This is a genomic window from Gammaproteobacteria bacterium CG11_big_fil_rev_8_21_14_0_20_46_22 (assembly GCA_002796245.1).
Taxonomy (GTDB): Bacteria; Pseudomonadota; Gammaproteobacteria; order UBA12402; family UBA12402; genus 1-14-0-20-46-22.
Window position 1 is genome coordinate 4,219 of the sequence record PCWT01000023.1, and the last position, 56,041, is coordinate 60,259.

Genomic DNA, 56,041 nt, shown 5'->3' on the forward strand with positions numbered 1-56,041 from the left:
TGGCAAGAATGGCTTCACATCGTTTGCAACGGCTGGCCAGTTTAAGGATTCAATTTTTTTAGAAAGCGCATTGCTTAGCCATTCCTGTGAAATGTTAAGCACCTGCTCTTGGTAAGGGCCGTATTGCTTAAGCGCATTTTTTAAAAAGGTATAATTTGGCTGAATTTTTTGTTGGATATACCAAGTGAAGTCAAACCAGTCTCTTCCTTTAATGTATTTTCTGCATAATAATGCATGGCATTTGCCAGCAAATAAGCTAGGTAAATCCTGCGTAATAACGGGCAAAGGGTAGGGGTAGTCCAAAACATGCGTTTCAGGAATTGATCCTGCTGGCGGATTAGTATCTATTTCTAATTTAATATTGATGGTCTGTGTATCGGAACGCGTTCTTTCATAATGCAGGTTTAATACTTTCCCAAAAGAGTTCTCTTTGAGAAAGGCTTTTTTTACCGTATCAGAAGCTTTAGCTCGATCGGTGACAGATAGCGACAAACCGAAAGCTTCAAATTCTGTTTTAATGGCCGCTAAATAGGGTTCCCATTTAAATGATTGATTAGGTGTATTAAGAATGAAGTCGAGGTCTTCAGAAAATCTTTTTAAGCCATGAATAATGCGAAGACAAGTTCCCCCCTGAAATAGGGCGTGTTTAAAGAAGCCAGCACGTGCAAGGCCTGCTAAAGCCACTTCTTGGCTAATTTCTTTAAGGGCATTGAGTTCAGCTTGCTTCGTCTCGATGGTATAAGTCTTAAGTCGATCGTTAATAATGTCTAGTGTCATTTTTTTAGTTCCTTAAAAAAAATCTGCAAAGTTTGTCTTGTAAATTTGTGAGGATATAGGTTGCTGAGTTCAGCCAACAAACCTAGTTTATGGTTTTTAATACACGCTTCTTCAATACGTAAATCAAACATCAAGTCGTTGATTGATTCCCACCTTTTTTTTCGGCAGTAAATCATGTCCGCAATGGCTTTCCAAGGATCAGCCATTAGGTATCTTGTATTTTCTTCTTTTGTATAAGCAACACCTAGCTTAAATGAGTCATTCGGAATTTTTTCGAAGCTAAATTCTCCGACTGGTGTGTTAAATGATTTACTTTGTTTAATTGTGGCGCTACAAGTGGTAGAGACTCTTTCGGGAATCCAGTTGTGATAACTCAATGCGGATTCAAAGCTAATGTAAGAGGGGCCATAAATAAGCTGGGCTAATTCAAACATATTGATCATTGGTTTATTGGTAATATTACGAATGAGGTAATAGTCTCGTCTAAGTCGCTGAAGATAACCTTCATGTACCGCTCGTTTGATAACAGCTCTTCTGGCATCTTCAGTACCCATTAGCATGGCTTTCAACTCGGTGCCAGAGATGAAGCAGTGAGGCCAATTGATGAGTTGCTGAAGTAGTTTTGAGTTCATATAAATCTCAATATTTATAAGATAATGTCATTATGTGACATTATTTAATAAATATCAAGTGTAGGTGGGAAAATGGTGTTGCGGGACTTTTGAGGGAGCCGGTTGCAGTTTGTTGCGGTCAAATGCGGATTTTCCTTTATCGTCACGGGTTAAAAAATATTTAAAAATCAAGAGGTTATCAGCCCTCTGTTTTTTAAAAGACCGACTTACAATCCCTCGAGTGAATAACTCGTGCCGGTTCGAGTCCGGCCCCGGGCACCATTTCTTTTATTAATCAATAGAGGCTCTTTCCCAAATGTGGGGGCACATTCCTCAACCACACAATACGAATCGGCTTTGTTTTTGCACGAGTTTCTTCTTCTCTATAAACACATTGGCCATAATAAGCTTGCGCCGAGCAAGGTTATTAAGAGGTTTTTAAAGGTTTCTTTGTTAAAGAATGTTTCTATAGAAAAAGCCCCGGAAGAGCTAAAGTCCCTGGCCTTGTATGTTAAGGGGCTTGAGGATTTTTCTCAGGGCAAATAGTTAAATAGCTTTTTGTTATTGCTCGCATATCGCCAGATAGGGTTGTATTTTTTGGGCAGCATTTGTGCCGGTATTTTTAGTAAAAATTCATGCGATTTTTTACCGTCCAATTTCGATTAAGCCGCCGTCTGATCGCGATTAGAGTAGCGTCCAATTCTTATCGTAACTCCGTCCAATCCGTATTTGAAAAGTAGTCGGCTGGAGAATTAGTATTCGTATCTTATTGAATTTAATAAGTATATTTTATGACAAGCAGGGGGTGGGGAGGTTTTTGGCTCCTAGAGGCCATTGCAATTAGTGTGTATTTTTGATCTATTGGAGCCTAAAAACGCTGTATTTTAGCATTAGCAATACTAAAACACAGGATTATTGCTATTGAGAGTTTTGCCTATGTTTACGAGAAACCTGCAGAAACCTTTAACATTTAATAAAAGCTTTTTTTTGTTTGGGCCACGAGGCTCTGGCAAAACACAATGGTTAAAAAGCAATTTACCTGATGCCCTGTACTTTGATTTGCTGAAAGCAAAATGGCGCAATGTGTTTTTAGCTGATCCTGGTGAGTTGGAAAAATCGATTCCTAAAGATTTTAGCGGCTGGATTGTTTTAGATGAAGTTCAAAAGGTGCCGAGTATTTTGGATGAAGTGCATCGCTTGATTGAAACTTATGGATATAAATTTGTTTTAATAGGATCAAGTGCCAGAAAATTAAAACAAAAAGAGGTCAACTTATTAGCGGGTCGAGCGCGCACCTATCATCTGTACCCTTTAATTGCAGCTGAGTTGGGTGATGCATTCGACGCTAAAAAATATTTATCGGTAGGCGGCTTGCCGGAGGCATATTTGAGCGATGACCCAGATGAGTTCTTGCAGGGCTATATTTCAACCTATCTCTATGAGGAGATTTTGCAAGAAAGTTTGGTGCGTAATTTAGAAGGTTTTGCGCGATTTTTACAAAGTGCGAGTTTGGTTCAAGGTAATGTCTTGAATGTGTCAGATGTTGCGCGCGACTGTGCTGTTAAACAAAAAACGGTCGCAAATTATTTCTCACTGCTTGATGATTTGCTGATGAGCTTTCATTTGCCTGCATTCACTCGGCGTGCAAAACGTCGCTTGATTCAGCACCCTAAATTTTATTTGTTTGATGTCGGGGTTTATCGTGCTGTTCGTCCACGTGGGTTGCTCGATTCGCCAGAAGAGATTGATGGCGCTGCACTTGAAACGGTTTTCTTGCAACACATAAGGGCCATTAATGATTATTTTAGCCTTGCTTATCAAGTTAACTATTGGCGAACAAGTGACGGTAAAGAGGTGGACTTTGTTTTGTATGGTGAAAAAGGGTTTTTTGCTTTTGAAATAAAGCGTTCTTCTAAAATTAATCGTTCTGATTTAAGTGGTTTAAAAGCGTTTAAAAAAGACTATCCCGAAGCAAAATGTTATGTGGTTTATGGTGGCCATGAACAAGAATATAAAGATAATTTTACATTACTGCCTTTGGCTTATGCTCTAGAGAATTTGGTTGATATATTAAATGAATAGCAAAGCTGCCATTTATCGATTGTTCTTTCGGAGTTAGTGTTTGCCTTCGGGGTAATGTGATTTTTTAAAGTGTTTATAACCTGGCACGTTGTCAGGGGTGTGTTTCGTTGCTGTTTCTTCTGGCGCTTTGATAGGCTTCTTTATTTTCTCCATTGTCAACGAAGTAAAACAGGTTCGCCCGTTTGAAGTGCTCCTAAGTGATGTCGGCTGGGGCGTGATACCCCGCGACTTTTCTCTTTAAACTACCAATCAGTGATCTGCTTTAAATGACGCGCGCATTCGATGAACGGTTCAAAGCCGCTGCCCATATCGTCTGAGCGCCAAATCGCGGCTAATACGGCCTGAGAAAATGACCAGCCCCATAGGCGCTTTCTGTCAAAACCTGTGAGCTCAGCTAATACGTCCAAGCGTCTTGATAATATTTTTTTGGTGAGCAAGGTCGAGATGGGGTTTCGCATGAACGCGCCTACTTCATACGCACGTTCACCAATAACACCTTTGGGATCAATGGCCAGCCAGGGCTCGCGTGTTGCGGATAAGATGTTTTCATGGTGTAAATCACCGTGTAATAAAACCAGTTCGCCCATTGAGCCCAGCAACTCGTTACCGACTTTGCTAGCATGATCAATTAATGAAATATCCAATGGGCTTTTTTTGCCTTTGAATGGATGAGTGTGGCGCTTAAACCCTTCAAACCAATGGTTTACGGTAGGAAAGCCCTCTTTGTTGTTTGTCGGCTGGTGCAAGCTTGGCATCAGCAGAGCAAAAATCTTTGTGGCATCATCTTCATTGTCTAGTTTGTTAAGGCGGACTCCGGGCACCGCCTGTTCTAGTAAGACAGCGCCTAGTTCTTCATCGGCTTTCAGCAAACGTATGGCAGCTTTACCATCAAAATGCTTCAAGGCTAAGATCTCTGTGCTTAACTCATGATTCGGTACGTTGCATTTTAAAATTGCAGGCTCGTCATTGGCTAAGCGCACATTTAAAATGTAGTTGTAATTTAGGTGCGGGAATTCTGATTCGATAGAGAGCTGCCATTTTTCTGAGAGTAGGCTTAATAAGTTAGATAAAGAATCAAGCCAAAGCTGAGCCTTGTCGCCATGGATTTTTAGTAAGCTGTCTCTTAGCTTTGATTGCATGATCAGTAGTGCCGTCTCGGATCTTGTAAAGGTTTGTGGCGCTGCCTAAGCGTCTTGCTATTTCTTGAAGGGATTAAACTTTACTGGTTCAAAGCTTGGGTCGATGCCTTCTAGATTTTTCAAGATGATGGTGATCCACCAGGCGGGCAGGGCTAAGATGGCTTGGTAATAAGCCAGTGCTTTTGATAGGTTACTCATGATGATTTCCCAGGCTGAATTTTTTGAGCGCCCATTATAATGAACAACGCAGCAATTGCGAATAGCAGGCTAACGCTGGCACACAGGTTTATTGCTGTCGTTAAGTCTTTTTTTTGGGCATAATCGCTATGCAAATACTGTCACAAGGAGGTGGTTTTTATGAAAAAGTTTCGTTTATCTTGTTTGGCGCTGGCTGGTATCGGCTTGGCGGCCCTGTCATTTCAGTCGCAAGCCTGCAGTCGCTTTACGTACACGGGTCAAAATAACCTGGTCATCACCGGGCGATCCATGGATTGGATGAGCGATGTGCAGACCAATTTGTGGGCTTTACCGGCCGGTCTTCACCGCGTTGGCGCCACTGGCCCGCATCCGCTAAAGTGGACGTCACGCTATGGTAGTGTTGTGGCTGCTGTTTATGATATGGGCACCGCCGATGGTATGAATACTGCGGGGCTTGATGCCAATTTGTTGTATTTGGCTAACACGCAATTTCCCGCGAATAAGTCGGGCCTTCCTAATTTAGATGTGCTCAATTGGGTGCAGTACATGCTGGATAATTACGCCACGGTTGATCAGGCGGTAAAAGATTTTTCCAAGAAAAAATTTAATATGCTCGCGCCCATGTTGCCGGGTAATCATTACCCTTCTGTGCATTTGGCTCTGACGGATAAAAGCGGTGATAATGCGATTTTTGAGTATGTTCACGGCAAATTAATCATACATCATGGTAAGCAATACAAGGTTATGACCAATGAGCCGGACTATGATCAACAACTTGCTCTGAATGATTATTGGCAAAGCTTGAAAGGTAGTTTTTTGCCGGGCACCACGCGGCCTGAAGATCGCTATGTGCGCGCCAGTTATTATTTGGGTGAGGCGCCACAAACGAACAATACACAAATGGCCTTGGCAACGGTGTTTTCAATTATTCGCAATGTTTCAACCCCGTATGGTGCGCGCGCCTCAAAAGACCACCCGAATATTGCGCCAACTTTGTGGGTGAGCGTGGCAGATTTGAAAGACGGGGTGTACTACTTTCAAAATACAAACCGCCCGAATGTGTTCTGGGTCGATTTAAGCAAGTTGGATTTGAAGAAAGGCGCACCGGTTAAGAGGCTTGCTTTAGCCGGCGGTGAAGTCTATGCCGGCGATGCCAGTGATCAGTTTGTTGCGGCAAACAGTCAATAAGCCGTTGAGCTGAGCCGGCTGGGTAGCCCCGGCTGGCTTGCACGTATTGTCAGGCTTTATTCTTTTCTTCGTAGTAGGCTTTTGAGCGCTGGTCGAGCTCTTCTTTGCCCACGTCTTCAACGTGTGTCGCAATGCACCATTGAATGCCAAAGGGATCCTCAATGAGCGCATTTCGGTCGCCGTAAAATTGGTTTTTGGGCTCCATTAATGACTTTGCGCCACAGCTTAGCGCTTTTTCGTAGGCCGCATCCGTGTCATCAACATACAAGTAAAACAAATTAGACGGTGGCGCGGCATTTTCTTTAGAACCAATCATGAGGGTTGAATCATCGATTCTTACTTCGGCGTGGCCAATTTTACCGTCAGGATGGCGAACACACTCCGTATGCTGTGCCGCAAAAGCACGGCTTAAGAATTCTATATAAGGTTCGGCGTCTTCAACAACAATGTAGGGCGTGATCGTGTGATATTGGTCGGGTTTGGCCTTGATTGGCATGGTGATGCTTACTCCTTTAGTTGTTAGATAGGCAAGTATAACAACTTGCTTCAGAAATTAAATATTTCCTGCTTTCCTAGGCAACCTCCCTAAAGTCGTCGCTGGGCTGCAAAACAAGTAAAATCAGTAAAAATAGCTGAAGCTTCTCGTTAAATACGTTCAATATTCGCCTCAAACCTTCCAATGTTTTTGCTCGATTCTCTTGTTTTTCGCTCCTACCGAGACTTTAAGGAGGTTGCCTAGCCTTTCTGTAACGCGTTTTTTAATGTGTCCACAATGATTCGTATTTTTTTGTGATGACGTTTTTTTTCAGGGTAGAGGGCGTAAATGGCCATTGGATCTCGCCAGCTTGAGGGCAGTAGGGGTTTGAGTGTGCCACATTCGATAGCTTGAGCGACTGTAAAGCTTGGAAGATAAGCAATGCCAAGGCCTTGTTCTGCAAGACTTCTGAGTGCGGTACTACTGTTGATGCGAAGTCGACTGTTAACGGCCACGGTTTCATGCTTGAGCCGCCAGCAACCGGTGTGGTTGTCAGCATGATCCAATAGCACATGTTTTTCGAGTGCTTTGACTTGCCTGGGCGTGCCGTGTTGCTTTAAGTAAGTGGGCGCTGCACACAGTATGATTTGCCAATCGGCAATTTTTTCATAATAGGCATTGATGTCCGGTAGGGGGCCGCAGTGAATGACGATATCAAATTGGCTGCTGAGTAAATCGTGTAGATGATTGCCTTGGATAATTTCAATCGATAACCCGGGATAGTCATGGATGATGGGGGCCATTAGGCTTTCGGTAAAGCGATCTAAGATGGAGGCGGGTAAGCCAATTTTTAGATTCCCTTCTATGCGATTTTGTTTTTGCTGGATCGCGTCGAGTGCTTCTTTATGCAGTGAAAGCATCTCCAGTGCATACTGCTGAAAACTCTCGCCGTGTTCGCTTAAGCTTAAGTGGCGCGTGCTGCGAATCAGTAGCGTGACCTGAAATTCGTCTTCGAGCTCTTGAATGTGCCGTGTCACACTGGCCCGAGAAAGGTTGAGCTTTTTGGCGGCTTTGGCAAAACTGTGCTGCTCAACAACGGCAATAAAGGTTTTTAGCTTCTCAATCATTGTTTTGATATTCAGAATAAAGTTGTTCGATTTTGGTATATTATCATCAAAAAACAAAACAGTTAAGCTGCGCATGTCTTTTAATGATGAGGAGAAAGAAAATGAAAACACGTTTAGAAGCAGGTTATGAGCTGTTTAAACAATTACACGGTGCGCACGCAGGCGATGCCTTGGTCGCCGCGACCAGTGATATTTGCCCAGACTTTGCGGATATGAACGCTGAGATTGGTTTTGGGATGATTTTTAATCGCCCGAATTTGGATATTAAAACGCGCGAGTTGATTGTGATTTCGCTGTGCGCAGCTTTAGGTGATATGCCAGGGCAATTATGTGCACATATTGAAGCTGCGCTAAGCTGTGGTGCGACAAAAGATGAATGTGTGGAGGCTATCTTGCAGGTGAGCTTGTACGCCGGCTTTGCGCGAGTGAGCAATGCTCTGCGTGTGGCCAAGGAGGTGTTCTAATGTTCGTCGTTGAATTAACGTATAAACAATCGCTTGCATTGGTTGATCAATACATTGATGAGCACAAAGACTTTTTGGCAAAAGCGTTTTCGCAAGGTTTCTTGGTGGCGTCTGGGCCAAAGCCTGACCGTAGTGGTGGGGTGATTATTGTTGATATGGATGATCAGTTAGCGTGCAAAGACTGGGTGGAGCAAGATCCTTTTTATCTGGCTGACCTCATCGATTACCGCTTGATTGCTTTTACACCTTCAAGAAGGTCTTGATGTTTTGACAGTTTGGGCGGTAAGCTAGCGCTTATCGTCCACTGCCTGATTGATGAAACATGAATTTAATTTTCCGCTTGATCATTACTATTTTCCGTGCTTTTCTGTGCAAGAAAACCCCTGTATTACGTGCTGCAAGTTTGTATTTTCGTGTGTTACCCACGGATTGCGACATCAATTTTCACATGACTAACTCGCGTTATTTGTCGTTTCTCGATTTGGGCCGTATTTACTTGACGGGCACTAAGAAAAATCTCTTGCAAACGGTGTTTAAAGAGCGCTGGCAGCCGGTGGTGACAGGTGTGGATATTAAATATATTAAGGCCATCAAGCCGTTTGCAAAAGTGCGGCTGAAAACACGGCTGATGACCTGGGATGAGCGGAATATCTATATGGAACAGCGCTTTATTATTTGTGGTAAAACGCACGCCATTGCCTTGGTTCAGGGGGCTTTTATTAAGAAAGGACAGCGTGTGCCCATGCAAGACATTTTATCGCTGTGTGGCGAGCCAAACTTGCCGGCGCCTATCCCATCGATCGCTTTAAAGCATTGGTTGATGTTTCAGGCTGAGAGAAAACAATAGGGTCTGTTTACAATTCATTAAAATAAATTGTAAAGAGATCCTAGGCAGCTCTTTAAATCTTTTCTGGCTTTTGTTAAGGTGGCTTTCGGGTTAGCGAATAACCCGACATGTCTAAATCAACGAAAGGGAAGTGTGATGAAAAAATTAATTGCAATCATGACTATTTTGGTCGCGGGTGTTGTCTTGGCTGCCTGTAAAATGGGTGGTGATAAGCAAAGCCAAATTCCGGCTTCGCAGACTATGCCAGCAGCAACGCAATCACAAACGGCACCTGCAAATACGACTGCAATGGCAACGGCGCAACCTGCAGCCACAACGGCAACATCATCTTCGTCGGCTCAAGTGCCTCAAGGTGCGCAAGCCACTGTGCAGGCAGCGTCACCTGCAACGGCGATGCCGGCAACAACACAGCCTGCTCAAGCAGCGCAAACGACCACAATGCCTGCCGCGACACAAGCGACTCAAGCCACAGCTCAGCCTGCTAGCACGACGGGCGCTTCAGTGTCTGGCAGTCAGTCTTCGCAAACAGCGCAAGCCACAACGGGCTCGCCTGATAACGCGGACCAGGATGATCAAGATGATCAAGACCAGGATCACTAATTATCAGGTTTAACCGCCAATTAAGGTTGCTTGAAATAATTGTCATAGCCGCCGACTGCCTTGTGCATCGGCGGTTTTTTGCTATTTGAGCTATGTGGACTTTCCACTGTGAACCCGGCATAATCGCGTTTTTTTAATGACTAATGATTGAGTGAAGCGTCATGGCGTTTATCGTTTTAGAGTCCTGCATTAAATGTAAATACACTGATTGTGTTGAAGTTTGCCCGGTGGATTGCTTTTACGAAGGCCCCAATATGTTGGTGATCAACCCAGAAGAGTGTATTGATTGCGCTTTGTGCGAACCAGAGTGCCCCGTTGAGGCGATTGTCTCTGAAGATGATTTGCCAGAAAAATATCAGAAGTATGTGGATCTTAATCGGCGCCTATCTGAAAAATGGCCGAATATTACTGAGCGTAAAGATCCGCCTTCAGATGCTCACGATTGGGATGAAGTGAAAAACAAAATTCAATACCTTGAAGATGCTGGCTCAGAGCTTAGTGATCTCGGTATAGATCACGAATGAATCTATTAGCGCTGCACACTGCGTATCAAGACACTCTGGTTGTATTGAGCGTGAACGGCCAACAATTTTCTGCAAGCATTCATGAGCCACGCGAGCAAACGCGCCAGTTATTGCCTAAGGTTGATGGCTTGCTCAAGCAGGCCAATCTTTCTTTAACTTCGCTGGATGCTTTAGCCATGTCCCATGGGCCAGGCAGTTTTGTGGGTTTGCGTTTGGCGGCGTCTTTTTGCCAATCCATTGCGTATGCCTTGAAGCTGCCGATTGCGACATTCTCTACCTTGCAGTTGTTAGCGCAGGCGGCTTACCGCACCTATGGGGCTGAGGAAGTGGCGGTGTGTTTGAATGCGTATATGGGTGAGCTTTATGTTGGCCACTATAGGCAAAAGGCGGGTATTATGCAGCCGGTTCAGGCTGATTGTTTGCTTAAGCCACAAGACCTGCTGCTGCCAGATTGTCTGTGTGTGGGTAATGGGCTTGACACTTTGGATGAAAAAACACACAATGCACTTCCTATCACCATCCTAGCAGACGATCTTCTCAGTCTTGCGCAACAAGCGCCTAGAGTGTCTGCCAGTGATTTAAAGCTTTCTTATTTGCGTGGCCGTTCGGCTTGGCAAACTTCATTTAAGGAATAAAACAATGCAAAAAGACCGCTTGCTTGGCATGTTGCCTTTGTTCTTGGTCATAGCCATCGATAGTATGGGTCTTGGGATTTTGTTTCCCATTTTGAGCAGTATGTTTATTGATGTGCACTCAAGCTTTTTAGCCGCGAACACTTCAAGCTTTATGCGCGAGCTGCTCTATGGTGTGGTCATTGGTATTTACATGATTGCTTGGTTTTTTGGCGCGGCGATTCTGGGTGATATTTCTGATACCTTGGGTCGTAAAAAATCATTGCTGATTTGCCTGTTCGGTGCGGCGATTGGTTATGGCTTGTCGGGCCTTGCGTTTGTATTTCATAGCGTGGCCATCCTTATTGTTGGTCGTGTGATTGCAGGTTTCACAGCGGGTAGTCAGCCTATTGCGCAAGCGGCTGTGGTTGATATGAGCAGTGAAAAGCATAAGGCTAGAAACATCGGTTTGGTGTTGCTGGCGGTATCTTTGGGCTTTGTGCTGGGTCCTTTGCTCGGAGGGTTTTTCTCCGATACGAACTTGGTGTCATGGTTTCATTTCTCAACACCGATGTACGTCGCCGCTGTGTTGTCTTTGGCTAACATGGCTGTGCTCGCGCTATCATTTAAAGAAACACATATCAATACCGAACGTTTGCGTATACGCTTGCACTACGCGATTCAAATCTTTATTGAGGCGTTTAGACATAAAAAAATTCGTTACTTATCGTTAATCCTTTTGATTTTTATCTCGGGCTGGGGCGAATACTTTGGCTTCATTTCTCAATTTTTGTTGCGTGCCTATCATTACACGCCGTTGCGTGTCTCCTTGTTTATGGCGGTGATGGCTGTGGGCTTTAGTGTGGGGTTTGCTGTGATTGTCGATTGGTGTGCTAATCGTTTTGATATGCGCCGCACGATTTTGGTCATGTTGGTTTTGGCGAGTTTGTTTTCATTGCTGACGATTGTGTTGCCTTATCATCTTGCGGCGTGGGTGTTGACCTTTTTCATTGGTGTTACTGTCGCGACAGCCTATTCTTTGTTGATCACAGCGTTTTCAAATTTGGTCAGTGAGTCTGAGCAAGGTTGGGTCATGGGGGTGACGAATGCCATCATGGCGCTATCTTTTGGTGTGACTACGTTTTTCAGTGGCTTCGCTGCGAATATGTCGCCTGCCGCACCGATTTGGTGGGCTTTTGGTGGGATGCTGATCTCTGGTGGTTTGATGCTCTTTGCGCGCCTTACCTAATTTTCTGAAGGCGCGGGCTCGCGTTTCATGAACACCAAGGGAAACTCTGTGGCTTCGGCGGGTTGATCCTGCTTGGCTTCAAGCGTGTTGAAGTCCCAGAGTTTTTTGTCCATAAGTTGGCTTGGTTTGACGCTGCCCAGCGCATGCAAAATATTGCTTGGGATTTTGGGATTGTCTTTAGCAAGTGCTTTGACCAGGGCTGCGGTGCGCTGGCGGGCTAAATTTTCTTGTGAACCGCATAAGTTGCACGGAATAATCGGAAAGGCCATTAGCTTTGCAAATTCGGCGATATCGGCTTCTTGGCAATAAACCAGAGGGCGAATGACAATGTGGGACTGGTCGTCGCTTAAAAGTTTGGGTGGCATCGACTTGATTTCGCCATTGTAAAAAATCGACATCAGTAGGGTGTTGATTAAGTCATCGCGGTGATGGCCCAGGGCGATTTTGTTAAAGCCATGGTCTTTGGCATAACGATAGATGATGCCGCGGCGTAGGCGTGAACACAAAGAGCAGTAGGTTTTGTTCTCGGGTATTTTGTCAGTCACGATAGAGTAGGTGTCTTCACTGTGAATGACGTGTTCGATTTGGTGATTTTTCAGCCAACTTCTCAAGCCCTCATCGTGCCAGCCAGGTTGGCCTTGGTCTAGTGTGAAGGCGGTGATCTCAAAGCGAATTTTTGCCCGCAATTGAAGCTTACGGAGCAGCCAGAGCATGGTGTATGAGTCTTTGCCACCCGATAGGCAGACCAGAATGCGGTCTCCGTGCTGTATTAATGCGTAGTCGGCGATCGCTTTGCCGGTGTAGTGGAGCAGTTTTTTTTCAAGTTTTTCGATGTTAGCCATAGTTTTGTTTCAGTTATTGCGGGATTCAAAAAAAGCGACAAAACAGTCGCAAACTTTCAAAGGTATTATATAATAGACCGCATCTTAAAGATACGCTTTTACCCCTCAAACAAGGTGCCATCATGTCCTACCAACAAGAAAAACGTGTTCGACAGCTACTCACTCGTCTTGCAGGTCACATTAAAGAGCAGTTGCCGCCCAAAAAGGCCGAGCTGCTCATAGAGTACTCTAAACAGTATTTCTCCACAGTCGCGTATGAAGACTTGGCTGAGCGTAGTATTGACGATTTATACGGCGCAGTCTTATCGCATTTTGATCTTATGTTTCAGCGTGAGCAAAATGAAATTAAAGTCCATGCTTTTAATCCGTCTCAAGAAGAGCACGGTTGGAATTCCTCTCACACCGTGATCGAGATCGCTGTCGATGATGCCCCCTTTCTGGTGGATTCGGTGCGTATGGAAATCAACCGACGTGGTTTTTTGATTCATTTTATTATTCACATGGGCGGCATGAAAGTTCGCCGTAGTGCCAACCACCGCATTCAAGAAATTTTAGCGAAAGATTACCATGGTAAGGATTCTTTAATTGACGCGCCCATCTATTTAGAGGTGGATCGTCAAACGGACCCTGATGTTTTAAAAAGTCTGGAAGAGTCTCTGACGCGGGTTCTTAATGATGTTCAGATGGCTGTGGGTGATTGGCATACGATGCTCGAGCACTTGGATCAGTCTTTGATGGAGTTGGAGCAAAATCCGCCACCGTTAGACCCTGCTGAGGTGACTGAGTCCAAGGCTTTCTTGCGTTGGTTAAAAGAAAACTTCATTTTCTTTGGTTGTCGCGATTATTGCTTGGTTGAAGAAAACGGCAAAAAAGCCCTAGAGGCAGTGCCTGGTTTGGGTGTCGGTGTCTTGCGTGAGCATACCGAAAATCATCAGCGCCATTTGTCTGAAATGCCGCCTGAAGCGCGAAAGCTTGCCTTATCGCCACATATTTTGATTATTGCAAAAACCAATACGCGTTCAACGATTCATCGCGCAGCGTACACGGATTACATCGGGGTTAAGCGCTTTGATAAAGCCGGCAATATTATCGGCGAGCGTCGTTTTATTGGTTTGTACACCTCATCTGCGTACAACAGCAACCCTAAGCATATTCCATTTTTACGTTTAAAAGTGGCTAAAGTGCTTCAGCAATCGGGCCTGTCGCCGCATGGTCATGCCGGTAAAAACTTGCTGAATATTTTAGAAACCTTACCGCGCGATGATTTGTTTCAGGCAGTGGCGGATGAGCTTTTGCATTTGTCGATGGGTATTTTTCATTTGCAAGATCGTCAGCGTACCAAACTGTTTATGCGCAAAGACAGCTATGGTCGCTTTTACTCTTGTTTGGTCTACTTGCCGCGTGAAAGTTTCAACACGGCGCTGGTTCACCAAATGCGTGATATTTTGGGTGAGGCTTTAAGTGCCACGGAAGTCACGTTTACAACAACCTTTAGTGAGTCTGTCCTGGCTCGCGTTCATTTTATGATTCGCGTCAAAAAAGGGGCGGAGCTTGATGTTGATCCTGCAGTACTCGAGGCCAAGTTGGTTGAGGTTTCTCGCTCTTGGGTGGGCGATTTACACACGGCTTTGGTTGAACACTTTGGCGAGGCCAATGGCGTTGTTTTATTTAATAAGTATCGCCAAGCGTTTTCCGCCAGTTTCAGAGAGGCCTATAATCCTCGTACGGCTGTCTATGATATCGAGCATATTGAGCAGCTATCGGATGATAAGCCTTTGGGTATGCATTTCTATCGTCCTCCAGGTGAAGACGGAGCGGCGTTTTGTTTTAAAGTGTATCAGCGTTGCAGCACGATTCCCTTGTCTGATGCCTTGCCTATCTTGGAGAACATGGGTTTTCGAGTGATTGGCGAACAGCCGCATGAGGTTCGACTGCCTGGTGGTCTGAGTGTCTGGATTAATGATTTCAATATGGTGTTGAAGGTTGATAAAGCCTTCGATGTCCCCAGGGTTCGTAATAATTTCCAACGGGCATTTGCCGCTGTTTGGTTGGATCGTGCTGAGAATGATGCGTTTAACAATCTCGTCATTAATGCCAACATGAACTGGCGCACGGTGAACTTGTTCAGAGCCTATGCCCGCTATTTTAGGCAAGCAGGTACGAGTTTTTCGCAAGATTATTTAGCCCGCACCATGATGCTTAACGCAGATATCACTGAAATGCTAGGCCAGTATTTTGATCTGCGTTTCAACCCTGAGCTTAAGCGCAATGAGGATGCACTAGAACGTTTGGAAAAACGCATTTTAGAAGCGCTTGAAGGTGTAAGCAACTTAGATGAAGACAGAATTTTGCGTCGCTACTTGGCGGCGATTAAAGCCACGCTGAGAACCAACTTTTTTCAGAAGAATGCTGAAGGCCGTTTTTTATCGTATATCTGCTTTAAGTTCGATCCAAGCATCATGCCTGACCTGCCTCGTCCTTTGCCGATGTTTGAGATTTTCGTCTTCTCTACGCGCTTTGAAGGTGTGCATTTGCGCGGTGGTCGTGTTGCCCGTGGCGGCCTGCGTTGGTCGGATCGTCAGGAAGATTTCAGAACTGAAGTCTTGGGCTTGATGAAAGCGCAAAAGGTGAAAAATGCCCAGATTGTGCCAGAAGGGGCCAAGGGCGGTTTTGTGGCTAAGAAATTGCCGATGAATGGCACGCGTGATGAAATTCAGCGTGAGGGCGTGGCTTGCTACCGTCTATTTATTCGCGCGCTTTTGGATTTGACGGATAACTTGGTCGATCAAAAAGTCGTTCATCCTAAAGGGGTGGTTCGTTACGACGAAGACGATACCTATTTGGTGGTGGCTGCTGATAAGGGCACGGCCACATTCTCTGATATTGCCAATGAAATTTCAGTGGCGCATGGCTTTTGGCTGGGTGATGCTTTCGCTTCGGGCGGCGCAACCGGTTATGACCATAAAAAAATGGGTATTACGGCTCGCGGTGCTTGGGAGTCGGTTAAGCGCCATTTTCGTGAAATGGGGATGGATTGCCAGCATGAAGACTTTACCGCGGTGGGTATTGGTGACATGGCGGGTGACGTGTTTGGTAATGGTATGTTGTGCTCTAAGCACACGCGCCTGATCGCCGCCTTTAACCACATGCACATCTTTTTGGATCCTAACCCAGATGCTGCGACGAGCTATGAAGAGCGCAAGCGTTTATTTAATCTGCCGCGCTCAAGCTGGGAAGATTATAATGCTGAGCTTATCTCCAAAGGCGGCGGTGTTTTTAATCGCGCCGCGAAAGTGATTCACCTGTCCGATGAAATCAAAGAAGCGTTAGATATTCGAAAAGACAGCATGGTGCCTAATGAGTTGATTCAAGCGATACTCAAAGCGCCGGTCGATCTTTTGTGGAATGGCGGCATTGGTACCTACGTTAAAGCTTCGCATGAGGCGCATGTGGATGTGGGTGATCGCGCCAATGATGGCTTGCGTATCAACGCTGCAAGCCTTCGTTGCAAGGTTGTGGCTGAGGGCGGTAATCTTGGTTTCACTCAGGCGGCGCGCGTAGAGTATGCTTTAAATGATGGCCGTATCTATACTGATTTTATTGATAATTCTGCTGGCGTTGACTGCTCTGATCATGAGGTGAACATCAAGATTTTGCTTAACCAAGTGGTGGCGGCTGGCGATATGAGCATGGAGCAGCGCAATGAGCTTTTAGCGTCTATGACTAAAGAAGTGGGCGAGCTCGTACTCAAAGATAATTACATGCAAACGCTGGCGATCAGCTACGCCATGAACCGTGTGAGGACTAATTTTGATCTTTACTCGCGTTATTTGTCAGGTTTGGTTCATTCGAAAAAGATCGATTTGGCTTTGGAGGGCTTGCCCGATTCAAAAGCCTTGAGTCGCCGGCAAGCTGAAGGTAAATCGTTTGTCGCGCCAGAGTTGGCGGTATTACTTTCCTATTGTAAGACCTTGCTCAAGGCTGAAATCCTGGGCTCTAAATTGCCGGAAGATGATTACCTTTCCCAAATTCTTGAGGCTGAGTTTCCCGCCATTTTGCGTGAACGCTGTGGCGACCACATGAAACAGCATAGCTTACGCCGTGAAATCATTGCCACTCAATTGGTGAATACGGTGGTCAATGAAATGGGTGTGACGTTCGTCAATCGTCTGCGTGAAGAGACAGGCTCTTCGGTTTCGCAAGTGGTGCGTGCCTTTACTGTGGCTCTCGTGGTCTTTGATAAGCCGAGCATGATGGACGAAATCTTTAAGCTTGATTTAAAAGTCACGACCCAGGTGCAGTTTATTTTGATGCAAAAACTCAATCAATTGGTGCGCCGTGCCACACGTTGGTTGTTGCGTAACCGCCGTGGCATCATGGACATTAAGGCTATGACGGAGCAATTCGCGGAACCCGTGCAGGTGTTGTCTGGCAATTTGACTAAGTTTTTGCCACAGAAAGATCGCGATTTGCTTAAAAAACGTATCGATAAACTCATTGATTCAGGTGTGCCAAAATCGGTGGCGCATAAGTTTGCAACCTGTACGTATCAATTTGCGGCTTTGGACATTGTTGAAGCCGCTAAAGCCTGCAAGCAGCCCTTGGAAGACGTGGCGCGCATGTACTTCGAGGTGGGCAATGTTTTTGACTTGAACTGGTTCCGTGATCGCTTATTAGAATACGAAACCAATAATCAATGGCAAGCCTTGGCCCGCTCAGCGTTTCGTGATGAGCTGGATACGTATCAACGTATGTTGGCCGTGAACATTATTCGCAAAATGCCCTCTGATGATATGAAAGCTGAAGATGTGATCGCGTTATGGGTAGAGGCCAACAGCCGTGTGGCCAAGCGCTGGCAGTATCGGATTGAGGCGATGCGAGCAGCGAATGTTGTTGAGCCAGTGATGTTTTCTGTTTGCTTGCGTGATTTGTTTGATTTGGCGCAGTCAAATCGCCGCATCACGTTGAGTAAAGTCGAATGAGTTTGCGTTTAGCGGTGGTTGGCGCAACCGGGCTGGTGGGTGAAACCCTGCTGGATATTTTGGGCTCGCGGAAAGCTTTGCCTGAAGCTTTATACCTGGTGGCCAGCCAGCAATCAGCGGGCGAGATTTTGGATGTCGGCAATAAACCTTTTGAGGTTCAAAGCCTCGAAGATTTTGATTTTAGCTTGGTCGATGTGGCGATTTTTTCGGCGGGTGAAGCCGTTGCTAAGCAATATGCGTCCAAGGCGATCAAGGCGGGCTGCACGGTGATCGATAACTCCAGCGCTTTTCGCTACGATGATGATGTGCCTTTGGTGATTCCTGAGGTCAATGGCGAACGTCTAAAAACGATTGTCCGACCATGTGTGATCGCCAACCCTAACTGTTCAACTATTCAAATGCTCATGGCGATTCACCCTTTGCGTGCGCTTGCCAAACTTGAGCGTATTGATGTGGCCACGTATCAATCGGTCAGCGGGGCAGGGCGTGATGCGCTCAATGAATTGGTGATGGAAACGCGTGCCTTGTTAAATATGCAGTCTTACACGCGAAAAGTTTTTCCTAAGCAAATTGCCTTTAATATGATTCCGCATATTGATGCGTTTCAAGACAATGGCTATACGCGCGAAGAAATGAAAATGGTTTGGGAAACCCGCAAGATTTTTGCGGATGAAACCATTGAAGTTAATCCTACCGCGGTGAGGGTGCCGGCGTTTTATGGTCACGCCGAAGTGCTGCACTTGCGATTCGCATCTCCCGTTAGCGCTGAGCTTGCCACTGAGCGATTGAAAAAAGCACTGGGCGTCAAGGTGCTCGATCGCCGAAAAGACGGCGGCTATCCTACACAAGTGGGTGACGCATCTGGCAGCGATGACGTTTTTGTGGGCCGTATCCGCAATGATTTAAATAACCCTTGCGGTTTAAATTTATGGGTGGTGGCCGATAATCTTCGCAAAGGCGCCGCGCTCAATGCCCTTCAAATCGCCGAGAGGTTATAAACTGTGTTGCCAGAGAGACTATTTAAAGACGTTGTCTTACCCCCGCTTCTGCTTGCTTTTTGTTTTTCTGAAGTGGAGGTTTTCCTTCAAAGCGCCTTCGCTTCATTTGGTATGGGTTCTTCTGCACGAGTTCGCGCAAGTATGATCATTTTGTCTTTGCTTCAAGGGGCTATGTTTGGCGTGTCCTGGTTTAGCTGTTTAAGCTGCTTGAGTTTTGCGTTTGCGACCTTAATGAAAACGTTTCAGAACCCGGTGGCTCGCTCATTGTTGCAATCTACGATGTTCTTAGCAAACAGCAGGCCGCCGATGTTAGCGAGTATCGCAGTGGCGACCATAGCATTTCTCACGTATGCGGTCAGTTCTTTTTTAGGGCGTTTGCTCTTTGATCGTTGCTTTAGGTCAGCGCCGACATCACCCTCCCTGAGCGCCCCACGCCTTGCCGGGTAGATCTTGAGTTTTTTGAGCCGGCCCGTTTTTCGGCTTCGACTGAGATTTTTTACATAGGCGAAAATAACACTCTCTTAAGATTTCCTTAAGGTTACTTTCTTACAATAACAGCGTAGAACCTGAAAAGGTAAGAGAGAAATGGCAGTACAATCACAAAAAACAAGCTCAGCAGCTATCTTTGGTAAATTGTTGAAGGCTAGCGTTGCCGCTCCTGCGCCCAAATCAGTTGACGTTGATAGCGTTATTGGCATATCAGCTGTGCGTCCTAGGGCTTTCTTCGAGTCTGCTCCGGCGGCCCATGATAACGTACAGACAGTGAGCTTAGACTACTTGGCTGCCTTGTCTGATAATGGTGCTAAAGCATTGTCTGATGCTCAATTGAGCTTCGCCGCTGACTTGGCCTCAAATATTCATTTGACCCTTTCGCATCGTTTGCAAGCCATTGAGGCGAGCATCAAAGCGACAAACACTAACGAATTTCCTGAGCAGCAAGTAAGATTAGACGAATTGCGCCAGCGTGCCTTGGCCGCTAAAGAGCAGCTTGCCCTGGTCAGAGACGCTCAAGCTAAAATTCAAGCTCAGTCAGACCATAAAGCTGAAGCTAAGCATGTAGCGTCACCACGATAAACCAATCCAAGGATGATGATTTAAAGAAAGCCCGGCTCTGCCGGGTTTTTTTTATGCGGGCATTGGTATATGATGAGCCCCTTATTATCAAAGGGGTAGCTGCGTGTTAAAAGCATTGGTTTCAGCGATTTTGGTTGTCAGTGTGGCTGGTTTTGCTTGGGCCTTGGAGCCGGCGCATTTAAGCCAAGTCAGCCCATCATCAGCTGATCTTTCGTCTCAAGCGCAAAGCGCTTCTGCCGTATCGGATAACGCGGATGATCAAGCCCTTGAACAGCAATATCAACAATTGAGTGCTGACAAGCAAACTCTGCAGACCGAGCTTTCGCAGTATCAAGCACAGCACAATGCTGATGAAACCATGATCAGTGAGCTGCAAGCACAAAATCAAAACCTCACCCAGAGTATGAACAGCTTGCGCGCGACGATGTACCAGCTCACGACTCATTTGCAAGCGGCTCAAACATCGTTGGCCCAACAGGCCAGCCAACAAAGCTTGAGTCGCGAGAAATTACCGAGTTTCAAACGCAGTTTAATTGTGCAAACCCATCGCGCGGTGATTTGCGCCCAAGATCAAGATTGTACCTTGCGGCGTCATCTGGGCCTTAAAGATGAAGACAAACTACAGCCTGTGGAAGTGCAACAAATGCTAAACAGTCGTTATTTTATGCCGGTGACATTATCAGTATTGGTTTTTGTGGTTTTGCTGTTGGGTTTGATGACGCTGTTGGCCTGGCGTGATCGGCGTAAACAGTTTGAAAAAGGCAAAACGCTCTCGGCGTCTCAGTCAGACTATGAGGCGATGGCCGGTGAAAATTTAGCCGATACACGCTTGGATATGGCGCGTGCCTTGATTGAAATGGGCGAGAAGAAGGCGGCGATTGAAGCTTTAAATGAAGTGTTGGCCTGCGGTGATGAATCACAGCAAGCTGTGGCACAACGTTTGTTGGCTAAAGTGAAATGAAACGCTTTGCGCTCGCTTTAAATTACCTCGGTACAGAGTATAAGGGGTGGCAATCTCAACCGGGATTGTCAACTGTCCAGGGTGAGCTTGAGCGTGCATTGTCGTCTGTGGCCAACGAGCCAATCGCTGTTTTTTGTGCTGGTCGCACCGATGCCGGTGTGCATGCGGCTAAGCAGGTCGTGCACTTTGATACCACAGCAGAGCGTGATCTTTATAATTGGGTGTTAGGTGTCAACTCTAATTTACCCAAAGACATTGCAGTGAAATGGATGCAGCCTGTCGGTGAAGACTTTCACGCGCGTTTTTCAGCGACTGCCAGGCATTACCGTTATTTTTTATATCATCAGCGTAATCGGGATAGCTTATTGCAGGGGCGGGCGGCGCATCACTGTATGCCTTTAGATATTGCTAGTATGCAAACGGCGGCCGCATATTTTTTGGGTGAGCACGATTTTAGTTCGTTTCGCGCGATAGAGTGTCAAGCGAACACGACGGTACGCACCGTCAGCCGTATCGAATTAACAGCGCATAATAATCTTTTGTGTTTAGACATCAAAGCTAATGCTTTTTTGCATCACATGGTGCGTAATATCATGGGCACCTTGTTGGCAGTGGGCGCGGGTAAGGAAAAGCCCGAGTGGGTAAAGGATGTGATCGAAGCCAAGGATCGAACGGTCGCGGGTATAACCGCGCCGGCTGAAGGTCTGTACATGGTGGATATCGATTACCCTAAAGTGTTCGATTTTCCCAAGGATCCTTTGTTTCATTTGTTTAATACGTAGGCGTGAAGATGAGTGCATTACCGATTGGTGTCTTTGATTCTGGTGTGGGCGGGTTAACGGTTTTAAAGGCGTTACAAGCTGTTTTGCCGAACGAATCCTTTGTGTATTTGGGCGATACTGCGCGTTTGCCTTATGGTACCAAAAGCCCAGAAACGGTGGCCCGTTATGCCTTGCAGGCCAGCGACGCCTTGATGGCGCACACCCCGATCAAAGCGTTGGTGGTGGCGTGTAATACCGCTTCGGCCTTGGCTTACGACGCCTTGGTTGAACACCATCAGGATTTGCTAGTCATTGATGTGGTGCGTCCCGGCGCACAAGCGGCCGTTGACCGCTCAGTCAATGGCGATATTGCGGTGATTGCGACAGAAGCCACCGTGCGGGCTGAGGGGTATCAAAAAGCGATAAAAGCCTTAAACCCGAATGCGCAAGTGCATGCTCACAGCGCGAGTGTGTTAGTGGCCTTGGCGGAAGAGGGTTGGTGTGATAACGATGTGGCGGTCGCGGCCGTTGAGCACTACTTGCGGCCTTTACTCGAAGAGGATGCTGCGTTTAAGCCAGATTGTTTGTTGCTCGGCTGCACACATTTTCCCGTGCTATTGCCAGCCATTGAGATGGTGATTAATGAATCGATTCATATCGTCGACTCTGCCACAGCCACGGCCATGTCGGTGGCCAGACAATTGGCAGAAGCCAATTTGCTGTGTGCCAATGGCGTATCAAAAACCGATTTTTTGGTCACGGATTCACCGGCGCGTTTTGCGCGTGTGGCCAAACAATTTCTGGGTGTGACATTGTCTGAAAGTGATGTGCAGACCTGTCACCTTGGTTGAAATCCTATCAAGGATAGTGCTAAAGTTTCAAAAAATGTCGAGGTAAGACATGAGCTGGATAAAAAAACTGATTCCCTCTAAAGTGCGAACGAATGCAAGCCATAAGCGCAACATTCCTGAAGGTGTGTGGTGTAAGTGTGATAAATGCAAATCCGTACTGTATAGCGAAGAGCTCAATAAAAGTGAACAGGTTTGTCCACGTTGTGGGTATCATCAATACATCAGTGCGCGTGATCGCTTAAAAAATTTTTTTGATCAAGGTCAATTTCAAGAAATTGCGGCCGACGTTGAAGCGGTTGATCGCTTGAAATTTAAAGACAGTAAGAAGTATAAAGATCGCCTTTTGGCCGCTCAAAAACTCACCGGGGAAAAAGAAGCTTTGGTGTGTGGTCTAGGTAAACTTAAGCACATGTCATTGGTGGCGTGCGCCTTTGAGTACAAGTTTATTGGCGGCTCGATGGGCTCTGCTGTGGGCGAGCGTTTTGTTCAAGGTATTAATCAGGCCTTAAAACACCAGGTGCCTTTTGTGTGTTTCAGTGTGAGTGGTGGTGCTCGCATGCAAGAGGGCTTGGTTTCTTTGATGCAAATGGCAAAAACCAGCGCGGCGTTGAAAAAACTTGCTAATGCCAAATTGCCGTATATTTCTGTGCTCACGAACCCAACCATGGGTGGGGTGTCAGCCAGTCTCGCGATGCTGGGCGATGTGATTTTGGCTGAACCGAATGCCTTAATCGGCTTTGCAGGGCCTCGTGTGATCGCACAAACGGTGCGTGAAACCTTACCACCGGGGTTTCAGCGCAGTGAATTTTTGCTTGAGCACGGCCATATTGATGCGATTGTTGATCGCCGAGAAATGCGCGATGAAGTGGCTGCCTTGTTAGCAAAAATGATGCATCAGAAAACCGCTTAGAGCATTTTGTTGCATGAATACAAAGCTCGATGAGTTATTAAACCCCCTTGAGGTTCACCCGCGATGGCCGTTTGATCGGCTCAAACAGTTTGCCGCTGAAAAATCTCTTAATTATCTGGATGCTTATGTGGTAGCAGTGACCGGCACCAACGGTAAAGGTTCCATGGTTGCAGCGCTTGAAGCGTTGTGTATTGCGAAAGGTTTGCGTGTAGCCAGTTTTTCTTCACCGCATTTGCTGTCAGTGACTGAGCGTATTCGTTTTCAAGGTCAGCCAGTTTCTGAATCCTCTCTCTTGGCCGCACTTAAGACCGTTTTGCCTTTGGCGGATGAATTGGGGTATTTTACGGCTTTGTTTTTTACGGCGATCATTTTGTTTCAAGCTCAGAAACTCGATGTGGTGATTTTGGAGGTCGGTGTGGGTGGCCGCTTGGACCCGATTAATATTGTTGATGCTGATCTCTGTATCATCACGCAAGTGGCCTTGGATCACCGCGAAGTGCTCGGTGATACCCGTGATGCGATTGCCTACGAAAAGGCTGGTTTAATGCGAAAAGGCGCTTGGTGTGTGTTTTGCGAAGCGGATCGCCCTAAGATGGTTGATGACGAAGCACGACGGATCGGTGCGAAGCTTGTATGTTTGGGGCGCGATTTTAAGGTTACTCAATCTTACGGGGCGAAAAGTTTTTCGGATGAATTGATGGCATCAGTTTTGGCAATTAATAAACGTTGGCCATTGACCCTTGACGAGAATACGGTCGTTAAAACTTTGTTAAATATCCAACCGCTTGGGCGCTGCCAACTGCTGGATACCGAGCCTAAAATACTGCTCGATGTAGCGCATAATCCTGCAGCCTGTGAGCGCTTAGCTCTGCGCTTAAAGGCGCGTGGTCTGTCGCCTGATGTGACCTTGTGCCAGTTTAAGGGCAACAAAGCGGTTGCGGAGAGTTTAGGGTTTTTGCGCGATCAGCTGGGTGAGGTGTTTGTTTTCCCTAAATTGGGAGAGAAAATGTTGCCGCCCGAGGCTATGCAAGCTGTATTGCATGATGTCGGCATTGCAGCTATCAGGCCGTTTTCAAAGCTAGAAATAGCCTTCGATGAGGCGCTTAGCCGGGCGCCTAAAGACGGCGTAATTCTCGTCTTTGGCTCTTTTCTCTTGGTCGGCGCTGTGATAGCTTTGTTAAAAGGGAGGGGCTTATGGATTACAAAACCAAACGCCGTTTAGTGGTTGCCATTATTATCATCGCCTTGGCGGTGATTTTCTTGCCAGCGTGGTTTGGCTCGCGTAAGCAACCGGTGGCAACGAGTTTTAAGGAAGTGCCGAATCAGCCTGCTGTGCAAAAACCGGATGCGATCAAAAATCAAGCCCCTGAAACGATTGCGAAGAACTTTCAAGCGCAAGGTCCCGTGGTTCCAGAATCACCATTAAATAACAAAGTACCTGCCACGCCTGAAGTTCAGTCGAAGCCAGCGCCTGCAGCTGCAGCAGCGCAGCTTAAAATACCGGTGCCCGCTAAAGCCGTGGCGGCCACTCAGGCTAAACCCGTCAAACCGATTAAAAAGCTCGCTGAGACTCAAGATCAAACCCCAGTGGTCGATGATTTTTCCGGCACGGGTGGTTCAGACTCCGTTCAGATTCACGAAGATGCTTTGGCGCATTTGCCGAATATTTCTGTTCGAAAAAATGATGCGACAAGCGAGAATGTCGTGGATTATCATCAGCGCGAAAAATTGGCTAAGGCTCAGAATCATGCTTTTGTGATTCAACTCGCGAGCTTTAATTCGCCTGTGCCGGGAAGACAGTTGGTGGCTAAGCTTCGAGAGGCGGGTTATGTGGCCTTTATGCAAACTGCTGAAATTCATAGCAAGCAAAAGCATCGCGTGTACGTTGGGCCGTTTACACAGTTACAGCAAGCAGAAGCTATGTTGCATATCATTGATAAAAAGCTGCACATGCACGGTTATGTGCATGACTTTAAACCTACAGTGATGATTCCCTAATGGCAACGTTTGATATTGTTTTACTCGTCATTGTGCTCCTATTTGGCGTGCTTGGTTTTATTCGTGGCTTTGTTAAGCAGCTGATTGTGACCCTGGTGTGGTTTGTTGGTTTCGGGCTTGCGATCGTGTTCACACAAACCTTGGCAGCGCATACCGGCAAATACATTCATAATCCAGACATTAATCAAACAGTGGCTTTCTTGTTGATTTTCTTTGCCACTTGGATTGTTGGCACGATCATTAAGCTGATTATCGTCAGTGGACTGGGTGGTTTGAGTTCGAGCACGGGTGGACGATTTGTAGGTTTTGTGCTGGGTTTGCTTGAGGGCGCGAGTTTATGTGTGTTGCTTATTTTTATCATTCAAAATTCAAACCAGCAAACGGCAAATTGGTTTAACACGGCCATGCTGGTTCCACCTTTGGAACATGCAGCCGCTTGGATGCAGCACTTTGCGTTTAAAGCTGTTGCCGCTAAACCTTAATTCAATTTTATAGTAGGGTCTTTTTGCAATTCATTTTTCCAAGCGAAAGCTGAAGGGGTTGAGGCCAAGTTGTTTATTATTTGAGGCGAATAGCTAACCCTATTTAACGAAAATAATGAGCAATTTGGATCAACTTTACTCAGTTTGCAGCGTGAAAATGAATTGTAAACAGACCCTATTATCGCTGGCTGGGTTTCGTTTGCTGTGAAGCTTGAGCTTGTTGGCGAACGCGAGTTTGCATGTCACGTTCTTGCTGAATCCTTTGACGGGCTTCCCAAACACGCAGTGGGTCTTGAAAGCTTGTAGACTCCAGTGCAACATCCACGGCTTTTTTCATTTCTTGGGTTTTTTCCATTAAGGCGTCGTCATTCTTGGCGAGCTCGTTGGCCATTTCATTGCTCAATTCGCAGGCCTGTACAGCTGCAGTCGCTAAGGTTTCTTCAGCATTTTGAGCATTGGTGGTTTCAATGACAGTGATGATGCGTCTTGGGATATCACTCATGCGCGACCTCGTGAGCTGGTGAGTTTTTTCAAGGTTTGAAACGTAGCAAGGTAGGGCGAGTCTTTGTTGGGTTCTTCGCTCAGGAAGCTATCGGGTGTTAGGCCGGCTAAAATACGCATGGCTGACTGTTTTTGTTCATCCGTTAACGCCGTTGATAGAGGGTTTCCACTACTGTTTTTGCACTGTTCAAAGGTTTGTTTCATGTTGGTTTCTAGGGTGTCTAGGTAGCTTGTGAGTTTTGTTTTTCGTTCTTGAAGATCATTGTCTAGCGCTTGTATCTGATCGTTGACTTTGTCTTTAAGTTGTCTAAGGTTTGTTAATGCTTGTTCTGGTGGTAAGGCTTTGGCATCCAGCGCTTCTGGATAGCTGTGAGCGGTGGACATCACATCTTGCTGGTCCATCGCGCGCTCCTCGAGGGCGCTCGCAATGCGCTCCAGCTCACTGCGTTGTAGCAAATAGTTAAGGTGCGCGCGAACCATGCGTCGTAGCAAGTATTGTGAGGCGTTATCTCCCTGTTTCTTACGGGTAAATAAGCCTTTTTTTCGCTGAGGTTCAGGCGCAACAGCCTGTTCTAAAAGCTTATCAGCTTCTTTAGCGCTAACGTTTAGGCGCTCGAACGCTTTTCGAAGATAGGGTTCCATGAGCAAGTGTTGGCGAACATCGGAGCGAATGGTTTGGCTGCCTTTAAGGGCGTTAAGGCGTTTTCGTTTGAACAGGGCTTTGAGTTTTGATGTCATGCCATTGACTCGTTGTTTAAAAGGGTTAACATGGCGAGTTGTAATCCAACTCTTACAGAGCTTAGCAAAAAAAACTGCCTATGAACAGCCTGCCAACCTTAGACGAATTCTTAGCGTGCCCAACGCCGAAAGCCTGGCTTGAGCGTGCCGAGCAAGAGCCCGAGATTCTACTGATTGACCACGCCAATTGTGAGAAAAAGGCGGCAGCCACCGCTAATAATATGCTGCAGCGTTATGTGGGCTACCCAGAGCTTTTGGATAAGATGTCGCCTTTGGCGCGTGAAGAGCTTTTGCATTTTGAGAAAGTGTTGAGCTTGATGAGAGAGCGTCAAGTCGAATACCTTTCTTTAACGCCTGGGCGCTATGCGCAAGCGCTAAACAAAGCCACACGAAAAGCTGAGCCTGAGCGCTTGATTGACCGGCTAATTATTGGCGCTTTTATCGAAGCGCGATCATGCGAGCGTTTTCATGCCTTAATTCCTCATGTCGATGAAAGCTTAGGCAAATTTTATAAAACCTTGTTCGCGGCAGAAAAGCGCCACTTTCAAAATTATTTAAAATTGGCCTACCGTTACGCCAAAGAAGATATTGCTGCGCGGATAGAATTTTTTGCTACACTGGAGGCTGACTTAATTAATTCGCCGGACCCAGAGTTTCGTTTTCACAGCGGCCTGCCGGTTTAAAAGGAGAGAAATCATGGTCAAAACGTGTTTAGTCACAGGCAGTGCCTCGGGTATTGGTTTGGGTGTTGCAACCTATTTTTATGCGCAGGGCTTAAATGTGGTGCTCACGGATGTTAATTTGGATGCGGCCAAAGCGGCGCAAGCCAAATTAGACCCTGCAGGCGAAAGAACGCTGGCAGTCAAAATGGATGTCACCAATGAGGGGGATGTGGCATCGGCCTTTGCTGCGGTGCTTGCGCGTTTTTCATCAGTGGATGTGGTGATCAACAATGCCGGTATTCAAGTCATTTCTCCCATTGATGAGTTTCCTTTAGCCGATTGGGAAAAAGTGCAAAAAATCAATCTAACGGGTAGTTTTTTAGTGGCGCGTGAAGCCATGCGTTGCATGAAAAAAACCGGCGGTGGCCGCATCGTGTTTATTGGTTCGATTCACTCGCATGAAGCGTCAAGCAATAAGTCGGCTTATGTGGCTGCGAAACATGGTTTAATGGGCTTGATGCGCTCGGTCGCGAAAGAGGGTGCTGCGCATCATATCGGGGCCAATATGGTGAACCCAGGCTTTGTGAAAACGCCGTTGGTGGAAAAGCAAATCCCTGAACAGGCCAAGCAACTCGGCATTTCAGAAGACGAAGTGATTAAAACTGTGATGCTCGGTAAAACCTTAACCGGTGAATTCACCACGGTTGAAGAAGTCGCGCGAGCCTGCTTTTTCTTCGGCACCTTTCCAAGCTTGGTGTTAACCGGCCAGACATTGCTGCTCACACACGGTTGGCATATGGAATAGGGCCAGGGTTTTTTGCGGTGCATAATATCAGTGCTGTAAGTCGCAGATTTATGCGCTCACCTTTATTGGCCTCGCGTTTCTCTTTCGCAGGGACGCTTTTCGCCATCCATGGCCGCTCTCTTACGGCATCCATGCCTCCAGAAGCCCTGCGAAAGAGAACCCATCGCCCAAACCAGTGAGCACATAAACGTATCTTGTGGCATGGTTCTCAGGGCCTGCGATACATGGACGTAAGGGAGCAGGAAGGCAGGAGCCTGTTCCTGGGAAGCATGCCACAAGATGCGATGTGCGAGCGGTTTTCGTGGAATTGGAGCTCTCAGGCGCTCTGCTTAATGACTTTCACCGTATCGGGTATCACGAGCTGGCCTTCAGTGTGAGCCTGTATCGTTTCAATCGATACGTCTTCAGCGCGTTCAAGCAAATGAAAGGCGCCGTCTTGAATTTTGAAATAACCGTATTCTGTGAACACATCCGTGATGCAGTGCTGTGCGGTGAGTGGCAAAGTGCATTCGCGCAGTAGTTTAGGTTCGCCGTCTTTGCTGATGTGGGTCATCGCCACTAAAATGCGCTTGGTCCCGGCCACCAAGTCCATCGCGCCACCCATACCTTTGACAAGTTTGCCGGGAATCATCCAAGATGCGATTGAGCCATGCTGGTCCACTTCAAACGCCCCTAGAATCGTCAGGTCAATATGGCCGCCGCGGATCATGCCAAAGCTATCACTCGAAGAGAAATACGCCGCCCCTTTCACCGCGGTGACGGTTTGTTTGCCGGCGTTCACAAGGTCTGCATCCACCTCGCCTTTGTTAGGGTAAGGGCCCATGCCGAGCAAGCCGTTTTCCGTTTGTAGCATCACGTCCAAATGTTCGGGAATGTGGTTGGCGACCAAGGTCGGAATGCCGATACCTAAGTTAACATAGTTGCCGTCTTTGATTTCTTGTGCGATGCGTGCGGCAATTTGATCACGTGATAATGGCATATTATTGGCCCTCCGCCAGGGTTAAACGTTCAATGGGTTTTTCAAATTGCCCTTGAATGACACGATTGACATAGATGCCGGGCGTATGAATATCGTCGGGGTCTAGCGCACCTGCGGGCACGATTTCCTCGACTTCGGCGATGGTGATTTTACCGGCCGTGGCCATTTCAGGGTTAAAGTTACGCGCGGTTTTTCGGTAAACCAGGTTGCCCATGGTGTCCGCTTTCCAGGCTTTGATTAAAGCGAAGTCAGCGGTGAGCGCCTTTTCCATGAGGTAGAGTTTACCGTCGAATTCACGGGTTTCTTTACCTTCAGCCACCACGGTGCCCACACCAGTCGGCGTGTAAAATGCAGGGATGCCTGCACCACCTGCACGAATACGCTCGGCCAGTGTGCCTTGTGGAATAAGTACGGCTTCTAGCTCGCCCGATAACACTTGTTCGGCATAGATTTTGCATTCGCCGACATAGGAGCCAATGACGGTCTTAATTTGTTTGTTCTCCAGCAAGCGGCCAAGGCCAAAACCATCGATGCCAGCGTTATTGGAAATAATGGTAAGATCGTTAAGTGAAGTTTTGGCCAGCCGGTGTAAAAGATTTTCAGGAATGCCGCACAGGCCGAAGCCGCCGCACATCAGTGTCATACCGGATTCAATGCCCGAAAGAGCCTCTTCGTAGGTTTGGCAAACTTTATTTAACCCAGCCATTGGCGATCCCCTTTATCCCTTAAGTTGGCTAAGGCTAGAGGATCGCGCTGCCTAGGTCAAGATTCAGCCAGGCAGTGATGCGTGTTTTGGTATTGCTGTAGAAAATAGAGGATCTGGACTTTATCCCCCGTGGCCATGCCGCCTTCTAGTCGGCTGCGTGTGTGACCGGCTTCATTGTAGTCAGCACCAATGATGTGGCTCAAACCTTGAGACTCACCGTTAAAACTTTCAGCGAAGTTGCTGCACGCGGCCTGAGTGTCTTTATTGGCCAGGCACATCTTATAAGCAAAGTTATCGCTATCATGCTCGATTAGCTGGGCTTGTATGTGTAAATCTTGCCCTGGGCTGGGTGTTGAATAGTCATACTTTTCAAGGCTTGATTTGAACGTGTTTACCGCTTGGCAGTAATCAGGGGAGCCAGCCAGCGCCAATGAACAAAGCGCTAAAGCCAAAAATAGAGTGGTTAAGCGTCGCATGGATTTATCTCCTTTTTTATTACGCTTTTTTAGCTATAGCCGATATCGTTCAAATGACACGATGATTCCACTAAAGATATCTACAGTATTAACCATGAACCTTAACAAAAGCTTAACGGCAATGATTTTCCCCTGATCTTCTCCCACAAAAATGCTTATTTATTAGTTATAAAATCCACTTTTTCGTCAAGTTTTGCTGTGTTTCTCTTGGCGACTTGAATTTCGAGGGACGCCTTTAAGGCATGTCTTGAAGTTTGATTTTTCGTCATCGTGAGACAAAGGCGTGATAATCCGGGGGAATTTAAACCCGGATTTTCAATGCTACGCATTTTAACTCGGTCTACCCAAGACGGTTGCTACGTTGGCTAAAACTGGCAATCTGAAGGCTCGCTGGCTTCACACACTTTCCGTGTATGAGAGCTTTGCTCAAAATGCCAATAGGGGCCGACAGGTTCTTGGTCTTGTGTGCTAGCTAAAGAGACTTCGCTGTAATAGGGCGGCTCTTTTAAACGGTAATAGCACTGAGACGCATAAGCCACTTTAGGTAGCCATTCAGCTCGGTGAAAATCATTGACCTCAGCTTGAAAGCGTTTGAATGTGGCCTGACCCACCGGCTCATCGTCGTTGGTATCGAGTGCGACAAAGGGCGTGATATCGCCTTGTCGGATTTGCAAGGCGCTAGGGCAGGTTAAAGCCAGCGATAAAACAGGCGCGCAACACAATAGCGCGCCGAGTGTGGCGTGTTTCATAGTATCTCCAGGAAAATAAGATAAGTCTTTTCACCATACGTATTATTCTGAGTAGAGCAAGTGAAACCTTGCGGTTTTTAAGTATAGAATTTTGTCAAAAAATGTGAGGCCTTATATTTTGGCCCGTTATAAACCTTAACAAGCCTTAAAAGTGTCGGTATGATGCTCGCAAATTGAATATGAAGCCGCTTTATGATCACACTCAACAATATCAATAAAACTTACACCGTGGCGGGCACCGCATACCCAGCACTTACTGGTATGAGCTTCACGGTCGAGGCTGGCGAAATCTTTGGCATCATTGGCAAAAGCGGGGCGGGTAAGAGTACCTTGGTGCGCTGCCTCAATGGGCTTGAGAAAATCACTTCCGGCGACGTTCAAATCGATGGTCAGAGTATTGTCGGTTTGAGTGATAGCGCCTTGCGACAAACGCGTCGCAGTATTGGCATGATATTTCAACATTTCAATTTATTAAGCTCGCGCACAGCCTTTGACAATATCGCTTTGCCTTTAGAGCTTGTCGGCAAAAATCAACAGGCGATCGCTGCACGTGTGAACGATTTACTGCGTTTGGTTGAGCTGGAAGGCTTGGGCGGCTCTTACCCGCATGAGCTAAGCGGTGGCCAGAAACAACGTGTGGCGATTGCCAGAGCGTTGGCGACAGAGCCTAACGTTTTGTTGTGTGATGAAGCAACGTCTGCGCTAGACCCGGAAACCACGGTTTCAATTTTAAATCTACTCAAAAAAATTAATCAAACCTTGGGTATTACGGTTGTATTGATCACGCATGAAATGGATGTGGTTAAGCAGGTTTGCCACCGTGTCGCGGTGTTGGATCAAGGTCGTTTGGCTGAGTTGGGCAAAGTGGTGGATGTGTTTATTCGGCCGCAGTCTGATGTGGCTAAACGTTTAACGCAAGCCAGCTTGCATTTGGAACTGCCTGATTCCATTAAGTCGAAGCTGCATGCGGAAAAGGCGGGGCACCCGATTGTGCGTTTGGCATTTGTGGGTGCATCTGCCGAAGTGCCGGTCACTACCTTATTGCATGATCGCTTTTCTGTAACCTGTAATATTTTGCAGGCCGACTTGCAAGTGATCGACGGTGACAGTGTGGGCTTTATGGTGTGTGAACTGCAGGGCACGCAAGAACAATCGGATGCGGCGCTTGCGCACTTACAAGCCCAAGGCATTAACGTAGAGGTGTTGGCTTATGTCTCATAGTCTAGCCTTAATGCCTTTGTTGGTCGCGACCTGGCAAACGCTTTACATGGTTTTTATTGCCAGTGTCTTGGGTATTGTTGGTGGTTTGGTGTTGGGTGTTGTTTTGTATAATACACAAACCGGCGGCTTGTGGGCGCACCGCGCTTGGCATCAGGTTCTGGGTTTTATCACGAATGTGGGTCGCTCGGTGCCGTTTATCATTCTGATGATTGCGATTTTACCGTTCACACGCTTTGTGGTGGGCACGAGCATTGGGATCAATGCCGCCATTGTGCCTTTGGTGATTGCCGCTATTCCTTATTTTGCTCGGATTGTTGAAAGTGCTTTGGGCGAAGTGCCGTTTGGTATTCGAGAAGCTGCTTTGGCGATGGGTGCGACGCAGTGGCAAATTATCACGAAGTTTTTATTGCCTGAAGCGTTGCCTGCTTTGATTCGCGGCTCGACCCTATTGATTGTCGGTTTGATCGGCTATTCAGCCATGGCCGGTGCTGTCGGCGGCGGTGGTTTGGGCGAGCTTGCCATTAACTACGGTTACGAACGTTTCGATGCCTTGGTGATGCTGGAAACAGTGGTAATCTTGGTGCTCATTGTGCAGTGGGTGCAAACCTACGGTGACCGCTTGGCCAAGCGTCCGCGTTTAAAACGGTTGGCAATCGTTGCGATTATCTTTGCTTTGCTGTGCGTGGTCTCGCAAGCGTGGCCCAAAGGTGAACAGGCGCATACGATTCGTGTGGGTATCATGGGTGGCGCAGAAGAAAACATTATGCAGGTCGCTAAGCGTGTGGCTTGGGATCGTTACCATGTGCATTTACAGTTGATTACTTTTGATGATTATGTGCTGCCCAATACAGCCCTAAATAATGGTAATTTGGATGCGAATATTTTTCAGCACGTGCCGTATTTGGATACACAAATCAAAGCGCGTCATTATAAGCTCGTACCGATTGCGAAAACCTTTATTTATCCTCTGGGTTTTTACTCGAAAAAATACACGAGTCTTTCCGCTTTGCCAGAAGGGGCCGTGGTTGCGATTCCCAATGACCCGAGCAATGAAGGCCGCGCATTATTGCTGTTGCAACAATCGGGCTTGATTAAAATGAAACCGGGTGTCGGGCTGCTTGGTACGCCAGCTTCTGTGATTCTTAACCCGTATCATTTACATTTTGTCGCTATGAATGCGGCGCAAATTCCCCGTGCTTTAAAGGATGTGGCGATGGGTGCGCTAACCAATGACTTCGTGGGCCCTGCAGGGTATACGGTGAATCAGGCGCTGTTGAAAGAAGGCAGCCATTCACCTTATGCCAACGTGATCGTGGTGCGTGCACAAGATCAGCATAAGCCGATTTTTAAAGCTTTGATTGCGGCCATGCACTCCAAGCCTGTGCTTGAAAAAACGCAAGCTTTGTTTCCGGATGGCGCGGCAATAGCGGCCTGGTATTGATCGCTTGCGCGCGAAGCTGGGTGTTGTTATTCTGCCTGTTCGATCTTAGGAGTAGCACGCGATGCGTTTTTTGATGTCTTCGGCCATGATGGCTTTAACGTGTGTGGCTTTGGCTGCGCCACATTATTCACAATCTCGTTTGAATGCGTTTCAAAGTGAGCTCAATGATGCGGCGAATCAGCCAGCTGAGTCAACTCAATCCATGCTGGCAAGCAAAGCCGTTGAAGTTCAAGATGCGCAAGTGTTTTCGGCCAGTGCTGGGCAAGATACCAAAGTCATCATGCGTTTTGTGAATCGTGATGAGCACGGCCATGCGGTTCAGGCTGTCTATTCTCCCTTGGCCAAACAAGCACAATTACAGACAGCTGTGCAAATCAACGGCAAACTGGTGAATGTACAGGTGCATTCCTTTGCGTTACAGCTCAACTCCACCACGTGGTTGGGGCAAAAGCAAAAGCACGTTGAGCTGATGAACTTGAGCCAAAGCTTAACACCTGGTCAAACTGTGCCGCTGGTGATTATCTACCGCGATGGCAGCTATGATGCCTTTGATGCAAAAGTGGTTTCGTCCAGCTAATCCTGTGAGTTTTAGGGACACGCCCTAGATTAGCTGGGTGATATCATCCAGTGAGACCAGGCGAGCCTCGCTATCCCGGCGGTGCTTGTATTCCACACGGTTTTCCGCTAGGGTTTTTTCGCCGATCACGATACGGTGCGGAATGCCAATGAGGTCCATGTCGGCAAATTTTACACCTGGGCGTTCTTTGCGGTCATCTAATAGCACATCGATGCCTTGGCTTTGAAACTTTTCGTAGAGCGCATCGGCTGCTTTTTGTACGGCTTCAGATTTATCATAACCAATCGCAATAATGACAGCGTCAAACGGTGCCATGGCTTCAGGCCATATAATGCCCCGTTCATCGTGGTTTTGTTCGATCGCAGCGGCCACGACGCGGGAAACGCCAATGCCGTAGCAACCGGCAATCACGGTTTGGGCTTTACCGTTTTCATCGAGTACATCAGCGCCCATGGCTTTCGTGTATTTATCGCCATTTTGAAAGATATGGCCCACTTCAATGCCGCGAGTAATTTCTAGTGTACCTTTACCGTCAGGGCTTTTGTCGCCCACAACAACATTTCTCAGATCATACGTATCGGTGAAGTTGGCGTCACGTTGCCAGTTCACATGACGATAATGCTCGCCGTCTTCATTCGCGCCACAAGAGAAGTTGCGTATCAGTGCGGCGGTATTGTCGGCAATGATGGGTACGCTTAATCCAACAACGCCCAGCGAACCAAAGCCTGCGCCAACGGTACTGCGAACTTGTGATTCATCGGCCATGGTTAATGGCGCCTTAACTAAAGGGTGTTTCTCGGCTTTGATTTCATTGAGTTCATGATCGCCGCGTAAGACGAGCGCAACTAAGGGGTGTTCGCTGCCTTCGACAAACAGGGTTTTTACGGTTTTCTCAACCGGTATGTCATGGTGGTTAACCAAGTCTTGGATGGTTTTTGCATTCGGTGTGGCGAACATTTCAATCGCTTTTTCGGTCTCGTCATCTGCGGCGATAGCGAAGGCCTCGGCTTTTTCGATGTTTGCTGCGTAATCACTCTCGTTGCTGAAGGCAATGCTGTCTTCGCCGGTGTCGGCGAGTACGCAAAACTCGTGTGAATTATCGCCACCGATATTGCCCGAATCGGCCATGACGGCACGAAACGTTAAACCCAGTCGGGTGAAAATATTCGTGTAAGCCTGTTTCATGTCTGCGTAGGTCTTATCTAAAGAGTTTTGTTCGAAGTGAAATGAGTAAGCATCTTTCATGACAAATTCACGTGCGCGCATGACACCAAAACGCGGGCGAATTTCATCACGAAACTTGGTTTGAATTTGATAAAAAATTTGGGGCAGTTGTTTATAGCTTCGAAGCTCGTGCTTCACCAAATCGGTGATCACTTCTTCGTGTGTAGGGCCGAGGCAAAACTCGTTATCGTGGCGATCGTTTAAGCGCAATAGTTCTTTGCCGTATTGTTCCCAGCGACCACTGTCTTCCCAAAGTTGCTTGGGTTGAACCATGGGCATCAAAATTTCTTGAGCGCCTAGCGCGTTCATTTCTTCGCGTACAACGGTTTCCACTTTTCGCAGCACGCGAAGACCCAATGGTAGCCAGGTATAAATGCCTGAACTGACTTTGCGGATAAGGCCTGCGCGTAGCATGAGCTGATGGCTAATAATCTGCGCCTCAGCGGGGGTTTCTTTAACGGTGGCCAGTAAGAACTGTGAGGCTTTCATAGTGAATCGCTTTTTATCTGTTTAAGTTCGCGAGTTTAATGGTTTTTCATAAGCGTGCCAATCCTGGCCTGATGAAAAGCTTTAAGCTTAGGTCCTTGACCTTGGGCTCAAAGGGGTTATACTTGTACGAAATAACTTACACAGAGGTGTTTTATGGGTTGGATTATTCTTATTGTCGTTTTGGTTGTAGTGGTCGGCTTTGTTTCGATCTACAATCGCTTGATTCGATTTATCGAGGCTGTTCGCAACAACGAAAAGCAAATCGATATTCAGTTAGATCGTCGCTACAAAGTGTTTCAATCGTTGATCGAAGTCGTTAAAAAATACATGAACTACGAGCAAACGACCTTGAAAGACGTGGTGGCTTTGCGTAACCAAGCGCAGGCTGCGAAAGATTCCGGTGATGCGAAAGCGCGTCAACAAGCGGAAGACAGTATTTCTAAAATTGCCGGTGGTTTGAATGTGGTGTTTGAACAATACCCTGACCTAAAAGCCAACCAGAATGCACTGCAACTGCAAGAAGAAATCGTCAACACGGAAAATAAATTGGCGTTCGCTAAACAGGCCTATAACGACAGTATCGAACGTTATAACGCAGAGAAAAAATCCTTGATTCAATCCTTTGTGGTTTCAGCGTTTAAATCGAAATTGGATGTCAACTTTGTTTACTGGAACTTGCCAGAAGAAGACATTAAGAAACAAGAAGACTACCGTGTTGATTTAGGTGATGTGAATTCAAAAAACGATAAAGAATAATGACAGTTTACAGTCAATATGCTTCACAGGCCGCGGATTGGCGCGGCCAACTTCGTAAAAACTCACAGCGCACGACGATGGTTATTTTCATCTTCCTGCTGTTGTATGTGTTTGTCGGCTTGTTGATCGATTTGTTTTTTCACCACACAGGTATGGTGCAGCTCGCGCAGCAACAATACCCCACGCAAGCCTATGTGCCTTTAGGCCAGGTTTTTATAGACCTGGTCACGTTTAAAATCATTCCTTGGGCTACCTTGATCATGCTGGCAGTTGCCGTGGTTTCTTTGTTGATTACGTATAGCCTCTATGATCGCTTGATGTTGATGGGTACCGAGTATGTGGAAATCACTGAGCAAACGACGGATTACGATGGCAAACAGCTGTATCATATTGTTGAAGAAATGAAGGTGGCGGCCGGCATGCGCTATATGCCAAAAGTGTTTATCATCGAAGCCGATTATATGAATGCTTTCGCCAGCGGCTACAGTGAAAAATCTGCCATGGTCGCTATCACGCGTGGCTTAATGAAAAAACTCGATCGTGCTGAATTACAGGCGGTGATGGCGCATGAGTTGAGCCATATCCGTCACGGGGATATTAAACTCACACTGACTGCCAGTGTCTTGAGTAATTTAATGCTCATGGCCATCGATATGCTGTTTTACGGCGTATTATTTGGCGGTGGACGCCGTGGCAATGATCGCGAAGGCGGCGCCAATATTCTGGTCTTAGTGATTGTGGTTTTGCGCTTTATATTGCCGATTATTACCGTGATTTTAATGCTGTATTTATCGCGTACACGAGAATACATGGCCGATGCGGGCAGTGTCGAGCTCATGCGGGATAATGATCCTATGGTTCGCGCGTTAATTAAAATTGATCAAGATCACCAGCAAAACGCGATGCGCTACCAAGCACAATACACGAGTACGCCGCATGAGGCGGTACGTCGTGAGTCCTATATCTTTGATCCGACTCGCGCAGGTTTTAAAGGTGCGGGTGGTTTGAATGACTTTTTCTCCACGCACCCGAGCATGAAAAAACGCTTGGCTGCGCTGGGTGTAAAGTTCAAACAATAAGTCCTTTGGGAGGGCATTATGGCTAAAACTTCGAAACCTATCTGGATTAAAGTTCGCAAGTACATGCTCACAGGCTTGGTGGTCTGGCTGCCTCTGGCGGTGACCTTATACATCATTATTTTTATCGTCAGTTTGATGGATAAAAGCGTGAAGCTTTTGCCGCATGCGTTTCAGCCGCAGCAAATTTTTGGCTTTCATATCCCTGGGTTGGGGCTGATTTTAACCTTGCTGGTGTTGTTTTTCACCGGCATGTTTGTCACAAATTTCTTCGGTCAAAAATTGTTTTCAATTTGGGAGAAAATGGTCGGGCGCATTCCTTTGGTTCGCTCGATTTATATGGGTGTGAAGCAAATTGTTGAAGCTTTGGTTGAGCCGAGTGGTAAAGCCTTTCGCAAAGTGTATTTGATTGAATACCCTCGCAAGGGAACCTGGAGTATTGCCTTTCAAACCGGTGTTGCAGCATCAGAAATCACAAAGGCGGTGCACCAAAATACGTTGACTTTGTTTGTGCCGACAACACCAAACCCCACCTCAGGCTTTTTGTTGATGGTGCCAGCCGATGAGGCCAAAGAGTTAGACATGAGTGTCGATCAAGCCTTGAAAATGGTTATTTCCTTGGGTGTGGTTCAACCTAAAGATGTCCCGCTCGTCAAGCCTGATCAAGTTTAGTGCTGCTTAACAAAAAAAGCCCGAGGTACTCTCGGGCTTTTTTATTCTGATCAGGACAGTTTAAAATAAGTATCCCAATGTTAATAATGCGGTCATCACATGTTGAGGGTGTGTTGACAGCGTGTAGCTTGTGCCTGATACGGTTTTAGTCGATGTGGCTTTGTTGTAGAACGCCATGTTGTATTCAAGGCCTACCAGCACGTGTGGCATCAGTTTATAGCGAAGGCCTAGCCCGACCATGGGTCCATTGGCAAAACGATTCGTGCTAAAGTCAGCCGTTGTTGTACCGCTGTTAGTATCCACCGTTTTATAATCTTCTTTCATCCATTGCCAGCCGAGCGTTAAATAAGGCAATAGGCGAGATGAGAGTGCGTAACCTAATTTTGCATTAAGGCCATAGGTTGCTTTGAAATCATTCTCAAGCGTTGAGATACGGCTACTACCATAGTTATTGCTGGACTTTTCATTGCCTTGAGCGATGCCTGCTGTGCCGCCTGCACTAAGATACATTTGGTTATGAAATTGATAACCGTAGTCAAACTGTAAGTTCTGTGTTGACTGCGTGGTTGTGGTATCACCATTCTGGGTGTAACCATTGCTGCCAGATTTTACTTGTGAGGCTTTGTTGTCCACGATACGAAAGCCTAGGCCTAATCCTGCACTAAAGCCTGTGAATGTGCCATAAGAGGGGTTTGCAGCATAGCCTGTGCAAGCTAGTGATAAGCCGATACCGGCAAGGCAAAGTGGGAGTACTTTCATTGTGCTTTCCTTTCTAGATTGAATGGCAAAATTGTAGGGTAAATAGTGTGCCTATGTCCAATGCTAATTTAAAACCACAGCGCGAGCGTGGATACAATGTGTTTGGCTAGCGCACTTTTAGGCATTTCTTCAAGAACTAATCGTCGGCCGTCTTTGTGGTAGAGGGTTGCGGCATTATGAGCTTGCTCGAAACCTTTTTGAAAATCCACTTCGTTAGCAACAACCATGTCCAAGTGTTTCGCTTTTAATTTGTTAAACGCATAGTTTTCAATGTTATGGGTTTCAGCGGCAAAACCGACACAAACTGGTTTTGGATTGAGGCTCGCCACGGTTTTTAAGATGTCCGGTGTCCGAACCAAGTTGAGCGTTAAGTTATCGTCGGTTTTTTTGATTTTTTGCGAGGCAATGCCCGCAGGTTTGTAATCTGATACGGCGGCGCAAGCGATAAAAACATCGACGGTATCGATAAGCTTCATCACAGCGTTTAGCATGTCATCTGCACTGATCACAGAAATGCACTTCGCGCCTTTAGGCGGCGTCAAAGCGGTTGGGCCGGAAACCAGTGTAACGTGCGCACCCAGGTCCAGTGCGGCATGGGCCAGTGCGTAGCCCATTTTTCCGCTGGAACGGTTCGACAAGAACCGCACCGGGTCGATCATTTCGCGTGTGGGGCCTGCGGTGATGAGGATGTGTTTTTCGGTAAGGTTCATAGTTGCGCCACGATAGATTCTGGTTCAGGTAAGCGGCCAGGGCCAATATCGCCGCACGCTTGCTCACCATCGGCAGGCTCTAAAATGCGAATGCCGTGTTCTTCTAAGGTGTTAATATTGCTTTGAACCAGCGTGTTCTTCCACATTTGTTGATTCATGGCGGGCGCTAAAATAATTTCTGCGCTGGAAGCCAGGCATACGGTGGTGAGCAGGTCGTCAGCAAAGCCGTGGGCGAGACGGGCGATAAAGTTGGCACTGGCTGGCGCGATTAAAATTTTCTCAGCAAAACGCGCAAGCTCAATGTGGCTCATAGCCGCTTCGGCCTCTTCATCGAGTAAGTGCGTGTGTACACGCTCACCCGTTAAGGCTTGAAAAGACAGGGGTGTAACAAATTGTTGGGCAGAGGCTGTCATCACAACACGGACGGTGTCACCACGTTTTTTGAGTAGGCGTGCAATTTCGCAGGCTTTATACGCGGCAATGCCGCCAGTTACACCTAAAACAATGTTCATTCTCATTCTCCATGATTGAGTTCATAGGCCGCGCGTAAGCCATGCAGCGCAAGATCGGGCACAATTAAGTCGAAAATTTTCTCGTCTTCGAATAAATGTGAAAACCCACCTGTGCCAATAATGAGCGACTCTTTGTTTGCAAACGTTTCTTGCCTGATACGTGCGCTGATTTCCCGCAATGCTGCACAATGGCTGAAATACAATCCGGATTGAATGCTTTCGGCTGTACCTTTGCCAAGGGCGGTTTGTGTTTTCACAATTTCAACGGCGGAGAGTTTAGCCGTGTTGTTTTCCAGTGCCATCATGCACAGTTTAATACCGGGAATGATCACGCCGCCTAAGTAATGACGTTCTTGGTTGATGGCGCAAAAGGTGGTGGCTGTGCCCAAATCAATGATGATGAGGTTTTTCTGTGGGAAGGAGTGCGTGGCGGCAATCGCATTAGCAATACGGTCGGCGCCCACTTCTATAGGGTTTCGGTATTTGATATTCAGACCGGTTTTAACGCCGGCTTGTAATACAAAGGGCTCAACATCAAAGTATTTCATGCAGGCTGATCGGATCGAATAATCCAGACTGGGTACAACCGAGCAGAGCGCAATACGGTCAATCGCGGAATGATCCATGCCGTTTTCACGGATCACTGCGCGTAAAAAAACGCCGAGCTGGTCGGAGGTGACCACTTGTTTGCTGTCATAACGAAAACGTAGTAATAGCTCATCGCCTGAGAAGACGCCGCCAAAAATGTGAGAGTTGCCGATATCGAGGGTGAGTAGCATCTTGTTTGTCTCCTGGTCACTGCCGATTAAAGTCAATGCTTCGATCCGAATTATACTCGCTACGCGGCCATTAGCGACCGTTTTTGTTGATAATCTTGTTTTAATCGTTTGATTTCTAGGTTAAGTCCCACGGGTTTTTGAAAGCTTTGGGCGCGGCCGAGCTGCATAATGGCCTGAGCCAGTTGACCGACTTTCGCATACAGTTTGGCCCGCGTGACAAAGGCCGCTTTTTTCTCGCCACCATGACCTTGGGCGTGTGCCAGTAGATCCAAATAGGCTAGGCTGCTTGTGCCTTCGTGTTGTGATTCCAGCACCTGTGCTGCTTGTTTGTAGTGTTTTGCACTGATGAGAAGGTCGGCATAAGTGAGTGTTAGCGCAGTATTTTCAGGCTCGTAATAATGCGTTTCTTTGATGAGTGCTAGCGCCTTGCTGCTTTGGCCTGCTTTCATGTACGCTCTGGCAAGGCTTGCTTCAAGCAAGCTATTTTCTGGGTGTTGTGCGTTGATGGTTTTTAGGCGACCAATAGCATCATTGTATTCTCTCGCTTTTAAAAGACACAGCGCATAGGCGTATTGTGCGGGCAGAGTGTTTAGTGATTTTTGTTTAAGCTCTCGGGCTGTTTTTTTAGGATCATCTGTAGTGTCAGCCAGAGCGCGTGCTTGAATAAGTTGGTATTGTAGGCTGGCTTTGCTTGCTTTATCGTGATCGCTTTTCAGGGCGGCTTCTGCATAGCGTCGGCTGCTTAAGGGGTGTGAGCTGAAATTTTCGATGATATCGTCCACTGGCGTTTGTCGCTCATCACGATTCATTTGCGCGAGAAAATTAGCCATATCTTTTCGGCTAAAACCGGCGCGTTGTAAAATTTGAAGCCCCACGCGATCAGCTTCTTGTTCAAAGGCCCGTGATGTGCGCATCCCCCGCTCAAAGCTTGCGCTAGCGCCGGCTGCGGCAATGCCTGCGCCGCCTGTGGCTAATCCTGCCAATATGCTGCCAAGGCCGAGCAATTGATCGCGCTTGGCTTCTTCGATACCGCGCGCAATATGGCGCTGCATGACGTGTGCCATTTCATGGGCCATTACCGAGGCTAGCTCACCTTCGGTGCGCGCTGTCATCAGTGTGCCTGTGTTTAAGCCGATATAGCCACCTGGGCCGGCAAAAGCATTCACGGTGCCGTCTTTGATGACGAAAAAGGTGAGTTGTTGCTGAGGTTTTGGGCTAGCGGCAAGCAAGCGTGAGCCCAGTTGATCCATGTACTGGTTCACGAAATAATCTTCGACAACGGGTGAGGTTGAGAGGATGTAGCCATAAAACTGTTGACCGATGAGCTCTTCCATAACCGAAGAGAGTGTGTTTTGGCCGGCGCTGTTAAGGTTGGGTAAATTATAGCTCGCACCCGTCAGGCTAAGACTGAGGGCGAGTAACAATCCAATAATAAAGCGCATAGAAACGGTCCTTTGTGGTTGACGTCTGAGTGTAGGCTGCTCGAAGAGCAAGTGCAAACACATTGACGTTTCGACTATCGGTTTGCGATAATCATCGACTTTTTAAGCCGAGCCTAACCATGCGCGTTGATGATTTTGACTACGACCTCCCTGAGGAACTGATCGCGAAATACCCCTGCAGTGAGCGTACAGGCAGTCGCTTGATGCATGTGGATGCGCGGGGTGCGATCGCTCACCGCCATTTCACTGACTTGCCTGATTTACTACAGCCGAATGATCTTCTCGTGTTTAATAACACGCGTGTTATTCCGGCTCGTTTATTTGGGCAGCGGCCGACGGGCGGAAAGATTGAGGTGCTGATCGAGCGGGTGTTTTCTCACTCTAAAGCGCTTGCGCATGTGCGCTCAAATAAAAAGCTCAAGCCTGGCGCTGATATTGAGCTGTCTGAGAATGTGGTTCTTGAGGTTTTGGATCGTGCGGGTGATTTGTTTGTGTTGGGCTTAAAAACTGACGGTGAATTATTGTCGGTGATTGAGTCTTTAGGTCATATGCCACTACCACCGTATATCGATCGTGATGATGAAACCTTGGATCAATCTCGGTATCAAACCGTGTACGCAAAAGAAAAAGGTGCTGTGGCTGCGCCCACGGCGGGCTTGCACTTTGATGAAGCCTTGCTTGAAAAAATGGATGTCATGGGGGTGGCCAGAGCTGAGGTGACTCTGCATGTTGGTGCCGGTACGTTTCAAACGGTGCGTGTGGAAAATGTGAAAGACCACGTAATGCATGCTGAATACATTGATGTGAATGAGACAGTCTGTGAGCAGATTCGTGCTTGCAAGGCACGAGGTGGTCGTGTGATTGCTGTCGGTACCACAAGTTTACGAAGTTTAGAATCGGCTGCGCAAAGCGGTGAAATTCAGCCGCTTCAAGGTGATACCGATATTTTTATTTACCCCGGTTATGCTTTTAAAGCGGTTGATGCCTTGATCACCAATTTTCATTTACCTAAATCTACGCTGATTATGTTGGTTTCGGCTTTTTCGGGCGTGCAGACCATTCAAGATGCCTATCAAACGGCCATTGAGGAGCGCTATCGCTTCTTCAGTTACGGTGATGCGATGTTCCTTGAATTGGCAAAAAAGCCCTAAATGATATATAAATAGGCAACGTCCCTAAAGTCTCGGTAGGAGCGAAAAACAGGATAATCGAGGAAAAATAGCTGAGGATTTGAGGCGAATATTGAACATATTTAACGAGAAGCTTCAGCTATTTTTACCGATTTTGCTTGTTTTGCAGCCTAGCGACGACTTTAGGGACGTTGTCTAGGTCACTCAATTCACAAAGGAGGTGTGTTATGGGTATCGTGTTTGCCATTGAGCTCTTGTTGATGGTCCTTTTATTCATCTATTTAAACTTCCACTTGGCCCGTAAGCGCATGGCTGAAAAAGTTCATCATGGTCATGGTGAGCATGAGGCTGTGATGCGTGCAGTCCACGCCCATCACATGAGCATGGGTTACACGAGCTTGGGTGTGGCCATGATTCTTTACCTTTGGCTTCAAGGTATTGATGCGACGTTTGCGATTATCTATGGCGCCGCACTGTTTATTGGTTGTTTATTGTACGCTTATTCGGTGTTGTGCTACGAGGTGAAGCACAAAGACGATTACTTGTTTCGTAAGGTGGGGGGCAGTTTGGCCTTGTTGGCGATTTTTGCCTCAGCACTGACGGCCTTCATTGCTTTGCTATAAGCCATTGCGGCCACGTTATAGTTCATAAATAAGCCAAGTGGCCTGGGTGATGGCCACTTGGTTTAATCTGTAAATGCCTTTCACTTTGTTTGAAGTCTCGTTATAATCAGCGCCTTTAAATCAATGCTTAAGGATCGCTCATGAGCTTCATTTCAACAGCCTTTGCGGCAACACCAGCGGCGGGCAGCGCCACGGCTGCTCCATCACCCTCCATGACGCCTTTGTTTGTTATTGTCGTACTCATGGTGCTGTTTTATGTTTGGATGTGGCGCAACCAAAGCCGCAAGAACAAAGCTCAGCGTGATTTACTCGGTAATATCAATCAGGGCGATGAGATCATGACCACAGGCGGTGCTTTGGGGCGAGTGGTGTCAGTGAATGAGCACCACGTGGTTTTGACTGTGTCGCAAAATGTCAACATGACGTTCCAAAAGGCGGCTGTGAGCACGGTATTGCCTAAGGGCACTATCAAAGAATTTTAATTGCCGACAAAGGATCGCCTGAATGAATCGTTACGCTCGCTGGAAATACTTTGCGCTTTTAGTTATTGTTATTGTCGCGTTTATTTATGCGATACCCAACGTCTTTCCAGATGATCCATCGGTACAAGTTTCCAGTGCCACCCCTGGTCAACCCATGATGAACAGCGATTTGAATCAAGTCGTCTCTTTATTACATCGTGATCATTTGGCCTATAAATCAGCTGCGATTGATGATGATAAAGTCCTTGTGCGTTTTGCCGGGATTGATGCGCAAGCCAAAGCTAAAGATTATTTGTCTGACAATTTGGGCAAAAACTACGTGGTCGCCATCACGCTGGCGTCTGCGACACCTGAGTGGTTGCAGAGTTTAGGCGCGTTGCCGATGCGTTTAGGTCTCGATCTTCGAGGTGGTGTAAGCTTGTTGCTGCAAGTGGATGTGGACGCGGTCGTGCGTGCTCGCGAGCAGGGTGATATCCGCGGTGTCGCCGATGCCTTGCGCAAGCAGGATATCCACTACACCGATTTAAGTTTGGGTAAGCAAGCGATTCAAGTGACGTTTAGGAATGCATCGGATGCTTCGCAGGGTGAAAGTTTGTTGAAAAGCCAGTTGTCAGGTTACGCCTGGAGGCGTTCGGGCTTAACGGTCAATGGGCAAATGACACCGGCGGCGATCGAGTCCATTCGTCAATACACGATTGACCAAACGCGTGAAACGATTCAGCGACGCGTGGATGCTTTGGGCGTGAGCAACGCAACCGTTCAGCAAGCAGGCCTTAACCGTATTTCCGTTGATTTGCCTGGTATTCAAGATGCCACGCAAGCACAAAGCCTTTTGGGTAAAACAGCCACTATCGAATTTCATTTGGTCGATACTGAGCATGATCCGATGGTTGCTGCGAGCACGGGCGTTGCGCCAGCTGGCACGACCTTATATCAATACGAAGGCCAGCCGATTTTGTTGAAAAACCCGATTATTTTGTCGGGTGATTCTGTGACATCGGCGGCGAGCGCGTTTGATCAAAACGGTCGTCCTGCGGTGAATATTCACTTGGGCGGTGCGGGTGAAACCCAGTTTTATCATGTGACCAGTCAAAACATTAATAAGCCTTTGGCGGTGTTATATATTGAAACGAAGTCCAAGCAAGTCACCTTGCCCAATGGCCAAAAAAATATTGTGTATAACACCACGAAAAAAGTGATTAACTCAGCAAATATCGAATCCGCGTTGGGCGCACAATTCCAAGTCATGGGTTTGTCGAGCACGGCTGAGGCGAATCAATTAGCGTTGCTGTTGCGTTCGGGTGCTTTGGTGGCGCCAGTGACCATCGTGGCAAGCCATGTCATTGGTCCGAGCATGGGGCAACAAAACGTACACCAGGGTATGTTATCGCTAGAAGTCGGCTTGGCTTGCGTAGTTGTATTCATGGCGCTGTACTATGCGGCTTTTGGTGTGATCACGGACATTGCTTTAGTGATCAACTTGGTCTTTTTGGTGGCTGTATTGTCTTTGTTGGGTGCGGTGTTAACCTTTCCGGGTATTGCGGGTCTTGTGTTAACGCTCGGTATGGCCGTGGATGCCAACGTGCTGATTTTCGAGCGTATTCGCGAAGAGTTGCGAAACGGCGTGAGCGTGCAGGCTGCAATTGAAGCCGGTTACAGTAAAGCCTTAGGTACGATTATGGACTCGAATATTACCACTTTTATTGCGGCTTTGGTGTTGTTTACCCTGGGCACGGGCGCCATTAAAAACTTTGCGATCGTCACTTGTATTGGTTTGATCACCTCAGTGTTCTCGCAAGTGACTTATACGCGTGCTATGGTGAATTTACGCTACGGCGGTAAGAAATTAAAAACCCTGCCGATTGGTATATTGCTGAAAAAGCCGGAGGAGAAAGCCTAATGGAATTTTTTAAGCAGAATACCAAAATTAATTTTATGGCAATCCGCAAGTGGACGGCCATGTTGTCTTGCGCTTTGTTTTTAGTGTCCATTCTCTCGTTAGTGATTAATGGCTTGAACTTTGGCTTGGATTTTACAGGCGGTTCTCAGATTATTTTATCCTTAGATAAGCCTGCCAATATTGGCCAGATTCGCCAATCGTTAGAAAAAGCCGGCTTTACGAAAAGCAACGTGCAGGCTTACGGTAATACACGCGAAGTCCAAATCAGTGTCGCTAACAAAAAAACGGGTACGCAACAAAATAGTAAGTTATTGGAGCAGCAGCTCTCTAATAAAATCGCGACTTTGGTGCCGGGCTCCAGCGTTGAGAGTGTGAACTTTGTGGGTGCTGCGGTGAGTTCGCAGCTTGCGTATAAAGGTATTTTGGCGGTGATTGTGGCTTTGCTAGGCACGATGATTTACATTGCCTTTCGTTTTGAGTACCGTTTGGCGGTGAGTGCGGCTGTGGCGATGATTCATGACCCGGTATTAATTCTGGGGTTTTTCTCTTTGTTTCATGTTGAATTTGACTTAACCTCCTTGGCGGCGGTCCTCACGGTTTTGGGTTACTCACTCAACGATACCATCGTGGTGTTTGATCGAGTGCGTGAAAACTTCCGTAAGATGCGCAAGGGCAGCCCAACGGAAGTGGTCAATGCAGCGATCAATCAAACTTTGTCCCGTACCGTGATGACCTCAGGCATGACATTAATTGTCGTATTAGCCTTGTTATTCTTTGGTGGTGCGGTCATTCATGGGTTTGCGTTGGCGCTGGTGATCGGTATTGTGGTGGGTACGTATTCATCGATTTATGTCGCCGGTGCTTTAGCGGTGGCTTTAGGCTTATCGCGGCAAGATTTATTGCCGACGGCGAAAAAAGCAATAGAAGACGCGCCGTAACCCGGGTTTTCAATCCAGCTTAGACGATAATACGGTTAACTTTCTGTGCCAGAGGTTTGATTAACTTCGGATTCGCAGCGAGTATCTTGCCAGATTGCAAATAATGCTCACCCCCGTTGAATTCGCTGACAATCCCGCCGGCTTCTTTCACGAGTAAGGCACCGGCTGCTATATCCCAAGGTTTTAAACCCATTTCCCAGAAGCCATCAAGCTGGCCTGAGGCGGTGTAGGCTAAATCTAAAGCTGCCGCACCACTGTGGCGCAAAATGCACGAGGATTCGCTGAGGCTGCTTTGTACCGCTTCAAAAAGTTCACGTTTGTCGCGCGCGCTGGCGGCTAGGCCTGAAGCAATCAAGGCACCTTCGAGCTTGATTCGGCTGCTAATACGAATACGTTGATCATTTTTCTTGGCCCCATTACCGCGAGTAGCGGTAAATAGATCATCGTTGTTGGGGTTGAAAATCACAGCGTGCTCCACTTTGCCTTTGTGCAAACAGGCGATGGAAATGCAGAAATAGGGGAAACCGTGGGAAAAATTAAAGGTGCCGTCGATGGGGTCAATTAACCAAGTGTACTCGGCTTTTCGCTCATGATGGCCGCTTTCCTCGGCGATAATATCGTGATCGGGGTAGGCGGTGTGTAAGGTTTCAATGATGATCTCTTCAGCACGTAGGTCGGCCGCGGTCACGAGATCCAGCGGGCTTTTCTCGCCAATGGATAAGGTATCGAGTTTTTCTTGGTAGCGCATGATGGCGCGGCCTGCATGGCGAGCGGCTTTGACGGCGATATTAACGAAAGGATGCATGCGAAACCTCGATTTTTTCTTGGGCGCATTATACGCAACATTTGAGCTGAAAGCGAGCGCTGGAAATGCTTTTGGAAATGCTTTTAAGGCCCGTTGGCTTTAACAAAACCTTAATATTTGCGTTGTATGATTATCTCAACGATAAAAATAATAACAAGGAGAAAACAGTGCCTGCTAATCGCTCGGTATCCATTGAACACCTTAACTATCGTCAGATTAATGCTTATTTTGATCAGCTTGAGCGCCTTATTAGCAGCACTACTCAAGCCGACCGTCGTCCGCGTTTGCTTGCCTTGGTCTATCAAGCTATGCGTGTTTACCCCGGCTTTCGTGCAGGTGTCTACAGTTTGCTGCTCGCGAGTTTGTCCTCACCTTGGTCTGAAAGTTTGATTCCCATCCTTTGTGATAATGGCTTTGCTTTTTTGTCTAGAAGGCATAAAGAAAAAGCGTTACAGGAGTGTTTTGCTGCTCAGAATGGGAGGGTTTTCAATGTGGAGCTCTATAATTTGCTGGTCTCCAAAAGGGTTCTGGAAAAACATGAGAGAGATGAGTACGGATTTACGCCTTTGCATCATGCGGTTTTGCGTGGAGGACACAGCCTTGTTAAGTCGATGCTTATTTCAGGGGCTAGTTTAGGCGATTGCAATCTCTATGGTGATACGCCTTTTTATCTTGCGGCTAAATTCTCGGAGCCGTCCGTCATCAGAGTGTGTTTTTCTAGCTATCAGGGAGGTTTTTCTTTTGAACATTCCAGGGGGGGCAATCTTATCGATATCTTGGTGGATAGGTTTGGTTTCACGGGGTGTATGGATTTTCTTTCTAATGACTTTCTAAGCAAGGTGGGGCTTTCAGAAAGAAGTTTTGGTCACCTGCTGGGGGCTTTTTCTTTGAGGGACCTGTTTTTGGTTGATGATGCTCTAAAAGAACGCTTTGCGCTGCTTTTAAGCGCTCAGTATGCTTCCGACATTCAGCATCGAAACGGGATTTCTAAGCTGGAAAAGTGCTACAAAGTCATTGTGGCGTTTTTACAACGCCATATGGATCAGCATTTTCTACCGTCTGATTTTAAGGTTACTGACGCCATTCGCCAGGCTCAGTTGTGGAGCCTTGTCTGGTTTTTTGCGCTTAAGCCTGATGCTATTTTCCAGCGCGATGCCGATGGTGTTTATCCGATGCAAACTATCATTGAGCGCTCTAATGGTAATCTGCTTCTTTTGCTCAGGCTCTCAGTGCCTAGAGTTTCTAGCCCTGCGGGTGTGTTTGAAATGCTATTTGATGTTTGCCTCAATGCTCAATTTGATCATTCGCTGGAGGTTCAGCCTGTTATGAAGGTGCTTTTTGACTGCTTTCCTAATGAGGGGTACTCGGAACGGTTAAATGCTTTCGTGGCAGATCGGAGCCCTGTTGATGTGGGGGGGCTGGCAAGCTTTGTTCGTATTGTCTTAAGGGCTTTATTGAAAAATGATAAAAGGGTGCAGTTTCTTTCTGAGCTTGGTGGATCGTTCGAGCAGTGTCATAGCCTATTAGCTCAGGAATTTCCCGGGGCGTATAAAGCTCTGAGGCGTAGGCCTGCATCTGATTTAAGTCGAAGTCGAGTTGGCGTTCGAAGGGCTTCTGAAGCTTTAGGTGACGGTGGACGGCGAGGCTCGCGCGTTCGGCAGTTATCACTCTTTGGATTGACATTATTAGCTGACGCTGCACGTTTGAGGCTTCAAGCGGAAGAGCGCGAGTCCTCTGCGCCTACTGATGCTCATCGCCCGACTTGCTGATACACTCACGGTTAAACGCATCATGCAGGTTTCTTGATGAGTAGACTGGATAATCTTTCAATTGTGTTGGTTGAGCCGAGCCACCCGGGCAATATCGGGGCGACGGCGCGCGCGATGAAAAACATGGGTTTGTCGAATTTGGTCTTGGTGAGCCCGCGTGAGTTCCCGAGCGAAGAGGCGACTCAGCGTGCGGCGAGTGCGGCCGATGTGCTCGAGCGTGCGCGATGTGTGAGCACACTGGCTGAGGCGATAGCGGATGTTGAGCGTGTGTACGGCTGTGCGGCGGATTTGCGTGATCAAGCCTGGCCGGTGTTCAGCGCTGAGGCCCTGGGCTTGGAGGTGGCTGGCGCGCAGGTAGGCCGGCGCATGGCGATAGTGTTTGGCCGTGAAAGTACGGGGCTGAATAACGAGGAGCTGGCCTTGTGCCATGCGCAGGTGCAAATTCCAACAGACTCAGCCTATAACTCATTAAATCTCGCCCAGGCAGTGCAGGTGGTGTGTTATGAGCTGCATAAAGCCACGTTAGGTGCTGTAGGCGACGCCGAATTACCGGCGCTGGCCAACCAGGCGAAATGCGCGGCTTTGTTCCAGGCTTTCGCTGCGGCTGCAGAGCGAGTCGCTTATTACGACCCGAAAAGACCGCTGAATTTCCCCACTCGCATGCGCCAAGTGATCTTGCAGATGAATCTGCAGGATAGCGATGCGGATATGTTATTGGGTTTTTTGAAGCGTCTTTAGCCTTACAGCCCAATGGGCGGCGATAAGCTATGCTAAATCTTCCTGGGCCTGCATATTTCTCCGTGTCTTTATCATAATATTTGCCAGCTTATTCTTGACTAAATCAGTCGGGATTCTATAATGGCCACCATGTTGAATAAGCGGTCCACACGATGAAGCTGACAGCCAAAGGGCGCTATGCCGTGATTGCCATGGTCGATTTGTCTCGCCATCAGCGCGACGATGAGGCTGTGCCTTTGGCGGACATTGCCGAGCGCCAACAGCTTTCACAGGCGTTTTTAGAGCAGCTGTTTGCTAAGCTTAAAAAACACCAATTGGTGTGTAGTGTGCGGGGTGCCAAGGGCGGTTACCGATTAAATTTACCCTCTAAAATCATAAAAGTAGCGGATATTGTTAAGGCTATAAATGAGGATACAGATTCCACCCATTGCAAGGGCGAAAAGAATTGCCGTAAGGGCGAGCCTTGTTTAACGCATGACGTTTGGGCGGGTCTGAGCGAAGTAACCAATAATTATTTAGCGGCCGTGAGTTTGGCCGATATTAACGCAGGCCAGTTGCCTGCAGTGACCATAGAAAAAGGTGAGTAGTATGACTGTGAACACGCCGATTTATTTTGACTATGCTGCGACCACGCCGGTTGACCCGCGTGTGGCGAAAAAAATGATGGAATATTTGTCTGTCGATGGCATTTATGGCAATCCTGCCAGCCGCTCGCACGCCTTTGGTTGGCAGGCCGACGAGGCGGTGGAGACGGCGCGCAAACAGGTGGCTGATTTAGTGAATTGCGACCCGCGAGCGATTGTTTGGACCTCGGGCGCCACCGAATCCGATAATTTGGCCATTAAAGGTGCGGCGAGCTTTTATGCCCGCAAAGGTCAACACATCATTACGAATAAAACCGAGCATAAAGCGGTGTTGGATACCTGCCGCGATTTGGAGCGCCAGGGCTATGAAGTCACCTACTTAAGCCCAGATGTGCAGGGTCATATTACGCCAGAAATGGTTAAAGCCGTACTTCGTGATGACACGGTCTTGGTCTCGGTGATGCACGTGAATAACGAGCTTGGCACGATTAATGATATCGCAGGTATTGGCGCGCTATGTCGAGAAAATAAAATTATTTTTCATGTGGATGCCGCACAAAGTTTAGGTAAATTATCGATTGATTTGGCCACTTTGCCGGTTGATCTCATGTCATTTTCAGCGCATAAAATCTACGGCCCGAAAGGCATGGGAGCGTTGTATGTCTGCCGGCAGCCGCGTATCCGTATCGAAGCGCAAATGCATGGCGGCGGGCATGAGCGCGGTATGCGCTCAGGTACCTTGCCCACTCACCAAATTGTGGGTTTTGGCGAAGCCTGCCGGATTGCGAAAGCCGAGATGGCCGATGAAGCCAAGCGCATCAGAACCTTGCGCGATCGTTTATGGGCCGGCATCAGCGATATTGAAGAAATTTATATCAATGGTGACTATGATCACGGTTACCCCGGTATTTTTAATTTCAGTATCAATTTTATCGAGGGTGAATCCTTGATGATGGCCTTAAAAGACTTGGCGGTGTCTTCAGGTTCGGCCTGTACTTCGGCAAGCCTTGAGCCCTCGTATGTTTTGCGTGCCTTGGGTCGCAGTGATGAGCTGGCACATAGCTCGTTGCGCTTTTCCATTGGCCGTTTTACAACAGAAGAAGAGATTGACTATGCCATTGGCTTGATTCGCAAACACGTGAAACATTTGCGTGATATGTCACCCTTATGGGAAATGCATCAAGCCGGTATCGATTTATCCACTGTAGAGTGGGCAGCACACTAGGAGAAAGAGTATGGCGTACAGTAAAAAAGTGATTGATCATTACGAAAACCCCCGCAATGTCGGCAGTTTCGACGGCGCAGATGATGGGGACGTGGGCACCGGCATGGTCGGTGCGCCGGCCTGTGGTGATGTGATGAAGCTACAGATCAAAGTGGAAAACGGTAAAATTGTCGACACACGCTTTAAGACTTACGGTTGTGGTTCGGCCATTGCTTCAAGTTCTTTAGCCACGGAGTGGCTGAAAGGCAAAACTCTGGATGAAGCCACGCAAATTAAAAATAGCGATATTGCCGAAGAATTGGCTTTGCCGCCGGTAAAAATTCACTGTTCAATTTTGGCCGAAGATGCCATCAAAGCGGCGATTGCGGATTACGAAAAAAAACACGCGGAAAAATAAATGAGTGAAAGCTTAGCGATCACAGAAAAAGCGGCTCAACGTATTATCGATTGCATGAAAGCACGCGGAAAGGGTCTTGGCATTCGGGTTAAAATCCGCACCACAGGCTGTACGGGTTTGGCGTATGTGATTGAATATGCCGATGAGCGAAACGAACATGATCATGAGTTTACCGAACATGGCGCGCATGTGTTTATCGATCCGAAAGCCATGCCGATCGTGCAGGGTGCGACCTTGGATTATATTCGTCGTGGTTTGAATGAAGGTTTTGAGTTTATCAATCCGAATGAGAAAAATCGCTGTGGATGCGGTGAGAGTTTTACGGTTTAACGATGTCCTTGCTAGAGAAAGATTATTTCAATTTATTTGATCTGCCGATGGGCTTGGATATCAATGTCGATGAGCTTGAAGCGCGCTATAAAAAGCTGCAGCGCTTAGTGCACCCGGATCGTTTCAGTGCAAAAGCTGAGTGTGAAAAACGCTTAGCCCTTCAAACGTCGTCTTACGCCAACCAAGCCTATCAAACGCTTAAAAACCCTTTGTCACGTGCGGTGTATTTATTAAAGTTGCATGGTGTGAGTTTAAATCTTGAGAACAATGCCGCGATGTCGCCCGAATTTCTCATGCAGCAAATACAGTGGCGTGAGCGTTTATTATCAGGAGACGAAGGGGTGAAAACAGAGATTCACAGTGCGTTTAATGACGCCTGGGCCTGCCTAAAGACTGCGATTCTTGAGAAAGACGATGAGCGTGCCGCGCAATGTGTGGCCGAGTTAAGCTTTATTCAAAAGGTGTTAGACGCATAATGGCATTATTACAAATCACAGAGCCAGGTGGTAAAAGCGCGCCGCACGAGCGAAAGTTTGCAGTGGGTATTGATTTGGGTACAACGAACAGCTTGGTTGCCACGATTAAAGATGGTTTTCCAGTGGTGTTGGCCGATGCTAACGGTGATGTGTCTCAACCCTCGGTGGTGCATTATGCCTCAAATGCTATCGTGGTAGGTCGTGAAGCCAAAGCACAACACGAAATCGATCCCCACAATACCATCGTCTCGGTGAAGCGTTTGATGGGTCGAGCCCTGTCCGATTTAGACACGATTGCCAAGCATTCTTCGCTGCGTTTGTGCGAAGACAAGGGCATGGTCTGTGTTACAAGCGATCACGGTGTAAAAAATCCGATTGAAATCTCTGCGGTGATTTTGCAGCACTTAAAAACCATTGCTGAACAAAGTGCCGATAAATCTTTAGAGGGCGCGGTGATCACGGTGCCCGCGTATTTTGATGATGCGCAACGTCAAGCGACCAAAGATGCAGCGAGCTTGGCCGGGATTCCGGTTTTGCGTTTGCTCAATGAACCCACAGCGGCGGCTGTCGCGTACGGTTTGGATCAGGGTAAGCCCGGTGTTTACATGGTGTTTGACTTGGGTGGTGGTACGTTTGATGTGTCCATTTTAGAGTTCGAAGAGGGTGTATTCACGGTGCTGGCCACCGGTGGCGATAGTGCGCTCGGTGGTGATGATTTTGATCGTGCGATTATGGCGCATTGGCAAGCTTCAATCGATGGGCCCTTGTCGCCGAATGATAAAGCGAGTTTGGCCAATTTAGCGCGTGAAGCGAAAGAGAGTTTAAGTGTGAGTGAATCTTGTGTGATTCGTTTCAAGGGGCAGAGTTTGAGTTTGGATCGTGAAACATTCGCGCGCTTAATCGACGGTGAAACGCAGCAAATGATCACGATAGCTCAATCGGTTTTAATCGACGCAAAACTTAATAGCAACGATTTGAACGGTGTGCTCATGGTCGGCGGCTCCACGCGCGCTTTGGCTGTCCAGGCTGCAGCCAGAAACACCTTTGCCTGTCCCATGTTAAACGATATTGATCCGGATCAAGTGGTGGCTTTGGGTGCTGCGATACAAGCCGATACGCTGATTGGCAATAAATCAGCGAATGACGCGTTATTGTTGGACGTCTTACCCTTATCGCTGGGCATTGAAACCATGGGTGGTTTAGTGGAGAAAATTATTGAACGTAATAGCACAATCCCTACGGCGCGAGCGCAAGAGTTTACAACGTATCAGGATAACCAAACCGGCATGCAATTTCATGTGGTGCAGGGCGAGCGCGAGACTGTGGATCACTGTCGCTCTTTGGCGCGTTTTGATTTGAAAGGCATTCCGCCGATGAAGGCCGGTAGCGCGCGTGTGCGTGTGACTTTTCAGGTGGATGCGGATGGTTTGTTAAGTGTGAATGCGCAGGAAGCAATCACGGGACAATCTGCAGAGATTGTTGTGAAGCCTTCTTACGGTTTGAGCACAGATGATATGCAAAGCATGTTGCTTGAGGCCTTCGGTCATGCCGATGAAGACATGAAAACCCGTGCACTGGTCGAAGAGACGGTAGCCGGTGAACAGCTGCTCTCGATGTTG

The 56,041-nt window shown here is 47.3% G+C and carries 58 protein-coding genes and 2 pseudogenes (1 of these 60 cut by a window edge); 42 read left to right on the plus strand and 18 right to left on the minus strand.

Annotation, left to right across the window (positions count from 1 at the left end):
* Together COV52_02375 and COV52_02380 are read right to left on the minus strand one after the other, a co-directional pair.
* The coding region (locus tag COV52_02375) for a hypothetical protein (protein PIR11626.1) at positions 1–777 on the minus strand (777 nt) is incomplete at its 3' end.
* Positions 774–1,409 carry a hypothetical protein gene (locus tag COV52_02380; protein ID PIR11627.1) on the minus strand — a complete coding sequence of 212 codons (636 nt, stop codon included), beginning with the start codon at positions 1,407–1,409 and terminating at the stop codon, positions 774–776. The genes COV52_02380 and COV52_02375, both read right to left, overlap by 4 nt.
* A 297-nt stretch (positions 1,410–1,706) precedes the next feature.
* Here COV52_02380 and COV52_02385 point away from each other — a divergent pair, with 297 nt between their 5' ends.
* Together COV52_02385 and COV52_02390 are read left to right on the plus strand one after the other, a co-directional pair.
* Positions 1,707–1,934 (plus strand): hypothetical protein, encoded by a 228-nt coding sequence (locus COV52_02385; GenBank protein PIR11628.1) that lies wholly within the window; start codon positions 1,707–1,709, stop codon positions 1,932–1,934.
* A gap of 390 nt (positions 1,935–2,324) precedes the next feature.
* Complete coding sequence (locus COV52_02390) at positions 2,325–3,470, plus strand: ATPase (GenBank protein ID PIR11629.1); 1,146 nt, start codon at positions 2,325–2,327, stop codon at positions 3,468–3,470.
* A 242-nt stretch (positions 3,471–3,712) separates the two neighbouring features.
* Here COV52_02390 and COV52_02395 read toward each other — a convergent pair whose 3' ends face one another.
* On the minus strand, positions 3,713–4,609 hold the full coding sequence (locus COV52_02395) for an aminoglycoside resistance protein (GenBank protein PIR11630.1): 897 nt from the start codon (positions 4,607–4,609) through the stop codon (positions 3,713–3,715).
* A 357-nt stretch (positions 4,610–4,966) separates the two neighbouring features.
* On the opposite strand from COV52_02395, the gene COV52_02400 reads away from it, so the two are divergent.
* The gene (locus COV52_02400) at positions 4,967–5,995 is read left to right on the plus strand and encodes a choloylglycine hydrolase (GenBank protein ID PIR11631.1); all 1,029 of its coding nucleotides are present in this window, start codon (positions 4,967–4,969) and stop codon (positions 5,993–5,995) included.
* A 49-nt stretch (positions 5,996–6,044) separates the two neighbouring features.
* Here the strand turns inward: COV52_02400 and COV52_02405 are convergent, their stop codons facing one another.
* Both COV52_02405 and COV52_02410 read right to left on the minus strand, forming a co-directional pair.
* A complete protein-coding gene (locus COV52_02405; GenBank protein PIR11632.1) occupies positions 6,045–6,491 on the minus strand; it encodes a glyoxalase in 447 nt (148 codons plus the stop codon).
* Between the two features lie 239 nt (positions 6,492–6,730).
* The gene (locus COV52_02410) at positions 6,731–7,672 is read right to left on the minus strand and encodes a hypothetical protein (protein PIR11633.1); all 942 of its coding nucleotides are present in this window, start codon (positions 7,670–7,672) and stop codon (positions 6,731–6,733) included.
* An 8-nt stretch (positions 7,673–7,680) separates the two neighbouring features.
* Between COV52_02410 and COV52_02415 the strand changes: the two genes are divergently transcribed.
* From COV52_02415 to COV52_02445, 7 genes are all read left to right on the plus strand, one after another.
* The gene (locus tag COV52_02415; GenBank protein PIR11634.1) at positions 7,681–8,061 is read left to right on the plus strand and encodes a carboxymuconolactone decarboxylase; all 381 of its coding nucleotides are present in this window, start codon (positions 7,681–7,683) and stop codon (positions 8,059–8,061) included.
* A complete protein-coding gene (locus COV52_02420; GenBank protein PIR11635.1) occupies positions 7,974–8,324 on the plus strand; it encodes a GTP cyclohydrolase in 351 nt (116 codons plus the stop codon). Before COV52_02415 ends, COV52_02420 begins: the two co-directional genes overlap by 88 nt.
* Before the next feature lie 59 nt (positions 8,325–8,383).
* Complete coding sequence (locus COV52_02425; protein PIR11636.1) at positions 8,384–8,908, plus strand: thioesterase; 525 nt, start codon at positions 8,384–8,386, stop codon at positions 8,906–8,908.
* 135 nt (positions 8,909–9,043) lie between these two features.
* On the plus strand, positions 9,044–9,508 hold the full coding sequence (locus tag COV52_02430) for a hypothetical protein (protein ID PIR11637.1): 465 nt from the start codon (positions 9,044–9,046) through the stop codon (positions 9,506–9,508).
* 161 nt (positions 9,509–9,669) lie between these two features.
* The gene (locus tag COV52_02435) at positions 9,670–10,032 is read left to right on the plus strand and encodes a ferredoxin (protein ID PIR11638.1); all 363 of its coding nucleotides are present in this window, start codon (positions 9,670–9,672) and stop codon (positions 10,030–10,032) included.
* Positions 10,029–10,667, plus strand: a complete 639-nt coding sequence (tsaB, locus tag COV52_02440) for a tRNA (adenosine(37)-N6)-threonylcarbamoyltransferase complex dimerization subunit type 1 TsaB (GenBank protein ID PIR11639.1) — start codon at positions 10,029–10,031, stop codon at positions 10,665–10,667. The genes COV52_02435 and tsaB overlap by 4 nt, the downstream gene beginning before the upstream one ends.
* Positions 10,668–10,671: 4 nt before the next feature.
* Positions 10,672–11,892: an MFS transporter gene (locus tag COV52_02445; GenBank protein ID PIR11640.1), complete on the plus strand. Its 1,221-nt coding sequence runs from the start codon at positions 10,672–10,674 to the stop codon at positions 11,890–11,892.
* Here the strand turns inward: COV52_02445 and COV52_02450 are convergent.
* A complete protein-coding gene (locus COV52_02450; GenBank protein ID PIR11641.1) occupies positions 11,889–12,734 on the minus strand; it encodes a tRNA 2-thiocytidine(32) synthetase TtcA in 846 nt (281 codons plus the stop codon). The two genes, COV52_02445 and COV52_02450, sit on opposite strands and share 4 nt — an antisense overlap.
* A gap of 122 nt (positions 12,735–12,856) precedes the next feature.
* Here COV52_02450 and COV52_02455 point away from each other — a divergent pair, with 122 nt between their 5' ends.
* From COV52_02455 to COV52_02505, 11 genes are all read left to right on the plus strand, one after another.
* Entirely contained in the window at positions 12,857–17,716 is a 4,860-nt protein-coding gene (locus COV52_02455) for an NAD-glutamate dehydrogenase (protein PIR11642.1), read from the plus strand.
* Positions 17,713–18,714: an aspartate-semialdehyde dehydrogenase gene (locus COV52_02460; protein PIR11643.1), complete on the plus strand. Its 1,002-nt coding sequence runs from the start codon at positions 17,713–17,715 to the stop codon at positions 18,712–18,714. The genes COV52_02455 and COV52_02460 overlap by 4 nt, the downstream gene beginning before the upstream one ends.
* A gap of 3 nt (positions 18,715–18,717) precedes the next feature.
* A complete protein-coding gene (locus tag COV52_02465) occupies positions 18,718–19,161 on the plus strand; it encodes a hypothetical protein (protein PIR11644.1) in 444 nt (147 codons plus the stop codon).
* 138 nt (positions 19,162–19,299) lie between these two features.
* Positions 19,300–19,788 (plus strand): hypothetical protein, encoded by a 489-nt coding sequence (locus COV52_02470; protein PIR11645.1) that lies wholly within the window; start codon positions 19,300–19,302, stop codon positions 19,786–19,788.
* Between the two features lie 103 nt (positions 19,789–19,891).
* Positions 19,892–20,749, plus strand: coding sequence for a hypothetical protein (locus tag COV52_02475; protein ID PIR11646.1), 858 nt, complete (start codon positions 19,892–19,894; stop codon positions 20,747–20,749).
* The gene (locus tag COV52_02480) at positions 20,746–21,531 is read left to right on the plus strand and encodes a tRNA pseudouridine(38-40) synthase TruA (GenBank protein ID PIR11647.1); all 786 of its coding nucleotides are present in this window, start codon (positions 20,746–20,748) and stop codon (positions 21,529–21,531) included. Before COV52_02475 ends, COV52_02480 begins: the two co-directional genes overlap by 4 nt.
* An 8-nt stretch (positions 21,532–21,539) precedes the next feature.
* The gene (locus tag COV52_02485) at positions 21,540–22,361 is read left to right on the plus strand and encodes a glutamate racemase (GenBank protein ID PIR11648.1); all 822 of its coding nucleotides are present in this window, start codon (positions 21,540–21,542) and stop codon (positions 22,359–22,361) included.
* 49 nt (positions 22,362–22,410) lie between these two features.
* Positions 22,411–23,271 carry an acetyl-CoA carboxylase carboxyl transferase subunit beta gene (locus COV52_02490; protein PIR11649.1) on the plus strand — a complete coding sequence of 287 codons (861 nt, stop codon included), beginning with the start codon at positions 22,411–22,413 and terminating at the stop codon, positions 23,269–23,271.
* A 13-nt stretch (positions 23,272–23,284) separates the two neighbouring features.
* Positions 23,285–24,493 (plus strand): hypothetical protein, encoded by a 1,209-nt coding sequence (locus COV52_02495; GenBank protein PIR11650.1) that lies wholly within the window; start codon positions 23,285–23,287, stop codon positions 24,491–24,493.
* Positions 24,466–25,269: a hypothetical protein gene (locus COV52_02500; protein ID PIR11651.1), complete on the plus strand. Its 804-nt coding sequence runs from the start codon at positions 24,466–24,468 to the stop codon at positions 25,267–25,269. The genes COV52_02495 and COV52_02500 overlap by 28 nt, the downstream gene beginning before the upstream one ends.
* Positions 25,269–25,751, plus strand: a complete 483-nt coding sequence (locus COV52_02505; protein PIR11652.1) for a hypothetical protein — start codon at positions 25,269–25,271, stop codon at positions 25,749–25,751. The genes COV52_02500 and COV52_02505 overlap by 1 nt, the downstream gene beginning before the upstream one ends.
* Positions 25,752–25,929: 178 nt before the next feature.
* On the opposite strand, the gene COV52_02510 is transcribed toward COV52_02505, so the two are convergent.
* Positions 25,930–26,253, minus strand: a complete 324-nt coding sequence (locus tag COV52_02510; protein ID PIR11653.1) for a hypothetical protein — start codon at positions 26,251–26,253, stop codon at positions 25,930–25,932.
* Positions 26,250–26,990 carry a hypothetical protein gene (locus COV52_02515; protein PIR11654.1) on the minus strand — a complete coding sequence of 247 codons (741 nt, stop codon included), beginning with the start codon at positions 26,988–26,990 and terminating at the stop codon, positions 26,250–26,252. The genes COV52_02510 and COV52_02515 overlap by 4 nt, the downstream gene beginning before the upstream one ends.
* Before the next feature lie 80 nt (positions 26,991–27,070).
* Between COV52_02515 and COV52_02520 the strand changes: the two genes are divergently transcribed.
* Together COV52_02520 and COV52_02525 are read left to right on the plus strand one after the other, a co-directional pair.
* Positions 27,071–27,673, plus strand: coding sequence for a tRNA-(ms[2]io[6]A)-hydroxylase (locus COV52_02520; protein PIR11655.1), 603 nt, complete (start codon positions 27,071–27,073; stop codon positions 27,671–27,673).
* Positions 27,674–27,686: 13 nt separating this feature from the next.
* The gene (locus COV52_02525) at positions 27,687–28,457 is read left to right on the plus strand and encodes a 3-hydroxybutyrate dehydrogenase (GenBank protein ID PIR11656.1); all 771 of its coding nucleotides are present in this window, start codon (positions 27,687–27,689) and stop codon (positions 28,455–28,457) included.
* A gap of 316 nt (positions 28,458–28,773) precedes the next feature.
* Here COV52_02525 and COV52_02530 read toward each other — a convergent pair whose 3' ends face one another.
* The 4 genes from COV52_02530 to COV52_02545 all read right to left on the minus strand — a co-directional run bounded on the left by COV52_02530 (position 28,774) and on the right by COV52_02545 (position 31,367).
* Positions 28,774–29,436, minus strand: coding sequence for a succinyl-CoA--3-ketoacid-CoA transferase (locus COV52_02530; protein ID PIR11657.1), 663 nt, complete (start codon positions 29,434–29,436; stop codon positions 28,774–28,776).
* Position 29,437: 1 nt separating this feature from the next.
* Entirely contained in the window at positions 29,438–30,142 is a 705-nt protein-coding gene (locus COV52_02535) for a succinyl-CoA--3-ketoacid-CoA transferase (GenBank protein ID PIR11658.1), read from the minus strand.
* 56 nt (positions 30,143–30,198) lie between these two features.
* Positions 30,199–30,618, minus strand: coding sequence for a hypothetical protein (locus COV52_02540; protein ID PIR11659.1), 420 nt, complete (start codon positions 30,616–30,618; stop codon positions 30,199–30,201).
* 365 nt (positions 30,619–30,983) lie between these two features.
* Positions 30,984–31,367 carry a hypothetical protein gene (locus tag COV52_02545; GenBank protein PIR11660.1) on the minus strand — a complete coding sequence of 128 codons (384 nt, stop codon included), beginning with the start codon at positions 31,365–31,367 and terminating at the stop codon, positions 30,984–30,986.
* A gap of 192 nt (positions 31,368–31,559) precedes the next feature.
* Between COV52_02545 and metN the strand changes: the two genes are divergently transcribed.
* The 3 genes and pseudogenes from metN to COV52_02560 all read left to right on the plus strand — a co-directional run bounded on the left by metN (position 31,560) and on the right by COV52_02560 (position 34,606).
* Positions 31,560–32,588 (plus strand): DL-methionine transporter ATP-binding subunit, encoded by a 1,029-nt coding sequence (metN, locus tag COV52_02550; protein PIR11661.1) that lies wholly within the window; start codon positions 31,560–31,562, stop codon positions 32,586–32,588.
* A pseudogene (locus COV52_02555) lies at positions 32,578–33,216 on the plus strand (methionine ABC transporter permease). Before metN ends, COV52_02555 begins: the two are co-directional and overlap by 11 nt.
* Positions 33,217–34,090: 874 nt before the next feature.
* Positions 34,091–34,606 (plus strand): hypothetical protein, encoded by a 516-nt coding sequence (locus COV52_02560; protein PIR11662.1) that lies wholly within the window; start codon positions 34,091–34,093, stop codon positions 34,604–34,606.
* Between the two features lie 24 nt (positions 34,607–34,630).
* Here COV52_02560 and COV52_02565 read toward each other — a convergent pair whose 3' ends face one another.
* Complete coding sequence (locus tag COV52_02565) at positions 34,631–36,319, minus strand: proline--tRNA ligase (GenBank protein ID PIR11663.1); 1,689 nt, start codon at positions 36,317–36,319, stop codon at positions 34,631–34,633.
* Between the two features lie 153 nt (positions 36,320–36,472).
* Between COV52_02565 and COV52_02570 the strand changes: the two genes are divergently transcribed.
* The 3 genes from COV52_02570 to COV52_02580 are packed head-to-tail and all read left to right on the plus strand — an operon-like array spanning position 36,473 to position 38,823.
* A complete protein-coding gene (locus COV52_02570; protein PIR11664.1) occupies positions 36,473–37,075 on the plus strand; it encodes a LemA family protein in 603 nt (200 codons plus the stop codon).
* Positions 37,075–38,154 (plus strand): zinc metalloprotease HtpX, encoded by a 1,080-nt coding sequence (locus COV52_02575; GenBank protein ID PIR11665.1) that lies wholly within the window; start codon positions 37,075–37,077, stop codon positions 38,152–38,154. The genes COV52_02570 and COV52_02575 overlap by 1 nt, the downstream gene beginning before the upstream one ends.
* An 18-nt stretch (positions 38,155–38,172) precedes the next feature.
* Entirely contained in the window at positions 38,173–38,823 is a 651-nt protein-coding gene (locus tag COV52_02580) for a hypothetical protein (GenBank protein ID PIR11666.1), read from the plus strand.
* A 60-nt stretch (positions 38,824–38,883) separates the two neighbouring features.
* Here COV52_02580 and COV52_02585 read toward each other — a convergent pair whose 3' ends face one another.
* The 4 genes and pseudogenes from COV52_02585 to COV52_02600 all read right to left on the minus strand — a co-directional run bounded on the left by COV52_02585 (position 38,884) and on the right by COV52_02600 (position 43,088).
* Positions 38,884–39,582 (minus strand): hypothetical protein, encoded by a 699-nt coding sequence (locus COV52_02585; protein ID PIR11667.1) that lies wholly within the window; start codon positions 39,580–39,582, stop codon positions 38,884–38,886.
* Between the two features lie 68 nt (positions 39,583–39,650).
* Positions 39,651–40,810: pseudogene (coaBC, locus tag COV52_02590) on the minus strand (bifunctional phosphopantothenoylcysteine decarboxylase/phosphopantothenate--cysteine ligase CoaBC).
* Entirely contained in the window at positions 40,807–41,583 is a 777-nt protein-coding gene (locus tag COV52_02595; protein ID PIR11668.1) for a pantothenate kinase, read from the minus strand. Before COV52_02595 ends, coaBC begins: the two are co-directional and overlap by 4 nt.
* 59 nt (positions 41,584–41,642) lie before the next feature.
* Positions 41,643–43,088 carry a hypothetical protein gene (locus COV52_02600; GenBank protein ID PIR11669.1) on the minus strand — a complete coding sequence of 482 codons (1,446 nt, stop codon included), beginning with the start codon at positions 43,086–43,088 and terminating at the stop codon, positions 41,643–41,645.
* Positions 43,089–43,144: 56 nt separating this feature from the next.
* Between COV52_02600 and COV52_02605 the strand changes: the two genes are divergently transcribed.
* The 5 genes from COV52_02605 (at position 43,145) to secF (ending at position 48,098) form a co-directional block, all read left to right on the plus strand.
* A complete protein-coding gene (locus tag COV52_02605) occupies positions 43,145–44,176 on the plus strand; it encodes a tRNA preQ1(34) S-adenosylmethionine ribosyltransferase-isomerase QueA (GenBank protein ID PIR11670.1) in 1,032 nt (343 codons plus the stop codon).
* 206 nt (positions 44,177–44,382) lie between these two features.
* The gene (locus COV52_02610; protein ID PIR11671.1) at positions 44,383–44,778 is read left to right on the plus strand and encodes a hypothetical protein; all 396 of its coding nucleotides are present in this window, start codon (positions 44,383–44,385) and stop codon (positions 44,776–44,778) included.
* A 140-nt stretch (positions 44,779–44,918) separates the two neighbouring features.
* Complete coding sequence (yajC, locus tag COV52_02615) at positions 44,919–45,260, plus strand: preprotein translocase subunit YajC (protein PIR11672.1); 342 nt, start codon at positions 44,919–44,921, stop codon at positions 45,258–45,260.
* A 22-nt stretch (positions 45,261–45,282) separates the two neighbouring features.
* Positions 45,283–47,160, plus strand: a complete 1,878-nt coding sequence (gene secD, locus COV52_02620; GenBank protein ID PIR11673.1) for a protein translocase subunit SecD — start codon at positions 45,283–45,285, stop codon at positions 47,158–47,160.
* Positions 47,160–48,098 (plus strand): protein translocase subunit SecF, encoded by a 939-nt coding sequence (secF, locus tag COV52_02625; protein PIR11674.1) that lies wholly within the window; start codon positions 47,160–47,162, stop codon positions 48,096–48,098. Before secD ends, secF begins: the two co-directional genes overlap by 1 nt.
* Before the next feature lie 19 nt (positions 48,099–48,117).
* Here secF and COV52_02630 read toward each other — a convergent pair whose 3' ends face one another.
* On the minus strand, positions 48,118–48,903 hold the full coding sequence (locus COV52_02630; GenBank protein PIR11675.1) for an inositol monophosphatase: 786 nt from the start codon (positions 48,901–48,903) through the stop codon (positions 48,118–48,120).
* A 65-nt stretch (positions 48,904–48,968) separates the two neighbouring features.
* Here COV52_02630 and COV52_02635 point away from each other — a divergent pair, with 65 nt between their 5' ends.
* The 8 genes from COV52_02635 to hscA all read left to right on the plus strand — a co-directional run.
* The gene (locus COV52_02635; protein PIR11676.1) at positions 48,969–50,672 is read left to right on the plus strand and encodes a hypothetical protein; all 1,704 of its coding nucleotides are present in this window, start codon (positions 48,969–48,971) and stop codon (positions 50,670–50,672) included.
* Positions 50,673–50,708: 36 nt separating this feature from the next.
* Positions 50,709–51,410 (plus strand): tRNA (cytosine(32)/uridine(32)-2'-O)-methyltransferase TrmJ, encoded by a 702-nt coding sequence (locus tag COV52_02640; protein PIR11677.1) that lies wholly within the window; start codon positions 50,709–50,711, stop codon positions 51,408–51,410.
* Positions 51,411–51,562: 152 nt separating this feature from the next.
* Positions 51,563–51,997 (plus strand): Fe-S cluster assembly transcriptional regulator IscR, encoded by a 435-nt coding sequence (locus COV52_02645; GenBank protein PIR11678.1) that lies wholly within the window; start codon positions 51,563–51,565, stop codon positions 51,995–51,997.
* 7 nt (positions 51,998–52,004) lie between these two features.
* Positions 52,005–53,219: an IscS subfamily cysteine desulfurase gene (locus tag COV52_02650; GenBank protein ID PIR11742.1), complete on the plus strand. Its 1,215-nt coding sequence runs from the start codon at positions 52,005–52,007 to the stop codon at positions 53,217–53,219.
* Between the two features lie 10 nt (positions 53,220–53,229).
* Positions 53,230–53,616: a Fe-S cluster assembly scaffold IscU gene (locus tag COV52_02655; GenBank protein PIR11679.1), complete on the plus strand. Its 387-nt coding sequence runs from the start codon at positions 53,230–53,232 to the stop codon at positions 53,614–53,616.
* A complete protein-coding gene (gene iscA, locus COV52_02660) occupies positions 53,617–53,946 on the plus strand; it encodes an iron-sulfur cluster assembly protein IscA (GenBank protein ID PIR11680.1) in 330 nt (109 codons plus the stop codon).
* Between the two features lie 2 nt (positions 53,947–53,948).
* Complete coding sequence (gene hscB / locus COV52_02665; GenBank protein PIR11681.1) at positions 53,949–54,422, plus strand: Fe-S protein assembly co-chaperone HscB; 474 nt, start codon at positions 53,949–53,951, stop codon at positions 54,420–54,422.
* Positions 54,422–56,041: the 5' portion of a Fe-S protein assembly chaperone HscA gene (gene hscA, locus COV52_02670; GenBank protein ID PIR11682.1), read on the plus strand. It continues 240 nt past the right edge of the window; the window shows 1,620 of its 1,860 coding nt (coding positions 1–1,620); the start codon lies at positions 54,422–54,424; the stop codon falls past the right edge of the window. The genes hscB and hscA overlap by 1 nt, the downstream gene beginning before the upstream one ends.

Coding starts and splice junctions, on each gene's coding strand:
- COV52_02380 (PIR11627.1), bottom strand. CDS start 1,409: ATGAACTCAAAACTACTTCAGCAACTCATCAATTGGCCTCACTGCTTC.
- COV52_02390 (PIR11629.1), top strand. CDS start 2,325: ATGTTTACGAGAAACCTGCAGAAACCTTTAACATTTAATAAAAGCTTT.
- COV52_02395 (PIR11630.1), bottom strand. CDS start 4,609: ATGCAATCAAAGCTAAGAGACAGCTTACTAAAAATCCATGGCGACAAG.
- COV52_02400 (PIR11631.1), top strand. CDS start 4,967: ATGAAAAAGTTTCGTTTATCTTGTTTGGCGCTGGCTGGTATCGGCTTG.
- COV52_02405 (PIR11632.1), bottom strand. CDS start 6,491: ATGCCAATCAAGGCCAAACCCGACCAATATCACACGATCACGCCCTAC.
- COV52_02410 (PIR11633.1), bottom strand. CDS start 7,672: ATGCGCAGCTTAACTGTTTTGTTTTTTGATGATAATATACCAAAATCG.
- COV52_02415 (PIR11634.1), top strand. CDS start 7,681: ATGATGAGGAGAAAGAAAATGAAAACACGTTTAGAAGCAGGTTATGAG.
- COV52_02420 (PIR11635.1), top strand. CDS start 7,974: ATGTGTGGAGGCTATCTTGCAGGTGAGCTTGTACGCCGGCTTTGCGCG.
- COV52_02425 (PIR11636.1), top strand. CDS start 8,384: ATGAATTTAATTTTCCGCTTGATCATTACTATTTTCCGTGCTTTTCTG.
- COV52_02430 (PIR11637.1), top strand. CDS start 9,044: ATGAAAAAATTAATTGCAATCATGACTATTTTGGTCGCGGGTGTTGTC.
- COV52_02435 (PIR11638.1), top strand. CDS start 9,670: ATGGCGTTTATCGTTTTAGAGTCCTGCATTAAATGTAAATACACTGAT.
- tsaB (PIR11639.1), top strand. CDS start 10,029: ATGAATCTATTAGCGCTGCACACTGCGTATCAAGACACTCTGGTTGTA.
- COV52_02445 (PIR11640.1), top strand. CDS start 10,672: ATGCAAAAAGACCGCTTGCTTGGCATGTTGCCTTTGTTCTTGGTCATA.
- COV52_02450 (PIR11641.1), bottom strand. CDS start 12,734: ATGGCTAACATCGAAAAACTTGAAAAAAAACTGCTCCACTACACCGGC.
- COV52_02455 (PIR11642.1), top strand. CDS start 12,857: ATGTCCTACCAACAAGAAAAACGTGTTCGACAGCTACTCACTCGTCTT.
- COV52_02460 (PIR11643.1), top strand. CDS start 17,713: ATGAGTTTGCGTTTAGCGGTGGTTGGCGCAACCGGGCTGGTGGGTGAA.
- COV52_02470 (PIR11645.1), top strand. CDS start 19,300: ATGGCAGTACAATCACAAAAAACAAGCTCAGCAGCTATCTTTGGTAAA.
- COV52_02480 (PIR11647.1), top strand. CDS start 20,746: ATGAAACGCTTTGCGCTCGCTTTAAATTACCTCGGTACAGAGTATAAG.
- COV52_02485 (PIR11648.1), top strand. CDS start 21,540: ATGAGTGCATTACCGATTGGTGTCTTTGATTCTGGTGTGGGCGGGTTA.
- COV52_02490 (PIR11649.1), top strand. CDS start 22,411: ATGAGCTGGATAAAAAAACTGATTCCCTCTAAAGTGCGAACGAATGCA.
- COV52_02495 (PIR11650.1), top strand. CDS start 23,285: ATGAATACAAAGCTCGATGAGTTATTAAACCCCCTTGAGGTTCACCCG.
- COV52_02500 (PIR11651.1), top strand. CDS start 24,466: ATGGATTACAAAACCAAACGCCGTTTAGTGGTTGCCATTATTATCATC.
- COV52_02505 (PIR11652.1), top strand. CDS start 25,269: ATGGCAACGTTTGATATTGTTTTACTCGTCATTGTGCTCCTATTTGGC.
- COV52_02510 (PIR11653.1), bottom strand. CDS start 26,253: ATGAGTGATATCCCAAGACGCATCATCACTGTCATTGAAACCACCAAT.
- COV52_02515 (PIR11654.1), bottom strand. CDS start 26,990: ATGACATCAAAACTCAAAGCCCTGTTCAAACGAAAACGCCTTAACGCC.
- COV52_02520 (PIR11655.1), top strand. CDS start 27,071: ATGAACAGCCTGCCAACCTTAGACGAATTCTTAGCGTGCCCAACGCCG.
- COV52_02525 (PIR11656.1), top strand. CDS start 27,687: ATGGTCAAAACGTGTTTAGTCACAGGCAGTGCCTCGGGTATTGGTTTG.
- COV52_02530 (PIR11657.1), bottom strand. CDS start 29,436: ATGCCATTATCACGTGATCAAATTGCCGCACGCATCGCACAAGAAATC.
- COV52_02535 (PIR11658.1), bottom strand. CDS start 30,142: ATGGCTGGGTTAAATAAAGTTTGCCAAACCTACGAAGAGGCTCTTTCG.
- COV52_02540 (PIR11659.1), bottom strand. CDS start 30,618: ATGCGACGCTTAACCACTCTATTTTTGGCTTTAGCGCTTTGTTCATTG.
- COV52_02545 (PIR11660.1), bottom strand. CDS start 31,367: ATGAAACACGCCACACTCGGCGCGCTATTGTGTTGCGCGCCTGTTTTA.
- metN (PIR11661.1), top strand. CDS start 31,560: ATGATCACACTCAACAATATCAATAAAACTTACACCGTGGCGGGCACC.
- COV52_02560 (PIR11662.1), top strand. CDS start 34,091: ATGCGTTTTTTGATGTCTTCGGCCATGATGGCTTTAACGTGTGTGGCT.
- COV52_02565 (PIR11663.1), bottom strand. CDS start 36,319: ATGAAAGCCTCACAGTTCTTACTGGCCACCGTTAAAGAAACCCCCGCT.
- COV52_02570 (PIR11664.1), top strand. CDS start 36,473: ATGGGTTGGATTATTCTTATTGTCGTTTTGGTTGTAGTGGTCGGCTTT.
- COV52_02575 (PIR11665.1), top strand. CDS start 37,075: ATGACAGTTTACAGTCAATATGCTTCACAGGCCGCGGATTGGCGCGGC.
- COV52_02580 (PIR11666.1), top strand. CDS start 38,173: ATGGCTAAAACTTCGAAACCTATCTGGATTAAAGTTCGCAAGTACATG.
- COV52_02585 (PIR11667.1), bottom strand. CDS start 39,582: ATGAAAGTACTCCCACTTTGCCTTGCCGGTATCGGCTTATCACTAGCT.
- COV52_02595 (PIR11668.1), bottom strand. CDS start 41,583: ATGCTACTCACCCTCGATATCGGCAACTCTCACATTTTTGGCGGCGTC.
- COV52_02600 (PIR11669.1), bottom strand. CDS start 43,088: ATGTGTTTGCACTTGCTCTTCGAGCAGCCTACACTCAGACGTCAACCA.
- COV52_02605 (PIR11670.1), top strand. CDS start 43,145: ATGCGCGTTGATGATTTTGACTACGACCTCCCTGAGGAACTGATCGCG.
- COV52_02610 (PIR11671.1), top strand. CDS start 44,383: ATGGGTATCGTGTTTGCCATTGAGCTCTTGTTGATGGTCCTTTTATTC.
- yajC (PIR11672.1), top strand. CDS start 44,919: ATGAGCTTCATTTCAACAGCCTTTGCGGCAACACCAGCGGCGGGCAGC.
- secD (PIR11673.1), top strand. CDS start 45,283: ATGAATCGTTACGCTCGCTGGAAATACTTTGCGCTTTTAGTTATTGTT.
- secF (PIR11674.1), top strand. CDS start 47,160: ATGGAATTTTTTAAGCAGAATACCAAAATTAATTTTATGGCAATCCGC.
- COV52_02630 (PIR11675.1), bottom strand. CDS start 48,903: ATGCATCCTTTCGTTAATATCGCCGTCAAAGCCGCTCGCCATGCAGGC.
- COV52_02635 (PIR11676.1), top strand. CDS start 48,969: ATGCTTTTGGAAATGCTTTTAAGGCCCGTTGGCTTTAACAAAACCTTA.
- COV52_02640 (PIR11677.1), top strand. CDS start 50,709: ATGAGTAGACTGGATAATCTTTCAATTGTGTTGGTTGAGCCGAGCCAC.
- COV52_02645 (PIR11678.1), top strand. CDS start 51,563: ATGAAGCTGACAGCCAAAGGGCGCTATGCCGTGATTGCCATGGTCGAT.
- COV52_02655 (PIR11679.1), top strand. CDS start 53,230: ATGGCGTACAGTAAAAAAGTGATTGATCATTACGAAAACCCCCGCAAT.
- iscA (PIR11680.1), top strand. CDS start 53,617: ATGAGTGAAAGCTTAGCGATCACAGAAAAAGCGGCTCAACGTATTATC.
- hscB (PIR11681.1), top strand. CDS start 53,949: ATGTCCTTGCTAGAGAAAGATTATTTCAATTTATTTGATCTGCCGATG.